Source organism: Hafnia alvei, assembly GCF_964063325.1.
Lineage (GTDB): Bacteria > Pseudomonadota > Gammaproteobacteria > Enterobacterales > Enterobacteriaceae > Hafnia > Hafnia alvei_B.
In genome coordinates this window covers 3,162,986-3,219,407 of record NZ_OZ061315.1, presented here as the reverse complement: position 1 = coordinate 3,219,407, position 56,422 = coordinate 3,162,986, and the positions used below count along the sequence as shown (strand labels likewise).

General features: G+C 49.9%; 57 protein-coding genes and 2 pseudogenes (1 of these 59 only partly in view). 46 read left to right on the top strand and 13 right to left on the bottom strand.

Annotation, left to right across the window (positions count from 1 at the left end; all coding sequences use genetic code 11):
• The 17 genes from AB3Y96_RS15315 to AB3Y96_RS15235 form a co-directional block, all read left to right on the top strand.
• Nucleotides 1-16, top strand: partial view of a DUF2190 family protein gene (locus AB3Y96_RS15315; protein WP_367299615.1) — the 3' end only. The gene continues 335 nt to the left of window position 1, outside the view; 16 of the gene's 351 nt are visible here — the last part of the coding sequence; its start codon lies off the left edge, out of view; its stop codon occupies nt 14-16.
• Entirely contained in the window at nt 16-375 is a 360-nt protein-coding gene (locus tag AB3Y96_RS15310) for a head-tail joining protein (RefSeq protein ID WP_115349457.1), read from the top strand. Before AB3Y96_RS15315 ends, AB3Y96_RS15310 begins: the two co-directional genes overlap by 1 nt.
• 1 nt (nt 376) lies before the next feature.
• Nucleotides 377-1,036 (top strand): hypothetical protein, encoded by a 660-nt coding sequence (locus AB3Y96_RS15305; RefSeq protein ID WP_367299614.1) that lies wholly within the window; start codon nt 377-379, stop codon nt 1,034-1,036.
• A gap of 8 nt (nt 1,037-1,044) precedes the next feature.
• Nucleotides 1,045-1,584, top strand: coding sequence for a hypothetical protein (locus AB3Y96_RS15300; protein ID WP_367299613.1), 540 nt, complete (start codon nt 1,045-1,047; stop codon nt 1,582-1,584).
• Entirely contained in the window at nt 1,577-2,191 is a 615-nt protein-coding gene (locus AB3Y96_RS15295) for a phage baseplate assembly protein V (protein WP_367299612.1), read from the top strand. Before AB3Y96_RS15300 ends, AB3Y96_RS15295 begins: the two co-directional genes overlap by 8 nt.
• Nucleotides 2,192-2,227: 36 nt before the next feature.
• A complete protein-coding gene (locus AB3Y96_RS15290) occupies nt 2,228-3,691 on the top strand; it encodes a phage tail sheath C-terminal domain-containing protein (protein WP_367299611.1) in 1,464 nt (487 codons plus the stop codon).
• Nucleotides 3,691-4,197, top strand: a complete 507-nt coding sequence (locus tag AB3Y96_RS15285; protein ID WP_046360401.1) for a phage major tail tube protein — start codon at nt 3,691-3,693, stop codon at nt 4,195-4,197. The genes AB3Y96_RS15290 and AB3Y96_RS15285 overlap by 1 nt, the downstream gene beginning before the upstream one ends.
• Nucleotides 4,198-4,251: 54 nt before the next feature.
• A complete protein-coding gene (locus tag AB3Y96_RS15280) occupies nt 4,252-4,548 on the top strand; it encodes a phage tail assembly protein (protein ID WP_367299610.1) in 297 nt (98 codons plus the stop codon).
• Between the two features lie 102 nt (nt 4,549-4,650).
• Nucleotides 4,651-6,618 (top strand): hypothetical protein, encoded by a 1,968-nt coding sequence (locus AB3Y96_RS15275; protein WP_367299609.1) that lies wholly within the window; start codon nt 4,651-4,653, stop codon nt 6,616-6,618.
• The gene (locus AB3Y96_RS15270; RefSeq protein ID WP_367299608.1) at nt 6,618-7,094 is read left to right on the top strand and encodes a phage tail protein; all 477 of its coding nucleotides are present in this window, start codon (nt 6,618-6,620) and stop codon (nt 7,092-7,094) included. Before AB3Y96_RS15275 ends, AB3Y96_RS15270 begins: the two co-directional genes overlap by 1 nt.
• Nucleotides 7,069-7,284: a tail protein X gene (locus AB3Y96_RS15265; RefSeq protein ID WP_367299607.1), complete on the top strand. Its 216-nt coding sequence runs from the start codon at nt 7,069-7,071 to the stop codon at nt 7,282-7,284. Before AB3Y96_RS15270 ends, AB3Y96_RS15265 begins: the two co-directional genes overlap by 26 nt.
• Before the next feature lie 3 nt (nt 7,285-7,287).
• Nucleotides 7,288-8,412 carry a contractile injection system protein, VgrG/Pvc8 family gene (locus tag AB3Y96_RS15260; RefSeq protein ID WP_367299606.1) on the top strand — a complete coding sequence of 375 codons (1,125 nt, stop codon included), beginning with the start codon at nt 7,288-7,290 and terminating at the stop codon, nt 8,410-8,412.
• Nucleotides 8,413-8,445: 33 nt separating this feature from the next.
• On the top strand, nt 8,446-8,796 hold the full coding sequence (locus tag AB3Y96_RS15255) for a GPW/gp25 family protein (RefSeq protein WP_234619808.1): 351 nt from the start codon (nt 8,446-8,448) through the stop codon (nt 8,794-8,796).
• Nucleotides 8,780-9,694, top strand: coding sequence for a baseplate J/gp47 family protein (locus tag AB3Y96_RS15250; protein ID WP_367299605.1), 915 nt, complete (start codon nt 8,780-8,782; stop codon nt 9,692-9,694). The genes AB3Y96_RS15255 and AB3Y96_RS15250 overlap by 17 nt, the downstream gene beginning before the upstream one ends.
• Entirely contained in the window at nt 9,684-10,238 is a 555-nt protein-coding gene (locus AB3Y96_RS15245) for a phage tail protein I (protein ID WP_367299604.1), read from the top strand. Before AB3Y96_RS15250 ends, AB3Y96_RS15245 begins: the two co-directional genes overlap by 11 nt.
• Complete coding sequence (locus tag AB3Y96_RS15240; protein ID WP_367299603.1) at nt 10,231-11,955, top strand: tail fiber protein; 1,725 nt, start codon at nt 10,231-10,233, stop codon at nt 11,953-11,955. The genes AB3Y96_RS15245 and AB3Y96_RS15240 overlap by 8 nt, the downstream gene beginning before the upstream one ends.
• A gap of 10 nt (nt 11,956-11,965) precedes the next feature.
• Complete coding sequence (locus AB3Y96_RS15235) at nt 11,966-12,475, top strand: tail fiber assembly protein (protein WP_367299602.1); 510 nt, start codon at nt 11,966-11,968, stop codon at nt 12,473-12,475.
• 17 nt (nt 12,476-12,492) lie between these two features.
• On the opposite strand, the gene AB3Y96_RS15230 is transcribed toward AB3Y96_RS15235, so the two are convergent.
• Together AB3Y96_RS15230 and AB3Y96_RS15225 are read right to left on the bottom strand one after the other, a co-directional pair.
• On the bottom strand, nt 12,493-12,771 hold the full coding sequence (locus tag AB3Y96_RS15230) for a DapH/DapD/GlmU-related protein (RefSeq protein ID WP_367299601.1): 279 nt from the start codon (nt 12,769-12,771) through the stop codon (nt 12,493-12,495).
• A 434-nt stretch (nt 12,772-13,205) separates the two neighbouring features.
• Nucleotides 13,206-14,383 (bottom strand): annotated as a pseudogene (locus AB3Y96_RS15225) (IS3 family transposase).
• Between the two features lie 27 nt (nt 14,384-14,410).
• On the opposite strand from AB3Y96_RS15225, the gene AB3Y96_RS15220 reads away from it, so the two are divergent.
• The 4 genes from AB3Y96_RS15220 (at nt 14,411) to AB3Y96_RS15205 (ending at nt 19,328) form a co-directional block, all read left to right on the top strand.
• Nucleotides 14,411-14,830 carry a PAAR domain-containing protein gene (locus AB3Y96_RS15220; protein WP_367299600.1) on the top strand — a complete coding sequence of 140 codons (420 nt, stop codon included), beginning with the start codon at nt 14,411-14,413 and terminating at the stop codon, nt 14,828-14,830.
• Nucleotides 14,830-16,527, top strand: coding sequence for an S-type pyocin domain-containing protein (locus tag AB3Y96_RS15215; RefSeq protein WP_367299599.1), 1,698 nt, complete (start codon nt 14,830-14,832; stop codon nt 16,525-16,527). The genes AB3Y96_RS15220 and AB3Y96_RS15215 overlap by 1 nt, the downstream gene beginning before the upstream one ends.
• Nucleotides 16,524-16,991, top strand: coding sequence for a DUF6392 family protein (locus AB3Y96_RS15210; protein WP_367299598.1), 468 nt, complete (start codon nt 16,524-16,526; stop codon nt 16,989-16,991). The genes AB3Y96_RS15215 and AB3Y96_RS15210 overlap by 4 nt, the downstream gene beginning before the upstream one ends.
• Before the next feature lie 879 nt (nt 16,992-17,870).
• Entirely contained in the window at nt 17,871-19,328 is a 1,458-nt protein-coding gene (locus AB3Y96_RS15205) for a helix-turn-helix domain-containing protein (RefSeq protein ID WP_367299597.1), read from the top strand.
• 88 nt (nt 19,329-19,416) lie between these two features.
• Here the strand turns inward: AB3Y96_RS15205 and phsC are convergent, their stop codons facing one another.
• Genes phsC through hutH form a run of 4 tightly spaced genes read right to left on the bottom strand, consistent with a single transcriptional unit; the run spans nt 19,417 to nt 24,761 of the window.
• Nucleotides 19,417-21,075, bottom strand: coding sequence for a thiosulfate reductase cytochrome B subunit (gene phsC / locus AB3Y96_RS15200; RefSeq protein WP_367299596.1), 1,659 nt, complete (start codon nt 21,073-21,075; stop codon nt 19,417-19,419).
• A gap of 9 nt (nt 21,076-21,084) precedes the next feature.
• Nucleotides 21,085-21,501 carry a cytochrome c3 family protein gene (locus tag AB3Y96_RS15195; protein WP_072310609.1) on the bottom strand — a complete coding sequence of 139 codons (417 nt, stop codon included), beginning with the start codon at nt 21,499-21,501 and terminating at the stop codon, nt 21,085-21,087.
• A gap of 1 nt (nt 21,502) precedes the next feature.
• Entirely contained in the window at nt 21,503-23,080 is a 1,578-nt protein-coding gene (locus tag AB3Y96_RS15190; RefSeq protein ID WP_367299595.1) for a flavocytochrome c, read from the bottom strand.
• Nucleotides 23,073-24,761 carry a histidine ammonia-lyase gene (gene hutH / locus AB3Y96_RS15185; protein ID WP_367299594.1) on the bottom strand — a complete coding sequence of 563 codons (1,689 nt, stop codon included), beginning with the start codon at nt 24,759-24,761 and terminating at the stop codon, nt 23,073-23,075. Before hutH ends, AB3Y96_RS15190 begins: the two co-directional genes overlap by 8 nt.
• Before the next feature lie 323 nt (nt 24,762-25,084).
• Here hutH and ccmA point away from each other — a divergent pair, with 323 nt between their 5' ends.
• The 10 genes from ccmA (at nt 25,085) to mlaA (ending at nt 33,167) form a co-directional block, all read left to right on the top strand.
• Nucleotides 25,085-25,705, top strand: coding sequence for a cytochrome c biogenesis heme-transporting ATPase CcmA (ccmA, locus tag AB3Y96_RS15180; RefSeq protein ID WP_072310612.1), 621 nt, complete (start codon nt 25,085-25,087; stop codon nt 25,703-25,705).
• Entirely contained in the window at nt 25,702-26,361 is a 660-nt protein-coding gene (gene ccmB, locus AB3Y96_RS15175) for a heme exporter protein CcmB (protein ID WP_040045539.1), read from the top strand. Before ccmA ends, ccmB begins: the two co-directional genes overlap by 4 nt.
• Before the next feature lie 208 nt (nt 26,362-26,569).
• Nucleotides 26,570-27,325 carry a heme ABC transporter permease gene (locus tag AB3Y96_RS15170; protein WP_072310613.1) on the top strand — a complete coding sequence of 252 codons (756 nt, stop codon included), beginning with the start codon at nt 26,570-26,572 and terminating at the stop codon, nt 27,323-27,325.
• Complete coding sequence (ccmD, locus tag AB3Y96_RS15165) at nt 27,325-27,564, top strand: heme exporter protein CcmD (RefSeq protein ID WP_040045541.1); 240 nt, start codon at nt 27,325-27,327, stop codon at nt 27,562-27,564. The genes AB3Y96_RS15170 and ccmD overlap by 1 nt, the downstream gene beginning before the upstream one ends.
• Nucleotides 27,561-28,067 carry a cytochrome c maturation protein CcmE gene (gene ccmE / locus AB3Y96_RS15160; RefSeq protein ID WP_040045542.1) on the top strand — a complete coding sequence of 169 codons (507 nt, stop codon included), beginning with the start codon at nt 27,561-27,563 and terminating at the stop codon, nt 28,065-28,067. Before ccmD ends, ccmE begins: the two co-directional genes overlap by 4 nt.
• A complete protein-coding gene (locus AB3Y96_RS15155) occupies nt 28,064-30,037 on the top strand; it encodes a heme lyase CcmF/NrfE family subunit (RefSeq protein WP_072310614.1) in 1,974 nt (657 codons plus the stop codon). The genes ccmE and AB3Y96_RS15155 overlap by 4 nt, the downstream gene beginning before the upstream one ends.
• Nucleotides 30,034-30,585, top strand: a complete 552-nt coding sequence (locus AB3Y96_RS15150; RefSeq protein ID WP_004092781.1) for a DsbE family thiol:disulfide interchange protein — start codon at nt 30,034-30,036, stop codon at nt 30,583-30,585. The genes AB3Y96_RS15155 and AB3Y96_RS15150 overlap by 4 nt, the downstream gene beginning before the upstream one ends.
• Entirely contained in the window at nt 30,585-31,070 is a 486-nt protein-coding gene (locus AB3Y96_RS15145; RefSeq protein WP_072310615.1) for a cytochrome c-type biogenesis protein, read from the top strand. The genes AB3Y96_RS15150 and AB3Y96_RS15145 overlap by 1 nt, the downstream gene beginning before the upstream one ends.
• 2 nt (nt 31,071-31,072) lie before the next feature.
• On the top strand, nt 31,073-32,284 hold the full coding sequence (gene ccmI, locus AB3Y96_RS15140; RefSeq protein WP_072310616.1) for a c-type cytochrome biogenesis protein CcmI: 1,212 nt from the start codon (nt 31,073-31,075) through the stop codon (nt 32,282-32,284).
• 121 nt (nt 32,285-32,405) lie between these two features.
• The gene (gene mlaA, locus AB3Y96_RS15135) at nt 32,406-33,167 is read left to right on the top strand and encodes a phospholipid-binding lipoprotein MlaA (protein WP_072310617.1); all 762 of its coding nucleotides are present in this window, start codon (nt 32,406-32,408) and stop codon (nt 33,165-33,167) included.
• Between the two features lie 253 nt (nt 33,168-33,420).
• Here the strand turns inward: mlaA and fadL are convergent, their stop codons facing one another.
• Nucleotides 33,421-34,743: a long-chain fatty acid transporter FadL gene (fadL, locus tag AB3Y96_RS15130; RefSeq protein WP_072310618.1), complete on the bottom strand. Its 1,323-nt coding sequence runs from the start codon at nt 34,741-34,743 to the stop codon at nt 33,421-33,423.
• 405 nt (nt 34,744-35,148) lie between these two features.
• Here fadL and AB3Y96_RS15125 point away from each other — a divergent pair, with 405 nt between their 5' ends.
• From AB3Y96_RS15125 to sixA, 4 genes are all read left to right on the top strand, one after another.
• A complete protein-coding gene (locus AB3Y96_RS15125) occupies nt 35,149-35,445 on the top strand; it encodes a YfcZ/YiiS family protein (protein ID WP_072310619.1) in 297 nt (98 codons plus the stop codon).
• A 357-nt stretch (nt 35,446-35,802) separates the two neighbouring features.
• Nucleotides 35,803-37,131: an acetyl-CoA C-acyltransferase FadI gene (fadI, locus tag AB3Y96_RS15120; protein WP_367299593.1), complete on the top strand. Its 1,329-nt coding sequence runs from the start codon at nt 35,803-35,805 to the stop codon at nt 37,129-37,131.
• The gene (gene fadJ, locus AB3Y96_RS15115; protein WP_367299592.1) at nt 37,131-39,278 is read left to right on the top strand and encodes a fatty acid oxidation complex subunit alpha FadJ; all 2,148 of its coding nucleotides are present in this window, start codon (nt 37,131-37,133) and stop codon (nt 39,276-39,278) included. Before fadI ends, fadJ begins: the two co-directional genes overlap by 1 nt.
• A gap of 379 nt (nt 39,279-39,657) precedes the next feature.
• On the top strand, nt 39,658-40,140 hold the full coding sequence (gene sixA / locus AB3Y96_RS15110; RefSeq protein ID WP_072310622.1) for a phosphohistidine phosphatase SixA: 483 nt from the start codon (nt 39,658-39,660) through the stop codon (nt 40,138-40,140).
• A gap of 72 nt (nt 40,141-40,212) precedes the next feature.
• Here the strand turns inward: sixA and smrB are convergent, their stop codons facing one another.
• Nucleotides 40,213-40,755 carry an endonuclease SmrB gene (gene smrB, locus AB3Y96_RS15105; RefSeq protein WP_072310623.1) on the bottom strand — a complete coding sequence of 181 codons (543 nt, stop codon included), beginning with the start codon at nt 40,753-40,755 and terminating at the stop codon, nt 40,213-40,215.
• 242 nt (nt 40,756-40,997) lie between these two features.
• Between smrB and prmB the strand changes: the two genes are divergently transcribed.
• The 7 genes from prmB (at nt 40,998) to hypT (ending at nt 47,622) form a co-directional block, all read left to right on the top strand.
• Complete coding sequence (prmB, locus tag AB3Y96_RS15100) at nt 40,998-41,930, top strand: 50S ribosomal protein L3 N(5)-glutamine methyltransferase (protein WP_046457615.1); 933 nt, start codon at nt 40,998-41,000, stop codon at nt 41,928-41,930.
• 138 nt (nt 41,931-42,068) lie between these two features.
• Nucleotides 42,069-43,154: a chorismate synthase gene (gene aroC / locus AB3Y96_RS15095; RefSeq protein WP_367299591.1), complete on the top strand. Its 1,086-nt coding sequence runs from the start codon at nt 42,069-42,071 to the stop codon at nt 43,152-43,154.
• Between the two features lie 47 nt (nt 43,155-43,201).
• Nucleotides 43,202-44,029, top strand: coding sequence for a penicillin-insensitive murein endopeptidase (gene mepA, locus AB3Y96_RS15090; RefSeq protein WP_367300331.1), 828 nt, complete (start codon nt 43,202-43,204; stop codon nt 44,027-44,029).
• A gap of 291 nt (nt 44,030-44,320) precedes the next feature.
• Complete coding sequence (locus AB3Y96_RS15085) at nt 44,321-45,001, top strand: nucleoside recognition domain-containing protein (protein WP_072310625.1); 681 nt, start codon at nt 44,321-44,323, stop codon at nt 44,999-45,001.
• Between the two features lie 4 nt (nt 45,002-45,005).
• The gene (locus AB3Y96_RS15080; RefSeq protein WP_025797773.1) at nt 45,006-45,470 is read left to right on the top strand and encodes a YjiG family protein; all 465 of its coding nucleotides are present in this window, start codon (nt 45,006-45,008) and stop codon (nt 45,468-45,470) included.
• A 13-nt stretch (nt 45,471-45,483) separates the two neighbouring features.
• Complete coding sequence (gene iadA, locus AB3Y96_RS15075) at nt 45,484-46,647, top strand: beta-aspartyl-peptidase (protein WP_072310626.1); 1,164 nt, start codon at nt 45,484-45,486, stop codon at nt 46,645-46,647.
• Nucleotides 46,648-46,725: 78 nt separating this feature from the next.
• On the top strand, nt 46,726-47,622 hold the full coding sequence (hypT, locus tag AB3Y96_RS15070; protein ID WP_367299590.1) for a hypochlorite stress DNA-binding transcriptional regulator HypT: 897 nt from the start codon (nt 46,726-46,728) through the stop codon (nt 47,620-47,622).
• On the opposite strand, the gene AB3Y96_RS15065 is transcribed toward hypT, so the two are convergent.
• Nucleotides 47,605-48,342 carry an aspartate/glutamate racemase family protein gene (locus AB3Y96_RS15065; protein WP_367299589.1) on the bottom strand — a complete coding sequence of 246 codons (738 nt, stop codon included), beginning with the start codon at nt 48,340-48,342 and terminating at the stop codon, nt 47,605-47,607. The two genes, hypT and AB3Y96_RS15065, sit on opposite strands and share 18 nt — an antisense overlap.
• A gap of 345 nt (nt 48,343-48,687) precedes the next feature.
• Here AB3Y96_RS15065 and AB3Y96_RS15060 point away from each other — a divergent pair, with 345 nt between their 5' ends.
• The 3 genes from AB3Y96_RS15060 to AB3Y96_RS15050 all read left to right on the top strand — a co-directional run bounded on the left by AB3Y96_RS15060 (nt 48,688) and on the right by AB3Y96_RS15050 (nt 50,597).
• Nucleotides 48,688-49,500 (top strand): sulfite exporter TauE/SafE family protein, encoded by an 813-nt coding sequence (locus AB3Y96_RS15060; protein ID WP_072310628.1) that lies wholly within the window; start codon nt 48,688-48,690, stop codon nt 49,498-49,500.
• A 257-nt stretch (nt 49,501-49,757) separates the two neighbouring features.
• Nucleotides 49,758-50,303, top strand: coding sequence for an elongation factor P hydroxylase (locus AB3Y96_RS15055; RefSeq protein ID WP_025797781.1), 546 nt, complete (start codon nt 49,758-49,760; stop codon nt 50,301-50,303).
• A gap of 18 nt (nt 50,304-50,321) precedes the next feature.
• Nucleotides 50,322-50,597: a YfcL family protein gene (locus AB3Y96_RS15050; protein ID WP_367299588.1), complete on the top strand. Its 276-nt coding sequence runs from the start codon at nt 50,322-50,324 to the stop codon at nt 50,595-50,597.
• A 130-nt stretch (nt 50,598-50,727) separates the two neighbouring features.
• On the opposite strand, the gene mnmC is transcribed toward AB3Y96_RS15050, so the two are convergent.
• On the bottom strand, nt 50,728-52,746 hold the full coding sequence (gene mnmC / locus AB3Y96_RS15045) for a bifunctional tRNA (5-methylaminomethyl-2-thiouridine)(34)-methyltransferase MnmD/FAD-dependent 5-carboxymethylaminomethyl-2-thiouridine(34) oxidoreductase MnmC (RefSeq protein ID WP_367299587.1): 2,019 nt from the start codon (nt 52,744-52,746) through the stop codon (nt 50,728-50,730).
• A 173-nt stretch (nt 52,747-52,919) separates the two neighbouring features.
• Between mnmC and fabB the strand changes: the two genes are divergently transcribed.
• Nucleotides 52,920-54,134: a beta-ketoacyl-ACP synthase I gene (fabB, locus tag AB3Y96_RS15040; protein ID WP_025797786.1), complete on the top strand. Its 1,215-nt coding sequence runs from the start codon at nt 52,920-52,922 to the stop codon at nt 54,132-54,134.
• Nucleotides 54,135-54,198: 64 nt separating this feature from the next.
• On the opposite strand, the gene AB3Y96_RS15035 is transcribed toward fabB, so the two are convergent.
• The 3 genes and pseudogenes from AB3Y96_RS15035 to AB3Y96_RS15025 all read right to left on the bottom strand — a co-directional run bounded on the left by AB3Y96_RS15035 (nt 54,199) and on the right by AB3Y96_RS15025 (nt 56,406).
• Nucleotides 54,199-54,420, bottom strand: coding sequence for a YgdI/YgdR family lipoprotein (locus tag AB3Y96_RS15035; RefSeq protein ID WP_025797788.1), 222 nt, complete (start codon nt 54,418-54,420; stop codon nt 54,199-54,201).
• 970 nt (nt 54,421-55,390) lie between these two features.
• Nucleotides 55,391-55,884 (bottom strand): annotated as a pseudogene (asr, locus tag AB3Y96_RS15030) (acid resistance repetitive basic protein Asr).
• A gap of 156 nt (nt 55,885-56,040) precedes the next feature.
• Nucleotides 56,041-56,406 carry a DUF4186 domain-containing protein gene (locus AB3Y96_RS15025; protein WP_367299586.1) on the bottom strand — a complete coding sequence of 122 codons (366 nt, stop codon included), beginning with the start codon at nt 56,404-56,406 and terminating at the stop codon, nt 56,041-56,043.
• Nucleotides 56,407-56,422: the final 16 nt, after the last annotated feature.

Below are 56,422 nucleotides of genomic sequence, written 5' to 3'. Positions count from 1 at the left end.
GCGGCTGGGCTTCTAATGAGCCGATTTACTGAGCGGCTACAGCGTGCCGATAAGGTGGTGGATCGTACCTTTGCGGAAGAGTTGCCGGTGGTGTTGATGGTGGGGGCGGAACGTCGCCCCATTACCGCCATCTTTGAAAAACCAGACGCTTCCGTAGAAGTTTATGGCGGCGGAGAAATCCGCGATGTTGCCCCTGCTCTGAGTGCGTACACGGCGGATATTCAGGGATTGGCCAAGCGTCATGCGGTGACGGTCGGTGCCGCACATTATTGGGTAACGCATATCGGCGCCGATGAAATGGGGCGTACACGTATCACCTTAGCGGTCGGGGAACCGGGCAAGCCGGTGGAAGATATCACACAGTGGAGTCGATGAGATGGCAAGAGACAGCCGGTTACGCCGTGACATGTTGGTGGATATTGATACCGCCGCACTCTGGAAAATTGCCGATGCCGCCGGTGCCACGCACAAGCAGTACCGCAATGCTTATTCACGTGCGTTGAAGCGTACCGCGGTGACATTGCGTAAACAGGCGTTGGCCGATTTAAAAACCGGTCTGGCGCCACGGAGTTTGGCGATGGTGCGTAAACGTCTGCTCTCTTTTCGCATTTCTCGCTGCGCGATGCTCGATGAAGCCAAGCTTTGGTTTGGGCTAAACACCATCAAGGTCAAAGATCTGAAAGGTCGCGTTCGGGGGCGTATTCGTCCCCATCATGACCGCCGCGATCCGACGACGGGCCGCTATATTGCTGCGCGACGTAAATCTACCGGCGAGGCGGGGTTTGACCCGAAAGGCTCAATGTTGGCATCCCAAACCTTTGCTAATGGTGAGGTTGCGCGTTCGCGGCGTGAAAATCGGCGCACTGTGGTTATCCGTGATCCGGTGACGCGGCGAGCAAAAGAGGCTGAAATCGATATTTATGCCCCGATGCTTGATTATGTGGAAGATAACGCCTTTGCCGATGTGATGGCGATTTTTATGCACCACTTCCAATCCGACATTAAAGGCCGCGTGAAGGCCAAAATCAGTCTATAGGAGGCGCAATGGCTGAGCCCTTATCGATGGCGGCTTATCATGACGCCGTGATCTGGACCTTAAAAGCCCTGCCGTGGGTGGCGAATGCGGATACCTATCCCGAGAACACCACACAGTTGGTGACCCCTGCGGTTTACCTCTCCGTGGATGGCTGGGACCCCAAGAGTAATACCAGTGGGCAACCAAGCGTATCGCTTTCGGTATCGCTGTATATCGTGGTCGATCGTGCCAGCGCCACCATCACCAAACCGGATATTTACATACGTACCGCCGCGGCGGATATAACTCAGTGGATTGACGGCCAGCAGTTTGGTTTGTCGTATATCGATGGCGCGGTGTTTGTCTCCGCGGAGCCCGATGCGTTCGATCCGGCTATGGATGAGTATCTTGTGTGGCGTATCACCTTTGAGCAGGGCGCCGCCTTTGGTGCAGATCCGTTTGCGCGCGGCGGTGTACCGGTGAAAGGGGTATGGCTAGGCAAGGCGCCGGAGGTTGGTGCCGCGCACGTAGCCGATTATCGCAAAATCTATGAGGTGACTGATGAGTGATATGGAAGGTGATCTGCAGCGGCGTCTTGCCAATATCGTGCGGCGTGGTGTGATTCAGGCGGTTAAACACGGGAAAATCCCCAAGTGCCGTGTCTCGATTGGTGAGCTTGTTACCGATTGGCTACCGCTGTGTCAGGGATTCTCTGGGGGCTTTCGTTCTGATGTGAATCCGTGCGCGGTGGGGGATGCGGTGACGGTCCTGTCAGAAGGGGGCGACCTAAACAACGGTAGGGTGTTTCCGGGCTGGGCCACCGGTGGTGCACCAGTACCCGAGGGCAGCGAGTCGGAGCATATTACGGTCTACGGTGACGGGACCGAAGTGCGCTATGACCGCGAAGCCCATGCGCTGACCATTACGATTGCTGCAGGGGGCACCTATAAGATTGTCGGCAAAGGGACGCTCGACGGGCCGGTGGAAATTACCAAGACGCTGACGGTGCAGGGCGTAACCACGATTAATGCGAATACCACGGTCAAAGGCAATATCGGTGCCACCGGAGAGATCTCGGATGGCAAAGGCAAAATGAGTGGTATCCGAATGACCTATAACGGTCATACGCACACGGAAACCGACAGCGTCACGAAAGAACCCAACCAGAAAATGTAACCCGCTCCGGCGGGTTTTTTTATGTCAGGAGAAACTATGTCAGAACTTCATGGCGTTGAAACCATTGAACTAACGTCGGGGACGGTGGCGGTGACCACTATCCAAACTGCCGTGATCGGCCTTGTCGGAACGGCCCCAGATGCCTCGGCGGGTACCAACGCTACCGCGACGGTCGGTACCGCGTTGCTCGATAACGTGTTGTCATTTGCAGCAAGCGAACCGGGGCGCTTAGGCAATCAATATAAGGTGGTGGCAGTTGCCGCCGTTCCCGATCCTGAAACGCCCGAAGCGGTCGCCTCATCAGCGGAATATAACGCCGGTGTACTGACGTTGACGCTCGGCTGTGATGCCGCCGGTGCCGTGACGGCAAAAGCCAGTGAACTGTCTCCGTTGGTTGCCGCGATTGCGGACAGCAAAATCACGCTGGCGGCTACCGAGGCAGAGGGCCTTATTAGCCCGTTTAGCGTCACTCTCACCGGCGGCGAAGATGAGCCTTTCCCGCTCAATACACCGGTGGCGATGGTGGGAACAAGCCAACTGAATAAACTCGGTGCTGCTGGGACACTTAAGCAAGCTATCACCGATATTAACGATCAGCGTGCGGCGCTCATTATCGTGGTGCGCGTGCCGGTGGTCACGGAGGAAGCCAAACAGCGCGCCGCCGTGCTTGCGGGGATGCAGGCGTGGGCGCAAAGCGAATCAATCACCGGCTATAAACCGCGGGTGCTGATTGCCACCGGATTTAGTGAAGATGATGCCGTGGGCAAAGGCATAGAGTTGCAGGCCAACAAGCTGCGGGGCGTGGCTTATGTGGACTGTGCATCGATGGCGACCGCGCAGGAGGTGGTACAGCGTCGCCAGCAATATGGTGCGCGCGTCGAGCTATTGCGCCCGCGTGTACTGGTGACTAATGCTGCTGGCGAAAACGTCTATATGCCGTATTCGGCACGCGCAGCGGGTCTGCGTGCACGTATCGACGTAGAGAAGGGCTGGTGGTGGAGTAAATCCAATCAGGATATTAACAACATCCTCGGCGTGGAGCAGGTTGACGAGTTTATTTTGGGTGAGCCGAACTGTCAGGCCAACCTGCTGAACATGGAAAATATCAGCACCATTGTGCGCCGTGACGGGTTTAAGCACTGGGGCAACCGTCTGTGTACGACCGATCCGCAGTGGCGTTTTGAATCGGTACGCCGCTCGGCGGATGTTATCGAAGACAGCATTCAGGAAACGGTGTTGTTGTATAACGACCGACCGCTCGATCGTGATATTGCCGACGACATTATCGGCACCATCAATGCCTATATGCGCCAGCTCGTTGGGCTAAAAGCGATTTTCGGGGGCAAAGCATGGCTTGACGAAGAGCTTAACACCGCCGAATCGCTGGCGGCAGGTCAGTTGTATATCGATTACGACTTTGGACCGAAGTCGCCAACCGAGCGCATTACCCTGCGCGTTCGCGTCAATAATGATTATGCCGTTGAGGAGATGACCGCCTAATGGGAAACAAAAGCACAATGCGTGCCTGGTCTTTTTTTGCCAAAGGCCAGCGCATTCAAGGGGCGCACGAATACACGCCGCCGGAGCTGAGTATTCAGGTCGCCAATTTACGTAGCGGTGCCCAAGATGCCCCGACGCCGGTGGATGATGGGATGGAGGCGTTGACCTGTCAGGTGAAGTTCTGGGGGATTGATACCGACGTGTTGGCGTTGCTGGGCTGTGTGGTGGGGCAAAAGCCACGCTTTACGGCCTATGAAGGTTACATGAGCAACGGTACCGCGCTCGGCACGATTGAAGAGTTTGAGGGGTTTGTATCCAAAGTGACACGCGATGCTCGCTCGGGCGAATCCTTATCCGAAGTGTCGGTGACGGTCGATCTTGCGCTCAATTACTACAAGCAGACGCTGGAAGGGCGCGAGCTTATCGAGATCGATACCGAACGCTTTACCCGACGCATCAACGGTGTCGATCAGTTGGGTGGACTGGCCGCAAAAATCCGTCTTTAAACCTTAATGTAAACAAATAAGCGGCCTGCGGGCCGTTTTTTATTGGAGCCTATTATGTACCCAGCCAATTCAAAAACCATCACCTTGTATACCCCGTTAACCCTTGCCAATGGTTCTCAACTGACCGAGGTGGCAATGCGCGAGCCCACGGTGCGCGACCGTATCACGCGTGAGAAAGACCGTGGAAGCGAAGGGGAAAAAGATGCGCGCATGTTAGCGCTGCTGTGCGGCATGAACGAGCAGGATGTGTACGCGTTAACCGCAGCGGATTACCTGCAACTTGAGGAAGCATTCAATGTTTTTATGCTGCCGCCCGACAAGCGCCCGAAAGCGAAATCCGCCAAGGTATAAGGTTTTTGGGGCGTCGCTTGCACTTTGCGATGAGTGACTACCTCGATATGCCGTTTAGCACGTTTAAGGATTTTCTCTTTGATGAAGTGGAGGCGGTAAAACGTGGCCTTAAACCAAAACCTTAAAGCCGTCATCACCTTTGGCGGCAATCTTGATGCCAGTTGGAACCGCTCCACGCAGGGGATCAACAAAGGCATTAAGGATGTTGAAAAACAAACCCAGAAGCTGACCAAGCAACAACAGACGCTGGCGAGTGAAATCAAGAAGAGCAAGCTTGCTGGGAAGGATATCAGCGCGCTTAAACGTGACTATAGCGGTGTCACGAAAGAGATTAAGAAAGCCAGCGCGGCGCAAGAGGCCCTGAATCGTGACCTGAAACGCGCCGAACAATTTAAACGCGTCCAAGGTTTAGGCAAAGGCGCGTTTGCTAAAGCGGGTAATATCGCCGCGTCCATGTTTCCCGGCGGTTTGGCGCTGGGCGGCGGCGGGCTGATTGCCGGGGCGTTGGGATCACTGATAGCACCTGCTGCCCGTAATGCGCAAACCGCCGAAAAAGCGGGGATCGCCAAGAGTTATGGCGTGGGGGTTGAAACCTTTAACGCATGGGACTCGGTGGGCAAACAATACGGCATGAACGGCGAGAACTTTGGCGATCTGTTTGAAGAGTATCTGCATAAAGCCGGGGAGTACAAACAGAACGGCAAGCAGGGTGGATTGCAGGATGCGTTTGAAACGCTGGGATTTAAAGCCGGTGATCTGGCTGGTCTGAGTGATATAGACCAGTTCAGCAAAATTGTAGAGCGGGCGCTGACCTTAAAAGATCAGTCCAAGGCGTCGTTTGCCCTCGATAGTCTGTTTGGGGGCGAGGCGAGCAAAATGCTGATGCTGCTCAAGCAATCCGGCAAAAGCTATCGCGATTTGATGGACGAACAGAAACGCTATCAGCTGGTCACGGAAGAAGGTGCGAGAGGGGCGGTGGAAGGCAATCGCGCGGTGAGTAACCTGCAGACGGTACTCTCTTCTGCGATGGATGAAATCTCGGGGCAACTCGGTGGACAGCTTTCCCCGCAGATAAAATCGCTGACGGACAATCTGGCGGAGTGGTTTAAAAACGGCGGGATTAGCAAGATAGTCAACTTTATGAAGAACGAGCTTTATCCCGGCGTGCTGACGTTTGGGAACGGCGTGGTCTTCGTGGGCAAGATTATTTATGCCGCGGCGAAAAAACTGTCATGGATGTTGCCGGACGAAAACGAGTCCAAAACCGATGTGCTCACGGCGATCGGTTCGGGTATGCCGATGGAGGTGGCAAAAATCAAAGCCGAGGGGGACGGCTTAGGGGAGTGGTTTGCGCAAAATGTGAATAAACCCGGCATGGAAAAATCATTGCGTGATCAGTGGTCGGGCTCACAGTCCAAACTCGGCGCTATCCCGTTGTTCTGGGATAAAGATCAGGAGGGAAAAGAGCGCCAGCAGCTGCTTGAAAGTGTGGACGGTAAAAGCAGTGATGGCCCGTTCTCGTTTGATTGGGCCGCAGAGATGAGCAAAAACACGCCGAAGAGTGACCCAAGTACGGGCACAATACCGGTGGAAAAAGGATTGGGTTTAACCTTTCCTTCGCCTGATGTCGGGCGCGGAACGCCTCTGCCTGAACAGACTCAGGGCCTGCAGTTCTCATTGCCTCAAGAAGCACTCTCCGATCTGGCTAATAGCTTGCAGTTGCCATTGCCTCAAACAACATTGCTCGATGTGGCGCCACGCACGCCTGATGCACCGTTGTTGCCTCGAGAGCCACAGATCCACAGCAATGATAAAGCCGAACCTTCTGGCACACTTGATCCTGAGTCAGCATCATCGTGGCCAACACTCATTCAGCAGATTGAGCGTGTGGACACCGAACAGAAACCCACCGCGATAACGGACAGCCGTCGGCAGGAGCTCAAGATTGAAATCAATGTGAGCAACGAGCAGGAAGGTTCAGCCATTGCTGATGAGGTGATCAACAAAGCGCAAGCGACCGATATTTTTAACGGTAATAACGCGATGTACGACAAAGGGGGGCTGTGGTGATGAGCGGTTTTTCAGTGTTAGCGGCGGTTGAACAAAATGCCTCATCGGTTCAACGTGCGTCCGCTGCCAGCGATCCGCCACGGGTGATGCTGATACTGGGCGGCTTCGAGTTCTCTATCGATGCGTTGACCTACAACGAACTTTCGCGTGAAGCCAGCTGGCGCTGGAGTGCGCAAGAGCGTATCGGGCAGGCGGATTTATTGCAGTTTACCGGCAAAGAGCGACGAACGGTCACGCTTCACGGTGAGGCCCATGCTTTTTACCGCAAGGGGGTGGGTGCCATTGATGATTTATACGACTTAGCGGATAAGGCTACCCCGCAGCAGCTGGTGAGCGGGGCGGGTGATGTGCTGGGCTATTGGGTGATTGAGAAATTTAACGACAGCACCTCCAAGTTTCTCCCCGCTGGCACGCCGCGCCACAAAACCTTCTCAATAGGGATACGACATTATGCCGACGACCTATCAAACCCGTGAGGGGGACATGCTGGACGCGATTTGCGCCGCGCATTATGGCTGGCCCAATTTAGGGGATGCGGTAGTGCTGGTACTGGACGCGAATCCGGGTCTTGCTGACCTTGGCGCTGTTTATGGCGCCGGTGTGATGATAACGCTGCCGGATCTGGATATGCCGGTAGCGGAGTCCAACCTTCAACTGTGGGATTAATCGATGAACGGTGCGGAAGAGTACCGGCCTGAGTTTAGCGTGACCGCCGAGGGTAAAGACATCTCTAAAGCGTTACACCAATGCCTGCAAGAACTGACGCTCACCGACAACGGCGGAGCGACAGGCAAAGCCGATGAGTTACAAATCACGCTGATATCGGAAACCTTACCGTTGCCCAGCAATGGCGCGCGGTTACAGCTGGGGATGGGATTTAACGGCAATCTGGTGGACAAGGGCTGGTTTGTGGTCAGCGGCGTCTCGAGCAGCGGTCCACCGCGTAAAGTGGTGATCTATGCCACGGCAGCACCGATGAATGCCCAGAAGCAAAGCGGGAACGTGCAAAGCCACAAAACGCGCAGCTGGGATAATTTGACGCTGGGCGACATTGTGAAAACGGTGGCCACCGACAATGGTCTGATCCCGAAAGTCGCCGATAAGCTAGCGGCGATTGCTGTACCGCATCTGGATCAGGTGTCGGAGTCGGATGCCAATCTCTTGACGCGACTGGCTCGGAGCTATAATGCCGTCAGTAAACCGAGCGGGGGATATTGGTTGTTCTTGGAGCAAGGCGCGGCGTTAACCGCCAGCGGCAAAACGCTTTCCGATGTGACCATCGTCCCGCGTGAGGTATCGAACTGGACTTACAGTGAAGGGCAGCGCGGTTCGACAACGGGTAAAGCGGCGAAGGGTGGTAAAGAGAAGAAGGGCAAGATTGGGGTCAACTACTACGATGAGGATACCGGGCAGACCAAAGTAGCGCAGACCGAGCATGATGGCCCCGATCTCGAAAACCCCTATACCCAACCGCATAAAGCGCAGGCAGACCAGCAGGCCAAGGCGAAAAAGACGCAGGCTAAACGCAACGAGCAGCGGATGAATATCACCGCGCCCTGCCGTCCTCAACACTTACCGTTGACCGCCGAGGCGCGCGTGACTACGCAAGGGTTTGGTCAGCGTGAGGATCGCTCATGGTTGATTGAGTCGATGGTCTACAGCCTAACCAGTGGGGGACTCTCGGTGGCATTTAATTTAGCGACGGATATCAAACCCAAGGCGACAAGCGGTAAGAAAAATAAAGAGAAGAAGGATAAAACCGGCCCCGAATATTTCGGCAAACAGAAAAATTAAACCCGCTTCGGCGGGTTTTTTTATGGAGGTGATATGCAGGGTGTTAACGCCAAGACGGGCAAACGGCTGGCGGGGAATGACCATCTGCGCCAGTCCGTTATCGACATTCTCAGTACGCCAAAAAACAGTCGGGTGCTTCTGCGTGATTATGGCAGTGATTTACCCGACCTGATTGATAACCCGCAGGATGAAAGCACGCGGGTGCGCATTGTCGGGGCGACGGCCTCCGCGTTGGCTCGTTGGGAACCGCGATTAACCGTCAAGCGCGTACAGGTGGTGCGTGACGGCGATGGCGTCTTTGACCTGACCATCGAGGGCATTAACAAAGAGACCGGTCAGCCGGTCACGCTTGAAGGGATAACCATTTATGGCAACAAGTCCTAACCTTATCGATCTCTCCGCAATCCCGGTACCGGATGCCATTCTTGTCCCTGATGCGACGACTATTTTTAACAGTTGGCTCGAGAAGCTCCGCGATCTGGATACGGTCTATGACGCGCTGGTGGAGTCTGATCCGGTCTACAAGCAGGGCGAAGCCAATGCGTATCAAACCGTCTTGTTATTGCAGCGTATCAATGATGCGGTGCGTGGCGTGCTGTTGGCCAGTGCGCTGGGCGCGGATTTGGATCAGATTGGCGCCGGATTTAACGTGGCGAGACAGGTGATAACTCCCGCCCAGCCCGAGGCCATTCCGCCGGTTGAAGCCAAGATGGAGGAGGATGAGGCGTATCGGGGACGCATCCAGCTGTCATGGTCACAGCTCAGCACCGCCGGTGCGCGTAACGCTTACCGGTTTTACGCCAAATCCGCCGATCCCGATGTGTTAGATGCGGAAGCCTATGGACCCCAGACCCACAACCGTCCCGGCGAGGTGGATGTGTATGTATTGTCTCGAACGGAAAGCGGTACCGCGCCCCAAACGCTACTCGATGCGGTCAGTCACGCATTAAATGAAGATGAAGTGCGACCGTTAACGGATTATGTGACGGTGCAAAGCGCGGTCCTGAGTGAATACACCGTGGTGGCTACGCTGGATATTCCCGACGGCCCCGACGCGCAGACGGTGTTGGAGAGCGCGAAAACGGCACTCGAAACCTACGTGGCGCAGGTGCATCGCATTGGCGGCGTAGCACCACTTTCCGGTATTTACCGCGCCCTGCATCAACCGGGCGTGACCCGTGTTCATTTGGCACAGCCCACCGCGGATATTGAAGCCAAAACAGGCGCCGCGCCGTATTGCAGCACGGTCACGTTGACCTTATTGGAGGCGGATGATGTTTAAGTCGTTACTCCCGCCTAATGCTAAGTCCGAAGAGCGCGCGCTCGAACAGGCCAACGGCGAACAAATTCTTGCGCTGCCGGTTCCCATTCGTCATGTCAAAGATCCCGCGACCTGTCCGGCACATTTGCTGCCGTGGTTGGCATGGGAATATGCGGTGGATTACTGGAACCCGGATTGGGACGAGGCACAAAAGCGGCAGGTTATTGCGGACGCGGCCTATGTTCACCAGCACCGAGGAACGGCAGGTGCAGTGCGGCGATCGCTAAGCGCGGTGGGCCTACCCACTACCGTGGTGGAATGGTGGCAAGACCAACCCCGGCAAGACCCGTACACCTTTCGTATTGAGGTCTACAGCACTCAGGGGGTGACCGAAGCCTTGTACACGCAGATCCGTAACCTGACCGATCGCGCAAAGAACCTCCGCAGCCACCTGAGCAAAATAGATGTGATCACCGACGTGGGAACAGAAGGACTTTTTTATATTTCAGGTGCTGCGACCGCGCACATTGATATCGATATATTTGCAGGGGAGCCCAATGGCTAACTTTTACAGCATTATCACGAACCGCGGCAAAGAGCTCGAGGCCGAAGCGCTGGCGAGTGGGACGAAAATCACGCTGGTGAAATTTGTCGTCGGTGACGGCAACGGGCAGGCCACGCCGCCAAAGCCAACGCAAACCAAGCTAGTGAACGAGAAATACCGCGGCGATATTGGGGATCTCAGCGTTTCTCCCGATCAGTCGACCCAGATGATGGCAAAAATAGTCCTCCCGACCGACGTGGGTGGCTTTGCCGTGCGTGAAATCGGGATACTGACTGATGCCGGTGAGCTGTATGCCGTGGCGAACTGTGCTGCAATTGAAAAACCGGTAGGCGGTGTCAGCGTCAATATGCAGTTTCGTCTGGCGGTGTCAGATACGGCCAATATCACGTTAAATGTCGCGACGGGTGATGGGCTGTTTTTGCGAATCGACCAGAATTTGTCGGAAATCCGCGGGCGCGGAGCACAGGCACAAAAAATAGCGCGCGAATCACTGGCTGTTGTGGATGCGTCAACAAAGCAAAAAGGGTTAGTTCAACTAAACAGTGCCACTAACAGTACCAGTGAAATACAGGCGGCAACACCGGCAGCGGTGAAGGCAACCTATGATTTAGCGAATGCTAAGTACACTGCGCAGGACGCCACAACGACCAGAAAAGGGATTGTTCAGCTTAATAGCGCCACCAATAGCGACAGCGAAACGCAAGCAGCAACACCCAAAGCTGTTAAAGCTGCTAATGATAATGCTAGTGGGCGGGTCCCTAATGGTCGCAAGGTTAACGGCCATGTATTAAGTGCTGACATCAACGTGACTTCAACAGATATTTTTGACAGTCAGGCCGTTGGTATTGGCGCTAATCAAAACCTGAATAACTTCAAAACACCGGGTATCTATTACCAAGCGGCAAACGCTAATAGTTCGCTAGCGCTGAACTATCCTGAAGCGCTGGCTGGTACGTTGCTTGTCTACAAGAATGCGGGTATCACACAAGAATATCTCGTGTATAACAGCAGCCGCATTTATACCCGCAGCCAGTATATGGATGGTACGTGGACGCCGTGGGCTAAACAATACAACTCCTTAAATAAGCCGAAAGCCAGCGATGTTGATGCATTACCTATAAGCGGCGGCACGCTTAATGGCAACTTAATCGTAACAAACCAAATTCAAGTGGGAGGTGTAGGAAATGGCGTATTAAATATTGGTGACAATGATTCAGGGTTGCGAAGTTCTGTCGATGGGCAAGTAGATCTTTGGGCCAATAGTAAAAAGATGGGGTATTGGAACATCAATATTCTGTCGTTCACTGGGCAAATTATTCCAACAAACTACGCTAACTTTGACGCTAAATATCAGCCCAAAGGTAACTACACCCCTGCTGGAGAAGCTTACACCAAGGCGGTAAGCGATGGGCGATTCCAGCCTAAGGGTAACTATACCCCTGCAGGACAAGCTTACACAAAGGCTGAAAGTGACGGTCGATTCCAACCAAAAGGAAGCTATACCCCAGCGGGGCAGGCATATACAAAAGGGGAGTCAGATGGTCGTTATATTCAAAATGTTCGGTTGGGAGCCAGAACTTCGACACCGATAGCAAACAATAACTGGTCAGCTGCTAATGGTGGTGTTATCACTGAATACAATACTCAAGGAGCAGGTATTTATCGATTAGTTCAAAGATATATCAATGGTACTTGGGCGACAATCTCCGTGTTATAAGGGATATAAAATGGAACTGGAAAAAGTAACTCGTTATTACCCAGATGAAATGCCACTAGGTGATGATGTTCAATATTTTGTAGATAAAAATGGGCGTGACTGGTACGAATCTCTTAAATATTTCACTAAGCCTTATGTAATTTCATATGATCCAAGCACAGGTATTATTCATTCAAGTAGTACTGATGCATCAGCAATATATCCAGTCGGCTTAAATGTTATAGATATTGAAAGCCTTCCTGAAGGGTTTGATATTATTGATGGCTGGGTTTATGTAAATGGTGTTGTGTCTGAAAATTATTCGCTCAAAGCTGAGTCATATCGTCAGGGGTTAGTTTTAGAGGCAAATGAGCTCATTACTGACTGGCTTATTGATTTACAATTAGGCGTGATATCGGATGAAGATAAAGAGAGTCTTATCATTTGGAGGCTGTACATGAAAAAACTAACATCACTGGATTTAACAGGTGTTACTAGCAAGGATGATTTCAATCAAATTGAGTGGCCACCCAAGCTATAGATTTACATATGGGAGGCTTACGCCTCCTTAATCACTACAACACTTTCTTTTTTAGTATAGAAAATACAATTGCTAGGAATATCTTTGTTTGCAAACGACATAGCCCCAATTGTTACGTTGCTGCCAATGTGAATATTATCCCCGATTATGCAGCTATTTGCGCCGATATTGACGTTATCACCAATAGTTACACGCTTAAAATCTTTGCCTTTAACGCCTATACTTGTGTTTTGTCTGATAACACAATTTTTACCAATTTCTACCTGATCAGCTATGACTATTCCTAGGTGATGCATAAGGTACAATCCTGACCCAATTTTTGTAGCTAAACCTATATCTGTTGCGTAATTTTTTAGATTTTTTCTCTGAAGATGCTTTGCTATGAAATGGTTTAATCTACCCCCCCCTTTGTATAAAGAAAGTGGGCGAGCCTAAGATTGAAGTAAAATCGTGTTTTAGGTCTAGCTACTAGGTTCCTGATGACTCTACGCCATGAGAATGACCTTCTACTGCCTAGTATCTCCGCATAGAGGCATTCTTTCAGTTCCATGTATGCTGCTTTATTTTTATCGACCATTTTGGAAAACCTAAGTATTCTATCTATGTATATATCTAAATATTACATTGAAAAAATGAATATTTAAACTGTTAGATATAATGATATGCACTGGGTATGAGATCTAATATTGAGAAATATTGTTCTGCCTAAGCAAAGGAAAGGGTGAAGTGGTCAACAAAAACTGGCCACAGTTTTAGAGTTTTTCCAGAACAATCGCTCTGATTCATTGGGTGTTAAGCCACCGTTATATTGGTGGGGTCTGAGCTGGCTGTAATAACCAATGATGTAATTCGTTATTGATCTATTTGCTTCGCTAAAATTAACGTATCCACAGTTCGGGACCCATTCTGATTTCAGGCTGCGGAAAAATCGTTCCATTGGGCTGTTGTCCCAGCAGTTCCCTCGTCGACTCATGCTTTGCTTTATACGATAACGCCACAATAACCGTCTGAATTCCCTGCTGGTATAGTGACTTCCCTGGTCAGAATGATACATAACGTCAGCCGGTTTTCCCTGGTTTCCCAGGCCATCGTTAATGCTTTTCCTGTCAGAACTGAGTCCGGAGAAAACGACATCGCCCAGCCTATTGGCTTGCGAGAAAATAAATCCAGAACAACCGCCAGATAAGCCCAGCGTTTGCCCGTCCAGATGTAGGTCACGTCGCCGCACCAAGGTCTGATTAGGTTCCGTTACTGCAAACTGGCGATCCAGATGATTAGGGATATCCACATGCTCTTTTGTGGCTTTTTTGTAGCGATGCTCCGGTTGCTGGCAACTAATAATATTCAGCTCTTTCATTATCTTACTGGCCCGCCAGCGACTCAACGGAACACCTTTTGCGCTGACCATATCGGCAATGCTCCGGGCCCCCGCAGAGCCATTACTGGCATGATGAACTTCACGAACAAGGCTAAGTATAACGATGTGTTTTGCATCAGGTTTCTGCGGTCGGCTTAGCCAGTACCGATAGCTACTGCGATGGATCCCGAACACATTGCAAATAAAGGCAACAGGAAACCGCGTCCTGAGTTTCTCAACTAACGAGAATTGTTCAGGGAGTCTGACATCAAGAGCGCGGTAGCCTTTTTTAATATATCGTTTTCCATTTCAACACGTTGTAGTCGTTTTTCTAATTCACGAATGCGAAGTTGCTCAGGCGTCATCGGAGAGGCCTTTGGGGATTTCCCTGCGCGTTCTTCTTTAAGCTGGCGAACCCATTTATCCATCGTGGATTTACCGACATTCATTGCTGTTGCAGCGGCGGCAACGCTGTAGTGCTGATCGAGTACAAGCTGGGCAGCTTCGAGGCGAAACTCGGGGCTAAAATTGCGTCTGTTACGTCCGGTCATAATGTCACCTGTTTTGACTATGAGGCGATGATATCACCTCTATTCAGGTGGCCAGATTTAGTATTCCACTTCATTATCCGTGAGCAAGAAGCTTATATTCACGCTCATCCTCCCGCTGGTATTTTTCGCTTTGCAGCAGAAGGTAGCCAAACTAGAGGCGGTGGAACCGTCAAAATAGCCTCTAGTGGGGTGATGATTAATCTGAAAAATGGTTTATCGGTACAACTAGCAAAAGTAGGCGATAGCGTAGTTTATCCTGATGGTACCACGACACTGATTTTGACAGGAGCGGGTAAAGAGTATCGCTTTGGACAGGCTCAAGCAGCACTGGTGGGTAGCCGTTTAGATAATGGTGATGAAATTATCAACACGCCTCAAGATAGCCTGTTGCTGATTAAACGTTCAGGAGAGGCAATGCCCGATGGTTTTCTGGTGGAGTGTAGGTAATGGGCTACCGACCGGACATTATGGGTAAAGGCAAGGCATTATCATGCGACAAAACGACAACCGGAGCAAAGTTGATTGCCTCACTGCCTACCAGCCAATATATGGTCTACGACCATGCGGTTATCAGGGTTGGTGATAGTACGACGGAATGCCCAAAATGCGGCAAACGTGGGCGCGTCATTGAGGGCGAGCCCAGCTTTATTATCATGGGTAAGGTGTTGGCGGTAGACGGTGCGGTTGTTCTGTGCGGCTGTCCCTCTGGCAGTAACCGGATCATTGCCCCGTTGGGGCAGTGGCTTGGCGCAGGGGTATCGCCAGCACAGCAAGCTGCAGAAAAACAGGTCGCACAGATAGCAGCAGTTGCGGCTGAACGGGCTGAGAATAAGGCGATAGAGCAGGCTAAACGTTCTATGCCGGTGTTTGCTAAATCGCGAGAGCGTGGTGACGGAAATACCGAGGCGGGAACGGGGCCGGAGACGCATGAAAACTTTGCGACTATGGGGTATTTTCGTGCAGTGTCTTTGCCTGAACCTGAGCAACATGCGCAGAGTGCGAAACGGCCCGCATCAACGACTCCTGAGCCGGAACAACCGTGGTACAAAAAGTTATTTGGCGGAGCATCAGCCGCAGCACCAGCAGTGGCCGCGCCTGTCGCGGCCAGCACAGTATTTCCATCAGGTTCGGCAGCGCTTGAGTGGGTTGGTGGGCGTTTCATTACGGCGGGCTCATGGGCTGTTCGCGCCGTGGTTCCGTTTGGTGAAATTGCCGCTGCCGGTGCGGGAGCGCCGATTGCGGTGGCTCTTATCGGTATGATGCCTCGAACGCTTAATAGCGGAGAGCAGGATTTCATTAACCAGATGAGACTAGCTCAGCTGGCAGAGTCTGGAGGTAAAGCGCCAACGCGGGTGCGTTTTCGTTGGGAGGATGATGGTCACGGGCGCTTATCTCCGAAAGGCTATCACACGCCAACGGAAAGCGGTTTATCCGAAGTACCTGTGCGTGAGATGGTGCTTAACACACTGACTGGGCTGTATGAGTTTACGACAGAGGGTGAAAAGCCGGTCACGATTTACTGGAACCCTGACAAGTTAGAGCTAGATATTCCCTCGAATACAGGGCATCAGGATAGTCCAAGCTTACCATCGTCTATAACGGTACTGCCGATACCGGAGAAGGTCGGAAGCGATATCGAGAGTTATCCCGCGCCGTCTGAGGGGGATTTTGAGGACTACATCCTTGTTTTCCTCGGGACGGATATGCCTCCGATTTATATCTACCTGAGTAAGCCACCGGTAGAGTTTTTGGAGGTGGAGCTATACAGTGACTTTAAACGTCGATCGCGACAGGGGAAATATGAGGCTGACCATATGCCATCGAGAGCGGCGGTTGAGCTTTATTATGAAATTAATTATCCAGAATTAAGTGAAGTTGAAATTAAAGCTCTCTCTGAGAAGGTTGCTTCAATAGTAATACCGAAAGAAGTTCATCAAAAAATTAGTGAGACTTATGGTGGCCGCAATACACGTAACGATGCAGCTCAGGTCAAACAGGATGCTTTGGATCTGCGGGCTGCAGTGGATCGTAATCTGGATGCTATCAAGCCGGCATTGAAAGAGAATGGTGCGACCGATGCCCAGATAGAGACGGCAAGGACTAAAATGCATAAATTGAACGACAGCATGGGGTTGTACAAATGACTGTGAATGTTGAAGCTTTGATAAATAGCTTAGGGAAGGGATACCAAGAAATTTTAGATGCAGGCTTAATTACTTATAAAACGGTACCAAAAGGGGCTCCCGGATCCCCAAAATTAAGTTTAGATATGGCTAAGGAAGGGCTATTTTTATCGTTTAAACGTGATGGGAAAATCCTTAAAGAAATTACATTAAATATCCAAAATGAACAGGTAAAGGGGTGGGTTTTTCCTAATGAATTACCTTCTCCGCTTCAAACCAAAATGTCTCGCCAGTGGATTCATGAGACATTTGGGGTGCCGGATAAAGCTGTACCTCCCAAGGTAGTTGCTACTTTGGTTTTTGGTTGGGTTGAGAGATTTACCATCGAAGGATTCCATATTCCTCTTACTATGCGGGTAGGCTATAGCATTAACGAAATGGTGAAAGACGTAACTTTCTTACCAACGTCAGAATTACGCTGGTAGGTTTGCTATGGTGCTCCAGTCGGCTTGTAGGGCTGGAGCACTTACTAAGGTGCTTATAGTATGGATTTGTCGGTGTAAATTTGAGATGGCAAAGCCGTTATTCCGCCACGCTTGATAAGTTCGCTTGTTCAATCACTCCGGCTCTAACTTTGAAATTACCTTGGATTTTCACGGTCGAGGATTTTTTAAAAGCATCAAATAAAATGGCAACCTCTTGAGGTTCAACAAAGCTCAGATCCACGTATACAATAAAACTTGCTTCGTTCCCCACCTGATGATAGGTAACCAGTATTTTAAAATGGGGCAAAAATGGGGCAAAAATTTGTCTCGAGTGGGCAGGCTCCTACAAAACTGACTCAATACTGTATAGACGTATTGAGCTATGCGTGAGGATACACAGATGGTTGAGGCGATAATTTAAGAACTGACCGTGATAGGTAGGTTAACTTTTGTATAAAAATAAATGGATATGATGAAGATAAATGAGTACATAAATGTGTACTTTATTTGTTTTTAATTTAATTTTTTATTCATATAAAACAATTGATTGTTGGCCTTGTTCGCTATATCCATTTAACTAAGAGGACATCGGGCGCCATTATACGCACTTTTATCAATAGGATAAGGGCTAGATTCATCGTTAGCTCATTTTATCTGCATTTTGCCGCTCTCTGCGGAATAATTAGACAATTTGTATGGCGATGAGGGGAAGGAGAGCTGGGGCTTATCTCCCACCGTTATACGATGTGTATGACATAAATTGTTTTATTTTTGATCTGAAGTAATAAAAAATATACCAATGGTATCATCATGATACCTCCAAAAACGGCGGTACATTATTATTTGCATAACTACATGTAAGAACTAATTGGGTGGTCTATGGATAGTGCTATCTCATTTTTACGTACAGCCTTATGCAGTAGCTCGCAAATTGAAAAAGCGATGCAGGCATTCATTCATGCCATCCCTCATGGTTTTTGCTGTGATGGGATTTTCCTTAACTACTATCGCCACGATATTCGAAGCATACAGTTTATTGCATTAGCGACTCATAAAGCCGCTCGGCTTAAGCGAGATCTTATCTCTATCCCCGATTACATTGCTGAGCAGTTTGAGCAGCGACAGGATGTTGAGGTTCAACTTATCAACGATCTTAAACAGGATGTGTTAACCGAATATGTCGTTGAGCGCGGATTTAGAAATATAAAATCTGTTATTCTAATGCGTATGTCACTCGATGGGATGCGTTTAGGCGCGATTGGTTTTTTCAGTTATCAGCCACAAGCCTATTCTGCTGAACATGTGGCATTGATTGAGGCCGTGCGCGGTGAATTCTCGTTACTTTCGTTTATCACACTTTCTCAGCATAATCTTTTAGAACCCAGCGATAAGCGTACGAGCGTCCCTTCTTTAGAAACTGTCCCTCCCTTACTGACTGATGACCCCTTTGTTGTCAGCTCAAATAATACCGCTCTCTCGGCGCTTTATGCGTCTTTAAAAACATTGGCAAACAGTCAGTCACCTATTTTGATCTTTGGTGAACGCGGTGTGGGTAAAAAAAGTGTCGCTTCGTATATACGTGAAATAGCTAATCAGAAGGGCATATATGGGATCCTTGATGTAAAGAACCATCAGTTGATCTATGTGTCCCCTGAGTTAGGAATACAAGAGAGTATTGTTCTTAACTGGGATGAAAGCCTAGATATAAAATATTTTCTTCCTTTACATGGCGGTTTTTTATTGGTTTACGAACTGTTTTCTTTGCCCGAAAATTGGCAGGTTTTTATTCTGGAACTTATGAGTCGATACCCTGATTTCTGCCGTATTAAGATTATAGCTATTCAAAGCCAAACTTATGAGGATGACGAAGAGCAGACTCAACAGTATTTATTCAGTCAGTTTCACCATCAGATTCTTTGCTTAATGGTTGTCATCCCCCCGCTACGATGTCGTTATCAAGACATTCCATTACTGTTAACTCACTATTTGTCATTGCGATTTACTTCTGACGGTATTAATAAAATACCACGTTTAAGTCCAGAGGCAACGCAGGTGTTATGGGAATATCATTGGCCGGGGAATATAAGTGAGCTTATTCATCTTGTTGAATCATCAGAATTCTTTCAGCAAGGAAGCGAATTAATGTTCACTATGCCGAGAGTAAAAAAACAGAATAATATATTACCTCTTGATGAAGCCATGCGTGAGCATATTGTTAAAGCACTACGTCAGAGTAATGGCAGAATATCTGGAAAAAATGGAGCTGCGGAAATATTAGGCGTTAATAGCAATACATTATATAGCAAGATGAAAAAATTAGGGGTCTTTACTCGATAATCCAATAGGTAGTTATTTTAGAAATAAAGAAGCCAAAATGTATCATTTTGGCTTCTCATTGTTTACCTAAGACTACGTGGTTTATAACCTATTTTTCTTTCCGACTGCGATGAAAACCATCAATCATACCTTTAACCAGTGAGGTTAAGGTATGGCCTGTGGTGCAGAGATAAAGATGTATCGGGATAAACATGACCATAACCAGCGCCAGCGCATAGTGCAAATATGCAATAACCTGTTTCCCAGGCCAAGCTAATATTTTATTCGGTGAATAGCTTGGGAAGAGCATGAATAAGCCAGTTACAATAAATAAAGGGAAAATAATAAACATAATCCCAATGTAGCCTAGTTGCTGCAAAATATTAAACTTACTCTGTTGACTCGCATGCTCTGGGTGTGGCTCTGAAAGAAAAATACCCAACAAGTAATAGCGTGTTTGTCGATAAATTCGGGTAAGTATCCCTTGCCAATGAATGCGGTAATGCTGGCCATTTCCTGAAAGTATCGTAGCAATAAATAGGCACCAAATGATGCAGAGCGTGAGCCCAGCAATATTATGAATATTGACCCAAATAGGGAATCCTTTTGCTACAAAGTGCATTGCGATGCCGCTTATCAGCAAAATAATACAGCACAAAGCATTGAGCCAATGCCAGCAACGAACCAACAGAGTATAAAGATAGACCTTGTCTTCTTCGGCCATTTCATCGCTATGGGGTGATAATTTTTTTGCAATGATGCGCCCTAGTCCGTGGCATATCAGCAGGCTTAATAAACCGACTAACGCGTAAACATAAGGTTTATCCCAATGACTACTGCCGTTGTTGCCAATCATGTAGGTGTTATTGAATAGTGTCCCTTGAACAATTTTTACCGGTTCTGCTTTTGTGCCGGCTTTATTTAGGGCAGCCAGTTTTTTTCGTATCTCAGCGTCATTAAACCAGCCTTTGCCAAGTAAGCTTCCCGCCGTGGAGGCAAACAGAGGTAAGGCGGTTTTTTGCCGAGCGGCGAGTAGGGAAGAGTCACTATGGCATTGTTTGCAGGTAACCATTTCAGATGCAGGCAAGATTTTGTGTAAAGTACTATCGTCGGCCGCAACGTGGCAGTCTATACAGCGCAAGCTGGCTAAATGCTGTTCAGGGTAAGGGAGCATGCTGTGTGCCAAATCCTGATCGGTAGAGGATTTCCCTTTGGCTAGCTGGGTATAAACGTTCGCTCTCGAATGGCAGTTGATACATGATTGATTACTTTTAGCGATCTGCGTGCTATTGGGGTAAGAGATCTCCCCGCTGTGCATGGTATGTGCGTTGTGGCATGCCGAACAGGAAAACTGCCCTTGTTCAATTTTTTGTTGGTGCACGCTCGCATTTTCGGCGGCGATGGTGTCATGTAAAACGAGCGCATGGCAGTTTTCGCAGCCCGTATCTTGTTGCGGTGCTAATTGATGCGGTGTGACATCAAAGCCCTGAGTGTTTGGTGCGCTTCGATGACAAGCAATGCAGGGGAGCCCACCATGAACGCTTTCTTGGTAGTCAGTGCTGGAAAGTAATAATTTGCCGTGTGGTTTAGACGTGACAATGCTGTGAATATCCGTATCAGCATGGCAGTTCAGACACGATTGGTTTAATTGAGTCACCGTGGTCGAAAGTGAAGGTGTTGTTTCAGCCCAGACATACATTTGTGAAAATATGAGTATCGCGAAAAGCAGACATCGCTTTATCTGATTTTTCAAAGATAAATGGGTCATGGCGATCCCTTAAGGTTTCATGTTGGGGTATTTAAAAAGATGGCAGCTGTTGCAATAAATCTCTGAGGGCTTGTGCTCGTTATGGCACATGGTGCAAGAAGCATCTTTACCATAGTGCATGGAGTCATGCGGGTTAGGCTCCGCATTTTTATCTTTGGGATCGGGCGTGGTTAGCGCCGCTATTTGATCGCGTGAGCCGTGACAATTAAGGCAATTATTGTCATCTGGAGCAGAAACGGGTGTTTTCGTGCCGTGGCACAGTTGGCATGAATTGTCTTTTCCCATTGCTTCTAGCGTTTGATGATAGGGTTTGGCATGCATGCTGTTGAGCTTGTTGTGAAAGAGCGTTTCCGCATCAGACGCGTTGCAGTTTTGGCTTAGGCAACCCATTACCATAGTGATGAAGATTAAAAGTATTTTCGTCATTTTAGACATCCTTGTCGTTGGCTAGGAAATCATTGCTTGGGTTTGCTGAACCGGCGCTTGCACCTGCAATACGACCAAAAACCAAACAGTCAGCAACGGCACAGCTGCCTAATCGGCTGCCTCCGTGCGAGCCGGCGGTTGCTTCTCCTGCCGCATAGAGTCCCTGAATAGGGGCGCTGTCGGCTGCGTTCAATACCTCCGCCTTTACGTTTATTTTGACGCCGCCCATGACATAGTGAACTTTTGGCCAAACTCTAACAGCGACAAAAGGCCCGGGAGCTAATAGGACTGCACGGCTGACGTCCTTATTCATGCGGTCGCCGCCTTTGCGTTCCACCGCTGCGTTATATTCGTCAACTTCTGCCTGCAGCGTGGCGTAGGGCATGGCAAAGTGGTCTGCTAATTGTTGCAACGTATCAAATTGCCAAGCGACATTGTAATGCAGCGCATGTACTAGGCTTTGGGCCTGTTTGGCACCTTCTAAGGTGGTAAAACAGATCGGATAGAGAGGATTTCCCTCTTTATCTACTTGAGCCAAAATGCCATCTTCGCGCTCTTTACGATCCGCCAATTCGTTAGTAAAGCGTTTGGCGGTTCGTGGGTTAACCATAATCCCGTTGGGGAATCCTGAAATGGTGTTGAACTGAGATACGTAGCCAAACCCCTTTTCGTCAGGTGATGACCACGGGCCGAGTTGGATCAGATCAAGCTGAACAGGAGTTGCGCCAATACGTAACATTTGCACCAGACATTCAGCGGTCGCACCTGGGTGGTTAGTGGAATCGACGCGCTCATCCAGCCGCGGATTTTGCATTTTTCTAAAGCGTAAATCGTTTGAGAAACCGCCAGAGCACATCACCACGCCGTAACGAGCGCCATAGTGGCGAACGTCCCCACTGCTTTCATCTGGGAATCGATAGCCGTCACGTACCGTGATACCGATGACCCTGCCTTGCGCATTTTGATTAAATCCCAGTAACTTGCAGCGTGTAAGAAATACCACTCCTAAGGTCATGGCTGAGTGCTTTAATGGCATCACAATTCCTGCACCGGAACTTTCTACCGTTTGCAGTGTTCTTGGGACAGAGTGCCCGCCAAAGTGTTGTACAAAGGGCTTATAGACCACGCCATGTTGCAACGTAAACTCGTAGGCTGCGGTGGTGTTATTAACCAGAATCATGAGTTGTTCTTTGTCGTTGAGCCCACGACCTGCTTTCAGCATGTCTTTGTACATAAGTTCTGGTGAATCGCTGATGCCTTCTTTTTGCTGCAGCGGGGAGTTAGCCACGGCGACTGCGCCGCCGTTAATGGCAGAGTTGCCTCCACATACAGGCATTTTATCAATGACTAAAACGGTTCGACCAAGTTTGACAGCCTCAAGCGCTGCTGCCAGTCCGGCAAAGCCACTGCCAACGACGATAACGTCATAAACGCGGTGATAACGGATGCTTTCTTCATTGCTACACGTGTTTGGCGCTGCATTGGCAGAATGGGAAAAAGCCGCAAAAGCGGCTCCGGTCGTCAACAGCGTCCCTTTAGCAATGAAGGCCCGGCGAGAGTTGTTGATTTTATTATTCATTGTGCCCCCAGCGATTCAGCGGTAGCGCAGGATATGCTGCCAATAGGCGAGATGAGTTTTCGATGTCATCGCTGTAAATTCGATCTTTATCTACGAACTTTACTTTTCCACGGTAGGCTGAATAGAGCTTATTGGTTTGTTCACCGAGTTTGAGGTCAGGGTTTTTATGCTTGCGTAAGTCGATGGCTTGGCTAGCATGCAACAGCTCAAGGCCGTAGATATAGCGTGTATCTTCTGCAATTTGCGTGAGTCTGGTTGAAGCCAGCTGGTTGTTGGTATAGGTGTCTTCTATGCTGCCCGCCATTGGCTGACCGTCTAAGGATACTGGGTTGATCAGTGAGTGAATGTCGGTAAGCATAGCTATCTGTGGTTTCTGAATAGCGCCAAAAGCGTGACCGTTATTCTCTTCTGCAGCCAGAAAACGGCTCAGACCAGTAAAATGATCGTCAGAGAGGTGCAGCGTTCTTTGCACGCTATTATGAGCTAAGTGCCCCACGGCGACGGATAGGTTTTGGATAGCCAGCGTTAGTGGGAGGGGCTCAAAGTTAGACGTTGGGAAGATTGCGCCACTGACTTTGCCTTCCTGAACGTAGTATTGTGCAACCTGACTATTATCTATCAACGACTTATCAGCATTGACGATGACCGCAGGGTTATCATCTGAGCTGTTCATCTGGATGGATAGCATCTGATAGGCTTCGGCCCACTCTTTGCGCGCTTCATTGAGAACAAATACCGTGGTTCGATAGGAGAGAGGGTCTTGTAACGCGCGACCATCTTGGTGCTGCCAAAGGTACGAGCCTTTTAATGCAGAACGTATCGATTTCGCTGTGTCCTGCACGCCAGGGAATGGGCGCACGCTCAGGCTTTGTTCCAGAAAGGGAGCAACGTTGCCGTTGAGACCTTCCAGAGAGAGTCCAAAGAGTTCGGGGGTGACATTAATTATCTGTTGGGTCGCGAGTAGGGCCTGTGCAGAGTAGGCCGCAGAAATGGCGTTGGTTGATAAAATTGATAGTGCATCTTTGCCGATAGGTTCTAATTTTGTTATTCCAGCTTGTTGTAAGGCGCTAGCGGCATCCTGCTCGTGGCCGTTTACATGAACACGCCACTCTCCCATCATGACGTCGCCGATATGAGAGGCAAGGGTAATGTCAGCTTCTCCTACGGTTCCCCGTGAAGGGACGACGGGAGTAATATGTTTATTGAGCAACTGTTGGTACAGTGTGGCTACCTGTGGCTGTGCCCCGGTTTTTCCTACCAGTAAGGTATTCAAGCGGATCACCATCGCCATGCGCACCAGTGCGTCCGGCATAGCAGGGCCAATACCTGCGCCGTGGGCGCGTAATGCGTTAATATTGAATGCTTTTGATGCTGCGATGGCTTCAGGGGTGAGTTTGCCGTGGGTATCAAACAGCGATTTGTCTTTATTTAATCCAACGCCTACGGTTAAGCCATAAACGGGAATGCCTTTACCGGCTGCCGCCATTAATAAATGGTTTGCGTCCTCAACTTTCTTCATTGCCGCAGGGGCAATTTTTACCTCTGCATTTGCATAGGCGATGTTCCATACATCGTCTAGCGTAAGTGTTTGCCCATCTAACGTAATCCCTGAGTTGGCTGACCATGCCGCTGGTGAAGCAAGTAGTGCCGCAGACGTAAGTGCTAATATCGATTTTTTCATTATGATTTTCCTATCATGATTCTCCTGTTGGAATCGCAAAATCATAAAGGGCAATGGCGGGCAAAAAATTTGAATTACGCTCAGCATTTTTTGTGTCATTTTTTGATATATCAAAAATTAACGCAAAAATTGACCTATGGCAGATTAAGGCTTACGTGGGGAGATAAATATGGCGATGCAACTTATGTTTTGACGGCGTGTGGTTATTGATTTGAACCACAATTTTACCTCTATGTAGGTACGTTTCGCACAGGCTGCGGGGTACGAGCTGTTATAGGCTTATGATATGATGTGCTATCTCGATTTTAGGAATACATTCTTCGATGCTGAATATCTCCCTACTAACCTGTAGCCGTGACGAGCGAGTGCTGTTTAGCCAGCTTAGTTTTCAGGTTAATCCGGGTGAAATGGTGCAAATTGAAGGCCCTAATGGGGCAGGAAAGACCACGTTGCTGCGGATGATTGCCGGGCTGTCTCAACCGGAAAGTGGCGATATTCAGTGGCAACAAAAATCTATTCGTAAACAGCGCGAAGAGTATCAACAGCAGATGATTTATCTTGGTCATCAGGCCGGGGTGAAATCGGTGTTAACACCGTTTGAAAACCTCGCGTTCTACCAAGAAATGCAGGGCGATAATAATCAAGATGCGATTTGGGACGCACTGGCTCAGGTTGATCTTATTGGCTATGAAGACGTTCCCGTTGCTCAGCTTTCTGCCGGGCAACAGCGCCGAGTTGCGCTGGCGCGGCTTTGGCTGAGCAACGCAAAACTCTGGATCCTAGACGAACCGCTTACCGCCATTGATAAATCTGGCGTTGCCAAGTTGATCGCATTGTTTGAGCAACACACGCGGTCGGGAGGCATTATTTTGCTGACCACGCATCAGGATTTGGATTATCGCATGCGTAAATTGCGCCTAAGCGGAGAGGAAACGGCACGATGATCATGACCGTTTTGCGCCGCGAGCTGAAAATTGCTTTTCGCAACGGCGCTGAAATTATCAACCCGCTGTGGTTCTTTTTGATCGTCATTACGCTCTTCCCATTAAGTATCGGCCCTGAACCCCAGCTGTTGGCGCGTATCGCACCCGGCGTGGTTTGGGTCGCGGCTCTGCTGGCGGCGTTACTATCGCTCGAGAGATTATTCAAAGACGATTATCTGGATGGCACGCTAGAGCAACTGATGCTCACCCCGTCGCCGCTGGCGTTAACGGTGTTGGCAAAAGTCTTTGCGCACTGGTTGGTGACCGGATTGCCGCTGCTTATCCTTTCTCCGTTAGTGGCGCTATTACTCTCTTTTGACATGGCAACGTGGTGGGCGGTGGCATTAACGCTGTTACTGGGTACGCCTACCTTGAGCTTTATTGGCTCGATTGGCGTTGCATTAACGGTTGGGTTACGCAAAGGCGGCGTTTTGCTGAGTTTGTTGGTGCTGCCGCTTTATATACCTATCCTTATTTTTGCGACGTCTGCGATTGATGCGGCTTCGATGGGGATGCCTATCGGTGGGTATTTAGCCATCTTGGGGGCGATGCTGGCGGGAAGTATCACGCTGTCGCCTTTTGCCGCGGCAGCCGCGCTTCGCGTTAGCGTGCAATAGCCCATTCGGTAAAGCCGAATTCAGCTATTTACAAAACCTTTTTGTTTGTCGCTAGCAACATGCGTCAAACTAACAATTAAAGATGTATGGCGGTATCAAAGTAGATTGTCTGAAAAGAGCCTGCAAGCAGTAGAAGACAGCGCCTTTTTGTGGGGTTTCGGCAGTGACGCCGAGACAATAATTTTTCGTTTTGTGAGCATAAATCTCAATGTGGAAATGGCTTCATCAGCTTGCCAAGCCTGAGCGGCTTTATCATCTTTGCGGTAAGTTCGTCCCGTGGCTTGGATTAGCCGGGGCGGTATGCCTGTTAGTCGGTTGGATCTGGGGTTTTGGCTATGCGCCGTCAGATTATCAGCAGGGCAACAGCTATCGCATCATGTACATCCATGTGCCAGCGGCTATCTGGTCGATGGGGATCTATGCCTCGATGGCGATTGCGGCGTTCATCGGTTTGGTCTGGCAGATGAAAATGTCCGATCTGGTGAGTGCAGCCATGGCACCGGTTGGCGCGGTGTTTACCTTTATTGCGCTGGCGACAGGATCGGCTTGGGGTAAGCCGATGTGGGGAACGTGGTGGGTTTGGGATGCTCGTTTAACCTCCGAACTGGTGCTGCTGTTCCTCTATTTAGGCGCCATTGCGTTGTATAACGCCTTTGACGATCGCCGCACTGCCGGTCGTGCCGCCGGCATTCTGGTGCTGGTTGGCGTGGTCAATCTGCCGATTATTCATTTCTCCGTTGAGTGGTGGAATACCCTGCATCAGGGTTCGACCAATATGCAAAATACCATTGATCCCAGCATGCGCTATCCGCTGCGTTGGGCAATCTTTGGTTACCTGTTTTTCTTTATCACCTTAACGTTGATGCGTTTACGTAATTTAATTTTACTGCAAGAGCGTCGGCGTCCTTGGGTGAATGCGTTAGTGAACCCTCGCCTAAAAAATCAGCCTAAGGAGCGTTCCTGATGAGTCCTGCATTTTCCTCTTGGCAAGATTTCTTCGCGATGGGCGGTTATGCCTTTTACGTTTGGCTTTCTGTTGCCGCAACGCTTATCCCATTACTTTTATTGGTTTGCCATACCCAGTGGCAACGCCGCCAAATTTTGACTGAAGTTCGCCGCCATCAGGCGCGCGAACAGCGAATTAAACAAGCGCAGGGTCAGCAGCGCGCTTCGTCAGCTTCACAAGGAGAGCAATCATCATGAACCCACGTCGTAAGAGTCGCCTCTATCTGGCCATTGTCGTTTTACTCGGCTTAGCAGTGACGATCACTCTGGTGCTTTATGCATTGCGCTCGAATATTGACCTGTTTTATACCCCGACGGAAATCCTGCAGGGTAAAGGTGAAAATCATGAGAAGCCTGAAGTGGGCCAGCGTTTGCGTATTGGCGGCATGGTGATGCCTGGTTCGGTGAAGCGCGATCAGCAAAGCCTGAAAGTCTCATTTAAAATCTACGATGCGCATGGCGCTATTGGTGTGACCTACGAAGGCATCTTGCCGGACTTGTTCCGTGAAGGGCAGGGCGTGGTTGCACAAGGCGTGATGGGCGAAGACAACGTGGTGCACGCCAAAGAAGTATTGGCAAAACACGATGAAAAATATACGCCACCTGAGGTAAAAGAAGCGATGGAGCAAAACCATAATCGCCCAGCTGATTCTTATCAGCAGAATAGTGGCAATGCGAATGCGGGGAGCCCGCAGTCATGATCCCTGAAATTGGCAATTTCCTGCTATCGCTCTCATTAGCGCTTTCCGTATTGCTGAGCATTTATCCGCTATGGGGTGCTGCGCGGCAAGACGTGCGTATGATGTCGGTGGCGCGGCCATTGACCTATGGCCTGTTCTTTAGCATCGCGATTTCATTTGGTTGTTTGGTGTATGCCTTTATTACCAACGACTTTACGGTTTCCTATGTGGCGGCAAACTCAAATACCCAGCTTCCGGTCTATTACCGCATCGCGGCAACCTGGGGCGCACATGAGGGATCGCTTCTTCTCTGGGTGCTGTTGTTAAGCTGTTGGACGCTGGCCGTGGCGCTATTTAGCCGCAGCATGCCGCAGGACTCAGTGGCACGCGTGCTGTCAGTGATGGGGATGATTAACGTCGGCTTCCTGCTGTTCATTATTCTCACCTCCAATCCCTTCACGCGTACGCTACCGAACTTTCCTATTGACGGCAGCGATCTGAATCCGCTGTTGCAGGATATTGGCCTGATTTTCCATCCTCCGTTGCTGTATATGGGCTACGTTGGATTCTCGGTCGCCTTTGCATTCTCCATTGCTTCACTGATGGCAGGGCGTTTAGATACCGCATGGGCGCGCTGGTCACGTCCGTGGACGATGGCAGCCTGGATTTTCCTCACCATGGGCATTGTTTTAGGTTCTGCGTGGGCCTATTACGAACTGGGATGGGGCGGCTGGTGGTTCTGGGACCCGGTAGAAAATGCCTCTTTTATGCCATGGCTGGCGGGTACGGCGCTGCTGCACTCGTTGGCAGTAACCGAAAAACGCGGGACCTTCAAAGCGTGGACGGTACTGTTGGCCATCACCGCGTTTTCGCTGTGTCTGTTGGGGACGTTCCTTGTGCGTTCCGGCGTATTAGTTTCCGTGCACTCTTTCGCTTCCGATCCGGCGCGTGGGATGTTCATTCTGGCCTATCTGGTGATCGTTATCGGTGGCTCACTGCTGCTGTATGCGGTGAAAGGTGCTCAGGTGCGCAGCCGTACGCAGCATGAGGTGTTTTCACGCGAAACCTTCTTGCTAGGAAACAACGTGCTGTTAGTTGCCGCCATGCTGGTGGTGCTGTTAGGGACGCTGTTGCCGCTGGTACATAAACAGCTTGGCTTGGGCAGTATTTCCATCGGTGAGCCTTTCTTTAACTCGATGTTTACTTGGCTGATGGCGCCGTTCGCGCTGCTGTTGGGCGTTGGACCGTTGGTGCGCTGGCGTCGTGATGAACCGGCTAAGTTCTGGAAACGTTTGTTGGTTGCGATGGTTGTGACCGTGATCCTTTCCGTGCTGCTGCCTTGGCTGATGCAGGACCGCGTTGAAGGTATGACGGTAGTGGGTCTGCTGATGGCATTCTGGGTCGTGATCCTTACGCTGATGGAATTGCACGAGCGCGCTACGCATCGCTACGGTTTCTGGAAGGGGTTGACCAAGCTGCCTCGCAGCCACTGGGGCATGGTGTTAGGTCATTTAGGCGTTGCCGTGACGGTGATCGGTATCGCTTTCAGTCAAAGCTACAGCATCGAGCGCGATGTGCGCATGAAATCCGGCGATAGCGTAGATATTCATAATTATCACTTCGTGTTCCGCGATGTGCATGACATCAAAGGCCCGAACTATACCGGCGGCGTGGGCATCATTGATGTTACGCGCGACGGCAAGCCAGAAGCCACGCTGCGTGCAGAAAAGCGCTATTACGCAACTGCGCGTAGCATGATGACCGAAGCGGCCATTGACGGCGGTTTAACGCGCGATCTGTATGCGGCCTTGGGTGAAGAACTCGATGACGGCGCGTGGGCTGTACGTCTTTATTACAAGCCTTTTGTGCGCTGGATTTGGTACGGCGGCGTGCTGATGGCGATCGGCGGCGTGTTATGCATGCTCGATCCGCGCTATCGCTCAAGCCGTAAAGAAAAGGCAGAACCAGAGAAAGCGGAGAAAACAGCATGAATCGCAAGCTGCTCTTTATCCCGTTAGTGTTATTTATGCTGCTGGTGCTGGCGTTTGTTATCCAGCTACAGCGCAACGCGGGTGGGGAAGATCCCACCATGCTGGAATCTGCGCTGATTGGTAAACCCGTTCCTGAATTCAAGTTAGAATCGCTGGATCAGCCGGGTAAAACCTTTGACCAAAGCGTGCTGCACGATGGTAAACCCATGTTGCTGAACGTGTGGGCGACATGGTGCCCAACCTGCTATGCCGAGCATCAGTATCTGAATAAGCTGGCGGCGAAAGGGATCCGCGTCGTTGGGCTTAACTATAAAGACGATCGCCAGAAAGCGGTCAAATGGCTGAATGATTTGGGAAATCCCTATGCGCTAAGCCTGTATGACGGCGACGGCATGCTGGGGTTGGATCTCGGCGTTTATGGCGCTCCTGAGACTTTCCTGATCGATGGCAACGGTATCATTCGCTACCGCCATGCGGGCGATCTCAACGATCGCGTATGGCAACAAGAGATCGAGCCTTTATATCGCCAATATGAAGGAGCTAAATAATGCGAATGCTACGATTTGCTAGCGCACTGGCGGGCATTATGCTTTCGGTAAGCGCGTGGGCGGCCATTGATACCTATAGCTTCAAAAGCGTGGAACAAGAGCAGCAGTATCGCGAGTTAACCGAACAGCTGCGCTGTCCAAAATGCCAGAACAACAGCATCGCTGATTCTAACGCTATCATCGCCTCCGATATGCGTCAGAAAGTATATGAATTGATGGAAAAGGGCTATACCAACAAGCAGATCACCGAGTATATGGTGGCGCGCTATGGCAATTTCGTTACCTATGAGCCGCCGCTAACTGCAGCGACCATTATTCTTTGGGCAGGCCCTGCGCTGTTTGTGTTACTGGGCGCTATCGTGGTGATTACCCGAGCACGCCGCCGCCGTCCTAACGAGCCTGAGGTTTCTAGCCGTGAAACGCTCAGCGAAGCCGAGAAACAACGTTTAAACCAGCTACTTAACGACAGCGACAGGGAACATTGATAATGGCATTTTGGTTGATAGTTTTAGTATTGTTGATTATCGCTGCTGCATTATTGCTGGTTCCAGTGCTACGTCAGCCTCAGCGAGATCTACCGGAAGATCGCGATCGCCTTAATACGCGTTTTTACCATCAGCGTTTGAAGGAGCTTGAGCAAGACGAAGAACAGGGCGTGGTGGCTGAACGTCAGGTGATGATTGAAGAACTGCAGCAAAATCTGCTGTCTGATGTTCCTGATGCGCAGGCGGAGAGAGCTGAACCGTTAAACCGTTGGGTTTTACTGCCGGGCGTGGTTATTTTGGTGCTAATTTCCGTTGGTTTTTATCTTAAAACCGGCGGTCTGGCGCAGGTTCAGGGCTGGAATTTGGTGATGAGCGAAATGCCTTCCCTGCGTGAGCGCGTGATGAATGAAGATAAGCAGCCGCTAACTATGGAAGAGATTGCACGTTTGGGATTAGGTCTTCGCACCGAGCTGCAAACCGATCCGCGTAACGTGGCTGACTGGGTGATGTTAGGCCGTATCGGTATGGCGCTGAATAACGCGACGACCGCGACACAGGCGTTTTCCCATGCTTATCAATTAGCGCCGAATGAGCCGGAAGTCGCATTGGGCTATGCAGAAGTGCTCACTCGCTCCAACGATCCTGAAGACAATAAGCAAGCTGCTGATATGCTGGGCAACATGATGGCGCGCAACCATCAAGATGTGCGAGTGCTTAGCCTGCTCGCCTTCAATGCTTTCGAGCAGGGTGACTATAAGAAAGCAATCGGTGCGTGGGAGATGATGCTGCGCGTGTTGCCGGAAAATGATAGCCGTCGCGAAGTATTAAAGCGCAGTATTGAGCAAGCCAAAGCGCAGTCTGGAGAGGATAATACGCAGCTGAGTGTTACGATTAATCTGTCACCGGATGTCGAACGCCAATTACCGCCAACGGCGGTGCTGGTTGTTTCGGTAACCGATGGCGTCGCGCCAATTCCTGTTGCGGTTAAACAGCTGCCTTTGGGGCATTTCCCGGTGAAGGTATCGCTATCCGATGCTAACGCTATGATGCCAGAGCGTTTGCTTTCGGCACAAAAGCAGGTGAAGGTGCGTGCGCGGATCTCTCGAGACGGTTTAGCCAATCCACAGCCGGGCGACTGGTTCGGTGAAAGTGCGGTTATGCCCTATAATAAAGAGAGTCAGATTAGCTTACAGATTGATCATCAAGTACCATAAATCGTCTGTTGCAAAGACCTAAGCATCAGGGCATAAGAACGATCAGAATAAAATATGAGGATCGCTGAGGGCAGCGTTAATTTTCAGCCTGTTATCAGCGGTCCCTTTTCATGGAGAAGATATGAAACTTCGGCTGACAGGAGTGGCTCTGGCAAGCGTATTGCTGGCTGGGTGTGCGTCTAACTCATCAAAACCAGAAGCTCAGGGGCGATCTGACCCGTTAGAGGGTTTTAACCGCGCGATGTTTAGCGTGAACTACGACTATCTGGATCCGTACGTACTGCGTCCTGTCGCCGTCGCTTGGCGAGACTATGTGCCCGTACCTGCACGAACCGGTATCTCGAACTTCACGAGCAACCTCGAAGAACCTGCCAGCATGGTGAACAGCTTCCTTGAGGGCAAGGTTTACGATGGCTTCGTGCACTTTAACCGTTTCTTCCTGAATACCATCTTAGGTATGGGTGGCTTCATTGACGTTGCCACGATGGCGAATCCTAAGTTAGCGAAGCAGGAACCACACCGTTTTGGTAGCACGCTAGGCTATTACGACGTGCCTTATGGCCCGTATGTTGTGCTTCCGGGTTACGGCAGCGTGACGCCGCGCCAGGATGGCGGCGACTACGTTGACTATCTGTATCCAACGCTAAGCTGGCTGACATTCTGGATGTCTGCGGGTAAATGGATGATTGAAGGTATCGAAACACGTGCACAGCTGCTGGATTCTGATGGCCTGCTGAAAAACTCTTCGGATCCTTATCTGTTTATGCGTGAAGCCTATTTCCAGCGCTACGATTTCTTGGCAACCGGCGGTCAGTTAACTGCGCCAGTCAATCCGAATGCGGCTGTGATTCAGGATGAATTGAAAGATATCGATTCAAACTGATGCTGAGCTTGATGTGAAAAAAGCGCCTAAGGGCGCTTTTTTTGTGTCTGAAGTTTGTGTTACGCCTAATAAAAACGCGGCCAGAAGGGTAATGCTGGTTACTTAAGCATGATTTTAGGGGAAGTACACCGATGGGGTCGTAGCAGCTTTCGCTGCCGGAGTGCCCCGCGGTGTACTAGCCCCGTGTATCTCGATCTCTTAAACGCTCGGCATTATCCAGAAGGGCGCTTTTAGATAGCGATGCGTTTTAAAATTAGAACGCGTAGTTGAAGTTAGCACCGTACAGCCATGCTTTACCTTCAGACTTGAACTCGTATGGACCTTCATTGATGGTCACTTTCGAGCCGTGCATATAGGAAATACCTACGTCAACAGAAGCGTCTTTGTTGAACGCATAGCTGGTACCCGCACTGATCCATGCACGATCCTGATCGGGAATCGAGATAGAACGAGTGCCGGCTGGTACTGGGCTATCATCGAATGCGATACCGGTACGGAAGGTCCAGTTGTCGTCGTAGAAGTAAGTGGTACCAATCGCGATGCGGTAAGCATCTTTGAAGCCTTCATCTTTATAGAACAGCGTCTGACCGTTAGAGCCTTTCGCTTTCAGCTCTTGGAACTGGCTCCAGCTGGTATATGCCAAGCTGTAGTGAACGGCCCATTGTGGTGCCACTTTGTGGTAACCAGAGACTTCCCACATTTCAGGCAGGTTTAAAGTCAGAGAACCCGGTACGGTTCTGCCATCGGTACCCGCTGGTAGACCAATCATTGAGCCAATACCGTTCAGAGCGGATGGCAGGTCGCTTTTGTAATCGCCATCGAAGTCGATTTTAACTTCTGAACGATAGGTAAAGCCGAAGCGGTTGTTTTCATCTACTTCATAAAGGATACCGGCGTTCCAACCAAAGCCCCACTCATCACCTTTCAGGTGGCTTATCTGAGTATTGGCAGGGATTTGCGCGATTTGACCCGCAACAGGCGGTGGCAGCTGGCCTGAACCGGCAATCAGCAGCGGTAGGTCACCTGCGTAGCGGTCAATCTTAGCTTTGGCATAGACAGCATCAAAGCCTAAACCGAAGCTGAAATGTTCGTTGGCACGGTATGCTGCACTCAGATTCAGGTTAGCAGTGGTCAGGTCGGTAGTACCGCCCATGGAGCCTGCTGCGTAGTTGTCGTTAAACTCGGTTGCCAGACCATAGTTAGAGGTGACAGACGCGCCGACGGCCCATTGGTCGTTGATCGGCTGCACGTAATGGAAGTTAGGTACCCACGCGGTTGGTGCAATGTTTTTCGCGTTCAGGCTTTGACCGCTTGGAGAACGACCAGAGATATCAACATCTGGGTCGATAAATACGCCGCCGATGGACATCGCTGGGCGATCGTACATGCTCAATAGTGCCGGGTTGCGGCTGGCAGATGCCGGAGTATCTGCGATGGCGCCTTCACCGGAATAGGCTCGGCCCAAGCCAGCGGCTGAGAACTCATTCAGCTGGAAACCAGCGGCATTGACGTTTGATGAAAGCAGTGCCACTGCTGCAGCTAATGCTGACTTAGTAAACAGGTTTTTCTGGCGCATGACCGAAACCTCATTATTGTGTGTTTTATTTAAACTATGTTACGTACTGTAACAAGGAGCGCGGATTGTAGGGTCCGAGTTCGATCTGACAAATCAGACCAGTGAGCAGAGTATAGGTCTGACCTCTCGGTATGTTGCAAGAATGTTTATTGAATATTTCATAAATGATTCAAGAAAAGAGATCTTCGTAACAAAAAACAACGGAACTAATAAAGAATTGATTACAAGTGCGAAGAAATAACCGCCAAATAATGTGATTTTGCTCACTTAATGTCATTCATCTGGCATATCGCTAGTCTCTGTAGTGGGAGAGGAGTAAAATACCCACAGTTTTTATATTTTTTGAGCCAGATCATAATTGGCGATATAAAGAGGGGTTCATTCCCCATCGAGGAGATGATTGAAATGACTGATGCTATTAAAAAATGCAGTGCACAAGAAACAGCCGCTTGCTGTTGCGTTGATGTCGGCACCATCATGGATAACACCGACTGCACCGCATCCTATAGCAATGTATTTGCTACGGAAGCTGATGCGAAAGCCATGCTGGAACAGCTGACACAAAAAGCACGTGGTATTGAATCCGATCCATGTGAAATCAAGAGCAACATCGCTAAAACAGCAGAAGGCTATGCGCTGACCGTTGATTTTGCTTTTGCCTGCGAAGCTGAAACTCTGATTTTCCAACTGGGCCTGCGTTAATCGCATCGCGTTAGTTGGTCGTATTATAAGCGTGGCTTAGGCCGCGCTTTTTTTATATTCAAATAAAGATTCTAGTGCTGCTGTATTTCTATTTTTATCCTTGCATATATTCACGGAATTTATTATTTCCTCGAAATCCATTTTCCTCCTCCCGCATTCTCCTCGAATAAGAAACCTGCTTCTGTTCTCAGTTCTTACGTTTTGTTGTTTGCTAAATGTAAAAATTGAGTTAAGAATTTACGCTATCAGGTCAGACCTGTTAACTGAAAGCAAGAAGCGAATGACGCTCGGCTAACTTTCACTTTTCAGGGTTTGTAACAATTTTGATATTTTTAGCGTATTGCGCAGGAGCACAAAATGAGTCAGGCACTTCCTTTGTCATCCCCATTGGCTCTGACGACTCGCACAGGCGATCGCGTTGCGATTGTGCAGGGATTAAGAACGCCCTTTGCTCGCCAGGCGACGGCGTTCCATGGCATTCCTGCCGTTGACTTAGGCAATATGGTGGTCAGTGAGTTACTGGCTCGAAGCAATATTTCTCCTGAGGTCATCGATCAACTGGTGTTTGGGCAGGTGGTGCAAATGCCAGAGGCACCAAACATTGCGCGAGAAATTGTTTTGGGCACTGGAATGAGTATTCATACCGACGCTTACAGCGTGTCGCGAGCCTGTGCAACTAGCTTCCAAGCGATAGCCAACGTTGCTGAGAGCATTATGGCGGGCACTATTTCCGTGGGTATTGCTGGCGGGGCGGATTCGTCTTCGGTTCTCCCAATCGGCGTGAGCAAGGCGCTAGCGCGTACTTTGGTCGATGCCAATAAAGCACGCACCTTGTCTCAACGTTTGAAACTATTTAGCAAGCTGAAGCTGCGCGACCTCCTACCGGTGCCTCCTGCGGTCGCGGAGTATTCAACGGGTCTGCGTATGGGCGACACCGCGGAACAGATGGCAAAAAGCCATCACATTAGCCGAGAAGAGCAGGATGCCTTGGCGCATCGCTCACACACCTTAGCCGCCAAAGCGTGGGAGTCCGGCGTTTTGCGCGACGAAGTTATCACTGCCTATATCCCGCCTTATAAACAATCGCTCGATAAAGATAATAACGTGCGCGGCGATTCTTCTATGGCCTCTTACAGCAAGCTAAAGCCCGCCTTTGATCGTCGCCACGGTAGCGTAACGGCGGCGAATAGTACGCCATTAACCGATGGCGCAGCCGCGGTGCTGATGATGAGCGAATCACGAGCGCGTGAGCTGGGGTTAGTCCCCTTGGGCTATCTGCGCAGCTTCGCGTTCTCCGCTATTGATGTTTGGGAGGATATGCTGCTGGGGCCGTCGTATGCGACCCCGCTGGCGTTAGACCGCGCAGGTATCACGTTGCAGGATCTTACCCTGATCGATATGCACGAAGCTTTTGCATCACAAACGTTGGCGAATTTGAAAATGTTTGCCAGCGATGAGTTTGCACGTGAAAAATTAGGCCGCCCGCAGGCGATTGGTGAAGTCGATATGAATAAGTTCAACGTGTTGGGCGGCTCTATTGCGTATGGTCATCCTTTTGCCGCCACCGGAGCGCGCATGATCACACAGACGTTGAATGAATTACGCCGTCGCGGCGGAGGGCTCGGGTTGACGACCGCCTGCGCAGCAGGTGGGCTCGGTGCCGCCATGATCGTGGAGGTGGAATAATGTCAGCTCAGGAAAACCTCGCCATGCAAGAAACTCAGCCGAGCGCTTTTCGTTTTAGCGTGGTAGATAATGATATCGGTGTGATTACCATCGATGTTCCCGGCGAGCGCGTGAATACGCTTAAAGCAGAATTTGTGCAGCAGATTGAAGAGGTATTACAACAGGCGCAAACGCACAAGTTACAGGGCATTGTGATTATTTCTGGAAAGCCGGATTCATTCATTGCTGGTGCGGATATCACCATGCTGGATGCCTGCCAAAGTGAGCAGCAAGCGCGTTCACTGGCGCAAAAAGGGCAGGTTACGCTGGCGAAGATAGCCGCGCTTTCTATTCCTGTGGTCGCAGCGATCCATGGCGCTTGCTTAGGCGGCGGCTTGGAGTTGGTATTAGCCTGCCATCGCCGTATTTGTTCACTGGATGATAAAACCGCTTTAGGGCTGCCCGAAGTGCAGCTTGGTTTGCTGCCGGGCTCCGGTGGTACTCAGCGATTACCGCGTTTGATTGGCGCTTCGTTAGCCTTGGATTTGATGCTGACCGGTAGGCATGTGCGAGCGAAACAAGCACTGAAAATGGGGCTGGTCGATGACGCGGTTCCTGCCTCGATTTTGTTAGAAAGCGCGATCCAGCTAGCACGTCAGGGATGGCGTACCCGCCCTGAACTGCCAGTGATCGAACGTTTGCTTAACGGGCCATTAGGGCGTTCGCTGCTGTTTAGCATCGTACGCAAGAAAACCTTAGCCAAAACGCAGGGCAACTATCCGGCGGCGGAAAAAATCATTCAGGTGGTTCGCCAAGGGGTAGAGCATGGCAGCGCCAGTGGTTATGAAGCCGAGGCGAAAGCGTTTGGTGAACTGGTTATGACGCCAGAGTCTGCGGCGTTACGCAGCCTGTTCTTTGCTTCTACGTCGCTGAAAAAAGAGGCTGGAGGTGCCGCAAAGCCGCATGAATTACATCATATCGGCGTATTAGGCGGTGGGCTGATGGGCGGCGGTATTGCCTGTGTTACGGCCACACGTGGCGGATTGCCGGTGCGTATCAAAGATATCAGCGAGCAGGGGATTAGCCATGCACTCAGCTATAGCTGGGACACGCTAACCAAGCGCGTTCGTGCCCGTCGTATGCGCCCAGCAGAGAGACAAAAGCAGATGCAATTGTTGTCTGGCTGCACGGATTACAGCGGATTTAATCAGATGGACGTAGTGATAGAGGCCGTGTTTGAGGATCTGAAGCTCAAACAGCAAATGGTAGCTGATATTGAACATTATGGCGCACCGCATACTGTTTTTGCCTCGAATACATCGTCGTTGCCGATTAGCCAGATTGCGGCGCAGGCGCAGCGACCAGAACAGGTGATCGGCCTGCACTATTTCAGCCCGGTCGACAAAATGCCGCTGGTGGAAGTGATCCCACATGCCGGAACCAGCGAGCAAACTATTGCGACCACGGTGGCATTGGCGCAGAAGCAGGGAAAAACGGCGATTGTGGTAGGCGATCGCGCTGGTTTTTACGTAAACCGAATTTTGGCTCCTTATATCAGCGAAGCGGCACGTTGTTTATTGGAAGGGGAGTCCATCAATGGAATAGACCAAGCGATGCTGAAAGGAGGGTTCCCGGTTGGGCCATTTGCGTTGTTGGATGAAGTGGGTATCGACGTAGGCACCAAAATTATTCCCATTCTGGTCGCTGAACTGGGTGAGCGGTTTGCGGCACCCCCAGCGTTTGATGCGTTGATTAAAGATAACCGTAAAGGGCGTAAGAACGGCCGAGGTTTTTATCTCTATAAAGCTAAAGGGAAAAAGGGCAAGAAAGAGGTTGATACCTCAGTGTACTCATTGCTCGGTGTGACGCCGAAACCACAGATGAGTGAGACGGATATTTTTCAGCGTTGTGTGATGCTGATGCTCAACGAGGCTGCCCGTTGTCTGGATGAAGGGATTATTCGCAGCGCCAGAGACGGCGATATTGGTGCCGTTTTTGGCATCGGTTTCCCGCCATTCCTAGGGGGGCCTTTCCGTTATATGGACCGTTTAGGCATTGATAAGATGGTTGATGTATTGCAAACGCTCAGCCTGCGCCATGGCGCGCATTTCACGCCATGTGAGAGATTATTGCGAATGAAAGCGCAAAATCAGCGCTTTTATTCGTAGCCCGCAGAGCGTCATCTAGCAGTACAGGTTACTTGGTTGCAAGCATTAATCTGGGAATGAGAGACCGATCACTGCTTGCAACTCTTTCAGCGTTCGCCTCTGTACAGGCAATTCTGTGCAGGGTAATTTACGACCTTAGACTTAACGATATCGGTGCTGATGCGCCGAACGGCGTTTCGTAGTATATTTAGATATTGGATAAAAGATAAACAGCAGTTATGTATGTTGTTATCAATACCCACGCAGCTGTTTTCAGTCTGCGTGACTAACGCGCGGTAAAATTAGCGTGTTAATTCTGTGTCGAATCAGGCAGAATGCCCGACCGTCAAATGCCCATTGGCCTGACGGTGCAGGATTCAGCCAACAATAGCGGTGCAATATGCAAGTTTTTATTATGCGTCATGGTGAGGCCGCTCTTGAAGCAGCTAGCGATTCAATTAGGCCTCTGACGACCCGTGGTCACGATGAATCAGTCTGTATGGCCTCTTGGCTACAGACGCAATCATGCAAAATTGAAAAGGTGTTAGTGAGCCCTTATCTGCGAGCCCAGCAAACGCTGACGGCAGTACGAGAAGGCTTAGCATTACCTGAAGATGTTGAGGTGATGCCAGAGCTAACACCAGGCGGCGATGCCGCTATGGTAGGGTGCTATCTGGAAGCGTTAGCGAAAACCGGTATCGGCAGCGTGTTAGTGATTTCGCATCTGCCCTTGGTTGGCTATCTGGTATCTGAGCTCTGCCCTGAAGAAGCACCTCCGATGTTTGCAACGTCTGCGGTTGCCGGTGTCTCTTTTGACATCAACGCCGAACGCGGTGTATTTGACTGGCAGGTTGGTCCTGCACAGGTCATGGCAAAAGTTTAACGCTTCTCGTTTTGCCGATGTGGCGGCAATCGCCGCCACATCTATCGAATATCTATATCGAATATCTATCGATTACCGACGTTCTTCCCGCTCATCAATTTCAATCAATATTAACAACGCCGCATCGCCGCCCCATTCACGAGACGCTTGGTGAAATGCGACGACGTCTGGATGCTGAGCGAGCCAAAGCGGCGTTTGTTGTTTAAGAATATGTTTGCCGTGACCGTGCATCACGCAGGCGCAATGCACATGTTCCCGCCGACACGCCGCGATCAGCGCGCCTAACTCCTGCTTTGCCTGTTGCTGGGTTAAACCGTGTAAATCTAAAAATAGCTCGGGGGAATAATCGCCACGGCGTAGTTTCTTGAGCTCAAAATGACTGGCATCGGGGCGGATATAACGCGTCGGCCCTTCACTATCCAACTGTGGTTGAAATTCATCTGAAAAATAGAAGCTGGCATCAATTTGCTCTTGCAGCATTTTTTCTGGCGCTATTTTGCGTGTACTGCGCTTGGGCTTATGTACCACGGTATCTTGCGCAATCCTACGTGCTCCGCTGATGGACTCACGAAAAAGGGCGGCATCTTCGCCGCTGATTGTTTTATTTTTCTTCATTATTAATCTGCCTTAGTCACTCTTATGCATAGTGTATCTAAACTTCACGCTGCATCTAAGAAAAACTCGTCACCTATCTTTCCTCAACGCTAGGCGCTCATATCCGCGACGGCTATATTCCTGCTGATTTGTGGGGCTCTTCATGGCAAACTACGGGATTGCTTACTTTTCTCATTATTGAGGTTTCATGACCGCTTTTATGGCGCGCATGAAGCCAAAGAACAGGTCTGTTGGAGGCTAATTTGGACAAGATTTTCGTCGATGAAGCGGTGAATGAGCTGCACACCATTCAAGATATGCTGCGCTGGACCGTCAGTCGTTTTAATGCAGCGAATATCTACTATGGTCACGGCACAGATAATCCGTGGGACGAAGCGGTGCAACTGGTGCTGCCGACCTTATACCTGCCAATGGATATTCCAGAAGATATGCGTTCTGCGCGTCTAACGCTAAGCGAACGTCATCGTATCGTTGAGCGCGTGATCCGCCGCGTGAACGATCGTATCCCAGTTGCTTATCTGACCAACAAAGCGTGGTTCTGCGGACATGAATTCTATGTGGATGAGCGTGTGCTGGTTCCGCGTTCTCCGATTGGTGAGCTTATAGACAATCGTTTCAGCGGCATTATCGACCACAATCCAAGCCACATTTTAGATATGTGTACCGGCAGCGGCTGCATTGCCATTGCTTGCGCCTATGCATTCCCTGAAGCCGAAGTTGACGCCGTCGATATTTCAACGGACGTGCTGTCTGTCACCGAGCAAAATATTCAGGAGCATGGTCTGGATCAAAGCGTTACGCCGATCCGCTCGGATCTGTTCCGCGAGTTGCCTCCGCTGCAGTACGATCTGATCGTGACTAATCCGCCGTATGTGGACGAAGAGGATATGTCTGATCTACCGGAAGAGTTCCGCTTCGAACCCGAATTGGGCTTGGCCGCAGGCAGCGATGGTCTGAAACTGACACGTCGTATTCTGGCCTGTGCGCCTGATTATCTTACCGATGACGGCGTATTGATTTGCGAAGTGGGTAACAGCATGGTGCATCTGATGGATCAGTACCCGGATATTCCATTCGTATGGTTAGAGTTTGAAAACGGCGGAGACGGCGTCTTCATGCTGACCAAACAGCAACTGATCGACTGTGCACCACACTTCGCGCTCTACCGTTCGTAGAAACAGGTTACGCGTGCAAATCGCGCAGGTATGCGCCTCTTCTTAATGAACGGAAGGGGCGTAGAGACTCTGCGCGGTTCATGACACTAAAACACAACATTCATCTGCAAGTCAGAAAACAACGCTAAGGAGCCGCGCATGGCAGGCAATAGCATTGGGCAATTTTTCCGAGTCACCACGTTCGGTGAATCACATGGTATCGCATTAGGCTGTATCGTTGACGGCGTACCGCCGGGCATTCCTCTGACCGAAGCCGATCTTCAGCACGATTTAGATCGCCGTCGCCCAGGGACGTCGCGCTACACCACTCAACGCCGTGAACCCGATCAGGTACGTATTCTTTCGGGGGTGTTTGAAGGTATTACCACCGGCACCAGCATTGGGTTGATGATTGAAAACACCGATCAGCGTTCGCAAGATTACGGCGCTATCAAAGACTTATTCCGTCCAGGCCATGCGGATTACACCTATGAACAAAAATACGGTACGCGCGATTACCGCGGTGGCGGTCGTTCTTCTGCGCGCGAAACCGCGATGCGCGTTGCCGCTGGCGCTATTGCCAAAAAATTCTTAAAAGAAAAATACGGCGTACAGATCCGTGGCTGTCTGACTCAGATGGGTGATATCACCTGCGAAATCAAAGATTGGGATCAGGTAGAGCAAAACCCGTTCTTCTGTCCCGATCCTTCTCAGCTAGAAAACTTAGACGAACTGATGCGTGCGCTGAAAAAAGAGGGCGACTCCATCGGGGCTAAAGTGACCGTGGTTGCTGAAAAAGTGCCGGTTGGCTTAGGCGAGCCGGTATTCGATCGCTTAGATGCGGATTTGGCCCATGCGCTGATGAGCATCAATGCGGTGAAAGGCGTTGAAATTGGTGATGGTTTCGCGGTTGTGAACAAGCGCGGCAGTGAAAATCGCGATGAAATTACGCCGGAAGGTTTCCAAAGCAACCATGCTGGCGGCATTTTGGGCGGCATCAGCAGCGGTCAGGATATTGTTGCGCACTTAGCCTTAAAGCCGACGTCTAGCATTATGGTACCGGGCAAAACCATCAATCGCCAAGGCGAAGCCGTTGAAATGGTGACGCGTGGACGTCACGATCCCTGCGTTGGCATCCGTGCGGTGCCGATTGCGGAAGCGATGATGGCGATCGTGTTGATGGATCATTTGCTGCGCCAGCGTGCGCAGTGTGGGGACGTGATTTCTAACGTTCCGCGTTTCTAAATGGCCTTGGGCTCATTTTTGATGATGGTTTGTCTTTTATGCAAAAAATGAAGTGTTACATGGCGGGTTTGTTTGCGTTGGCGGTCAGCGCACAAGCGATGGCGCTCACGCCGTGGCAGCAGATTACTCAGCCTGTACCGGGTGCCGCACAGGCGATTGGTGGTTTTGCCAATGGCTGCATCGTGGGAGCTAACCCGCTACCGTTACAGGCTAATGACTATCAGGTGATGCGTCCCGATCAGCACCGCTATTATGGTCATCCGGATTTGTTAGCGTTTATTAACCGTTTGGCGGGAGAAGTGAATCAACGCCAAATGGGAACGCTGCTGATTGGTGATATGGCAATGCCTGCCGGTGGGCGTTTCAACGGCGGACATGCGAGCCACCAGTCCGGCTTAGACGTTGATATCTGGCTGCAACTGCCTAAACAGCGCTGGAGCCAGCAGCAGCTTTTGAAGCCAACGCCGATTGATTTAGTGGCGGTGAATGGTCGCAACGTGATCCCTTCACAATGGCGCCCTGAAACCGGTGAGCTGATTAAGCTGGCGGCAAAAGATAACGAAGTGACGCGCATTTTTGTTAACCCAGCGATTAAACAAAAGCTGTGTGACACCGCAGGCAGCGACCGTGATTGGTTGCGCAAGGTTCGACCTTGGTTTGCGCATCGTGCTCATATGCATGTGCGTTTGCGCTGTCCGGCAAACAGTCTTGAGTGTGAAGACCAAACGCCACCGCCGGCCGGTGATGGCTGTGGTGCCGAATTGGCGAGCTGGTTCCAGCCACCGCCTCCGGGCAGTAAACCGTCAAGGCCATCAACGCCGCCGCCATTGCCACCATCGTGTCAGGCATTGTTGGATAACCACTTTGCGGGTTAATTCGGTGAAATAAAAACGCTCCTATCATGGAGCGTTTTTTTATCGCTATTTCCCTCGTTATGCGTTTTTTGCATAGCAAAAACCATTCTTGCATTTTCCTGTTTTATTCATCACATGTTATGTTCGAAATCGGTCTTCTGGCCATGCTATTTAAATTATTAAGCGCGCGAAGAAGTGCAGAATAGATTTCCATAAACATTATTAATCTATATCCCCAATAATTGGCATTGCATCGAAACGGTAATTTCAAATATGGCAGGGATATATTTGTAAACACAGGACAGGGAATATATGGCAAATCAAGAATCAGAACTGGCAATACCCAGCCAGAAAATAAAAGTCACGTGGGTAGGTTACCTTTCATTTTTTCTCACCATTATTTTCTTTTCAGGTATGTTTTCCGGCAGTGATGGCTGGTGGCGAGTTTTTGATTTCACCGTTCTTAACGGTTCCTTTGGTCACGTAAATGGTGATAGTGCAAAGACGGCATTAACATTCCGAGGCGTGAATGGGACAGGCGCTAAAGATGGTTTTCTGTTTGCGCTTGAGCTGGCACCGTCGGTGATTTTATCGCTGGGAATTATTGCCGTTACCGATGGACTCGGAGGGCTGCGCGCCGCCCAGCAGCTGATGACGCCTATATTACGCCCATTGCTCGGCATCCCAGGGATTTGCTCGCTGGCGCTGATTGCCAACCTACAAAATACCGATGCAGCAGCAGGGATGACTAAAGAATTGGCGCAGGACGGTGAAATCACCGAGCAGGAAAAAGTTATTTTTGCCGCCTATCAAACCAGCGGAAGCGCCATTATTACTAACTATTTTTCATCAGGCGTCGCCGTATTTGCTTTTTTAGGAACGTCGGTAATTGTTCCACTTGGCGTTATTTTATTATTTAAATTCGTCGGGGCGAACATTCTGCGGATATATATCAATGTTGCTGAGCAGCGCGTTGCCAAAAATAAGGACTAAAACCATGACGGCTCAAGTACGCAAAAATGTGATGGATATGTTTATTGATGGCGCTCGACGAGGCTTTACCATCGCAACAACGAATTTACTGCCTAACGTGGTGATGGCGTTCGTTATTATTCAAGCATTGAAAATTACCGGATTACTCACTTTAGTGGGTGACGTTTGTCAGCCGATCATGGCTCTATGGGGATTGCCCGGTGAAGCGGCGACGGTTTTGCTGGCGTCATTGCTCAGTATGGGCGGCGCAGTTGGGGTTGCCGCGAGTTTAGTGACGGCGGGAACGCTCAGTGGGCATGACGTTACGGTGTTATTACCTGCCATTTACTTGATGGGAAACCCGGTTCAAAACGTTGGGCGTTGCCTCGGTACGGCGGAAGTTAACGCCAAATATTATCCCCATATTATCGGCATTTGCGTGATTAACTCGCTGCTGTCGATCTGGGTTATGCAACTGATTGTGAGATAACGAGGAGCCTGAAATGGACTTAACTTCCGCAGGATTTATGTTGTTACGTGGGGCTCAGGTTTATGCACCTCAGTCATTGGGGGTTCAGGATGTTTTACTGGCCTACGGCAAAATATTGGCCGTTGCCCCGCAGATCCCAAGCGATGTTTTACCCGACTGCAAGGTTATCGATCTAAATGGATTAATACTGTGTCCCGGGTTTATCGATCAGCATATTCATTTCATCGGTGGCGGTGGTGAAGCGGGGCCTGCCACGCGCACGCCGGAAGTGCGTTTATCGAAGTTGGTTGAGGCGGGCGTGACAACGGCTATCGGCCTGCTCGGCACGGATTCGGTGACTCGACATCCTGAGTCATTATTAGCAAAAACACGGGCGCTTAACGAAGAAGGAATTACTGCCTATATGCTGACGGGGGCCTACAGCATTCCGTCGCCGACGATCACCGGCAGCATTGAGCGCGACGTAGCGTTGATCGACCGCGTTATCGGCGTGAAGTGTGCGGTGTCCGATCACCGCTCTTCAGCACCGCATGACGCCGCATTAGCGAACATGGCGGCTCAGTCACGGGTGGGCGGATTACTGGGTAACAAAGCCGGAATCAGCGTGTTTCATATGGGGAGCAGCAAAAAAGGATTAGCGCCGCTCTACGCCATTCTGGAAAACAGCGATGTGCCTATGAGTAAGCTGTTGCCAACGCATGTTAATCGCAGCGAAACGCTGTTTGATGCGGCCATCGAGTTTGCGTTAAAGGGCGGGCATATCGATATCACCAGCGGGATTCCGGGCCCTGTCACGCCGTCACAGGCGGTGAGACGCGCCGTAGACTCTGGTGTCGCGCTTGATTTGCTCTCTGTGAGCTCTGACGGTAACGGAAGCCAGCCTGTCTTTGATGCTCAGGGTAACCTCACGGGGATTGGCGTCGCAGGCTTTGAGAGCCTGCTCGAAACACTGGTGGCGCTGGTGCAAGAACAGAATATGCCGCTTGCTGATGCGTTAATTCCATTTACCCGCAGCGTGGCGAAATTCCTTGGGCTGGAAAGCAAAGGTGAAATCGCGGTGGGTAACGATGCTGATTTTGTGGTGTTAACACCGGCGCTGGCAATTCATCAGGTTTATGCCCATGGGCGTCTGATGGTGCAAGAGGGCAAAGCCTGCGTGAAAGGAACCTTCGAATAACGGTTTGTCTGTTGTCGCGCCGATCCTCATGCTAATAGTATGTTTTGGATGAGACTCGGTGCGACAACAGGAATTGAGATGAGCATTGTGCACAATATTGAAACGAAATGGCTATATGATTTTTTGACCTTGGAAGAGTGTCGAAATTTTTCTCAGGCCGCAGTGAAGCGCAATCTATCGCAGCCCGCTTTCAGCCGTCGGATTCGTTCTTTAGAACAGGCCGCTGGCGTCGAGTTATTCAACCGAGAAGTCTCTCCTCTACAGTTGACTGAACCCGGTAAGGTATTTCACTCGCAGGTACGCAATTTATTACAGCAGCTTGAAAGCAACCTCACCGAGCTGCGCGGCGGCAGCGATTTTATTGAACACAAAATCAAAATAGCGGCTGCGCATTCATTATCCTTAGGGCTACTGCCTTCCATCGTGAAACAAATGCCGAGTCGTTTTGCCTACGCTGTTGAAGCCATCGACGTGGACAGCGCGGTTAACACGCTGCGTGAAGGGAAAAGCGATTTTATACTTTCCTATCACGACGAGTATTTATTGCAGGCGCCTTTTGCACATATTCGGTTATTCGAAGCCCAGCTGTTTCCAGTGTGCGCCTGTGATGAACAGGGACAGCCACTTTACTCGTTGGAACAGCAAGATTTTCCACTGCTAAATTACAGTCAAACGTCGTACATGGGACGTTTGGTCAATCGAATGCTGGCCAAAAATACGCATCTGAGTTTTCGTACCGTGTTTGTTTCATCGATGAGCGAGTTATTAAAGCAGGTTGTGCTTGATGGTTCAGGAGTGGCATGGCTGCCAGATTGTTTGATTTCACCTGAGTTAGAGCAGGGGACATTGATACGTCTGGACGAAGAGGCTCTGACGATTCCTATTTATGCTTACGCGTATCGAATGGATACGCGTATGAGCATGACTGCTGAAAGCTTTTGGCGCGATCTAAAAAAATTATTCCACACCGAGTAGCTCAGGATGTTCAACTGAAACCGTTTCACCGTTTTTCTCTGCATACCAGCGGATTGCGGCCCTCACCAATGCGGCAGTTGAGTCGATGAATGTGCAGTTAAAACGATCTACCTCCGTGTTAATAATCAGCGGAATCTCTGTACAGCCCATAATCAGTGTGTCTACGCCGCGTTTAATTAGCGCTTCAATCTGTGGGAATAACAGCGTCTGAGACAGCAAAAGGTCTCCTGCTTTGTAGGCATAAATCGCCTGCATTACCGCGTGCTGATGACTCTCTTCAGGAACGTATAACGTTTTCCCCTGTTGAACCAATTTGCGCTGGTAAAGCCCGGTGGCCAGCGTGGCGTCGGTTGCCAGCAATCCTACGGTTTGGCTGTGTTGGGGCAGTTCGGACAACGTGGCATCAAGAATATTAATCATCTCAACATGGGCGCTGTGCTGAAGGCGTTCAAACCAGTAGTGCGCGGTGTTACAAGGGATGACGATGCATTCGGCGCCTGCGCTCTCGAGCATATGCAGATAGCGCTCAAGATAATCATAGGGCGAAGGGCCACCAGAAAGCAGACACGCGCTGCGGTCGGGAATATCCGGAATCGAGCAAGCGATAATCGGAATATGCTGCTGATCTTGCCCCACATGTCGAAAATGTACGAATTTACTCAGCATATCTGCCGTGGCGGCGGGGCCCATCCCGCCAAGAATACCTATCGTGTGCTGCATACATTCAACCTCATTGACCATTTGCTTGTTCCACACACTATCAATCTGAACTTAAAAGGATAAATGCCGATTGCTTAGTCGTAATGCGCAAAACGCATAGGTAAATGAGCGCTGATAAAATGGTTATGAAAAATGATAATGAAGATTGGCGAGGGAAAGTTGAACATTGCTGGGTGTGATGTTTATTTTTTGTTACGTACAGCGTAAGGTGTGCGGCGAATCACAAGACAGCACCCATCTTGCGCTGCTCACTCAGCGTTACCGGTGCGCTAAATAATAAGAATTCATGCTGTTTGGTTCGGCGTGAGCAATGAACAAATGTTTGGCAGGAAATATGGGTGAAATATGATGGATTTAATCAGTGGGCTGCCGGTAAGTCTTGAGCTATTGGGCATACTCTTTTTCGTCGCAATGCTGGCGGGTTTTATTGATTCTATTGCTGGAGGCGGTGGGTTATTAACCGTTCCCGCGCTGTTAGCCGTGGGCGTACCGCCTGCGCAGGCGCTAGCAACCAATAAGCTGCAATCGGTAGGCGGCTCGTTTTCTGCCAGCCTGTATTTTATTCGTCGCAAAGCCATCGATCTAAACGACCAGAAACTGGTGATTGCGTTGACCTTTATCGGGTCAATGATCGGCTCGATTTTGGTACAGAATATTCGGGCAGATATTCTGCGCCAACTGCTGCCGCTGCTGGTGGCGGGAATTGGCGTCTATTTTCTGCTCACGCCTCGATTAGGTGAATCAGACCGTCTGCGGCGGTTATCGTATATCCCGTTTGCCGTCGTGGCAGGCGGCTGTGTGGGCTTTTATGACGGCTTTTTTGGCCCTGGTGCGGGTTCGTTCTATGCGCTGGCCTATGTCACGCTATGCGGATTTAATCTCGCCAAATCTACGGCGCACGCCAAAGTCTTGAATTTTACTTCCAACGTGGCCGCGCTGATGTTTTTTATCATCGGTGGCAAAGTCATTTGGTCGATTGGCTTGGTAATGCTGGTAGGGCAGGTGATTGGTGCCAGAGCGGGTGCAAAAATGGTGCTCAGTAAAGGACAAAAGCTGATAAGGCCGATGATCGTTTTTGTGTCGTTAGCAATGACCTGTAAGCTGATGTATGACAACCATGGGCCAGAAATTATGCAATGGCTAGGCCATTGGTTCTGAATAACCACACTTTATTTGCGTATTAACGCTATTGATAGTGCGCCTTTGCGGTGAGCGTGAGATAATTTCCTCATACCCGTCATATTTGAAGCTGCATCAGCGTTGGCTGCACTCACTCACCCGAATCACTTACTTGAGTAAGCTCATCGGGATTCGCTCCTTTGCCGCCTTGATGCAACTCCAATTATCTTGGGTATGGGTTAGCGGTATCGTTTCAACGATGCCGCTTTTTAATGATTTTTTTGTCGACGGCCATCATGTCTCAAACTCACCATTTTCAGCAATTAATCGATCTGTTCAATCAGACCTTCAGTGACGACTATCAAACACAGCTTGTAGCCGGTGATGATGAGCCGATCTATCTACCTGCGGATGAAACATCACCTTTCCACCGTATCGTTTTTGCCCATGGCTTTTACGCCAGCGCCCTGCATGAAATTTCTCACTGGTGTATTGCCGGTGAAGCGCGTCGTCAGCAGGTTGATTATGGTTATTGGTATTGCCCAGACGGTCGCGATGCTAAAACCCAGTGTGAATTTGAAGTGGTAGAGATTAAACCGCAGGCGTTTGACTGGCTATTCTGCGAAGCGGCGGGTTATCCATTTAACGTCAGTTGCGACAATCTTGAGGGGGATTTCGATCCCGATCGCATCGCGTTTCAGCGAAAAGTGCGTGAGCAGGTGCTCTGGTATTTAGAAAACGGCATTCCAGAACGTCCAGCGCGCTTTATTCAAGCGTTACAATCGTTTTACAATACGCCAACGCTAACCGCTGATAGGTTCCCCTATCCGGAAGATTTATAATAATCCCGAGGACCCACGATGATCGCAGATTTTGAAACCCGCATTCTGGCGCTGATTGATGACATGGTTGAACACGCCAGTGATGACGAATTATTTGCCGGAGGCTATCTGCGTGGGCATTTAACGTTGGCAGTGGCTGAATTGGAAGCTGAGGGCGAACATACGCCGGCGGCGCTCAATGAGGCGGTTCAGCACAGCTTGGACAAAGCCATTAAAGCCGGTGAGCTTTCCCCACCTGACCAGATTCTGGTGAACAATATGTGGGAATCGTTGTTTGCTAAGGTTTCTGGCTAAACCTCGGCATACCCCCCTCTTACCCCTCCTTTTGCAAGGAGGGGGCGTTCGGTGCAAGTTGAAACCTGATCGGCTTCTCTCCCTGACAAGGAGGAGGTTGGGAGAGGGTAATTACCGACGCATATCTTAATTAAACCGCTTTTCCCTTCAATAATTTCCGCACCCACATTCTGTTCGGATTCAACGCATCCAATACGTCTTGCTCCAGCGGTATCGCTTCGCCATAAATTTGCGCAGCAAGTACTTCAGCACATAACGGAGCGCTGCATAAGCCGCGCGAGCCGAGTCCACCAATCATAAATAAATCGGGATAAACCGGCGCTGAGATAACGGATTCAGGCGTGGATTTTTGCGCCATCAGATCCTGATAGTGCGCGAGCGTTGCGGCGTGGTTTGGAACAGCGCCCACCATCGGCATGTGATCGCGAATGGCACAGCGCACGCCAACGCGTGCTTCGTTGCCGCTAATATCGACTTGGTTCGGCCATGCAACCTGAGTAAGGCATTTCAATAGGCGGTCACGATTTTCTTGCTGATCGGATGCAGAGAAATTCAGGTCGGTTTCATTGCGTTGATAGCTGGCACCAATGCAGTGATGTTGATTAGCGGGGTTCACCGGTGTTAGATATCCGTCGTAACACAGAACCTGCTTAAGCGGGCCTAAAACCGGATTGGTAGGAATGTGGCTCACCTGACCTCGTACCGCCGAAAGCGGCAGCGCCTCGGTTTGCATGAAATGATTTAAACGATGTCCGTTAGCCAAAACCACACAGCCGTGCTGTTTGATCTCGCTATTGCTGAATGCCAGCCGCCAACCATTTTCATCGTGTGCTAGCTCCGTGAGTTCGGCGTTAAAGCGGGTGACCAATCCTTGAGACTGAGCTAAATCAATCACGGCCTGTGTGAGCTGTGAAGGACAAAGCCAGCCACCGGCACCGTAGGTCACGCCATCATGAGGAATATCCAATCCTGCAAGCCGTGTTAGCGTAGCTGCGTCGCCTTGTTCGGCCAGCCACTGTGGCCAGTCAGTGGTGAGTATTTGCGTAATTTTATCGCTGCTTTTTTCATCCCAACCCAGCTGGCTAACGCCGCACCATTGATGATCGAACGTAAGGCCAATGCTTAACAATTCATCATATTGGCGACGCGCGAAGGCGAAGGCGCTGATGAAAAAGCGTTCTAACGGATTATTGCGGCCGTTAAGCAGCGGATAGAGAGCACCTTGGCGGTTACCCGATGCGCCGAGCGCAGGCTTCGGATCGGCGCAGTATAGCGTGACGTGGCTACCACGTTTGAGTAACGCCAAGGCCGCTAGCGCGGAGGCGATACCTCCGCCGATGAGGGCAATATCGTGGGTATTTTGCGCCTTGGGGCGATCAAACCACGGCGTTGGCGAAGAGGGTGATTCTCTCTCTGCACGGATCCCCGTCAGCATTTCACGTTTTTGACCAAAGCCTTTGACGCGCTGCACGTTGAAACCGGCCTCCTGTAAACCACGGCGCACAAAGCCTGCGGCGGTGAAGGTGGCAAACGTGCCGTCTTTTTTTGCTAGCTTGACCATGGTGTCAAACAGCTCAGGCGTCCACATATCTGGGTTTTTGGATGGAGCAAAACCGTCTAAAAACCAGGCATCGATCTGTTGGTTGAGGCTGTGCGGCAAAGCGTGAATAAGCTCATTGACGTCGCCAAACCATAAATCAAGCGTGATCCGCCCATTGGCTAAAAATACGCGGTGACAACCTGGAAGTGCGGCTGGCCAAACAGCGCACAGCTGTTCACTGAAATGTTTTAATTCGGGCCAGCGTGCGTGAGCAGCGGCAAGATCGTCAGCCAGTAATGGATATTTTTCGAAGCTGACATAATGAAGATGCTTAAATGGGCTGTCAGGATGCTGTTGTTCAAAGGCATCAAAGGCTTGCCACAGGGTTAAAAAGTTAAGGCCGGTTCCAAACCCCGTCTCTGCCACGGTGAAAGTGCGCTCTTGTGCTTGTAGCCAGCGTTCTGCTAGATGATTACCCTGCAAGAATACGTAACGAGTTTCTGAAAGCCCGTCCTGATTGGAAAAATAAACATCATCAAACTGTTGCGAAACCGGTGTTCCCTGTTCATTCCAGCTTAATTTTGCATTCTGAATAATTGAATTGCTCACGGGTTTTTACTCTAAATACAGATATAAAGGGATTTTAACGGTCTCGGACAGGGACGGCAAATATGCCTCTATCTGGTTCAACCACATCTGATCGGACTTGCTCGGCGTACAAGTGTACGCTAAAGTGCGTCTCAAAATCCCGAATGAACAATATCTGTGTAAGAGGTTAAGACATGAAACGTGCAGTAATTACTGGCTTGGGCGTTGTTTCCAGCATCGGTAACAACCAGCAGGAGGTTCTGGCGTCTCTGAAAGAAGGGCGTTCGGGTATCACCTTCGCGCCTGAACTTAAAGAGGCCGGTATGCGTAGCCACGTATGGGGCAACATCAAGCTGGATACCACCGGCATGATTGACCGTAAAGTGATGCGCTTCATGAGTGATGCATCCATCTACGCTTACCTCTCCATGCAGGAAGCGATCAAAGATTCTGGTTTAGCCGATGATATGGTTTCTAACGACCGTACTGGCCTGATCGTCGGTTCCGGCGGTGGTTCTCCACGCAATCAGGTTGCAGGCGCTGACGGCATGCGTTCACGCGGTCTGCGTGGCGTGGGTCCATACATGGTGACCAAAGCAATGGGTTCTGGCGTGTCTGCTTGCTTGGCAACACCGTTCAAAATCCGTGGCGTTAACTATTCCATCAGCTCTGCGTGTGCGACTTCCGCTCACTGTATCGGTAACGCGGTAGAGATGATTCAATTAGGTAAACAAGACGTTGTGTTTGCTGGCGGCGGCGAAGAGCTGTGCTGGGAACTGGCTTGTGAATTTGATGCGATGGGCGCGTTGTCGACTCAGTACAACGAAACCCCTGATAAAGCATCACGTACTTATGACACCAAGCGTGACGGTTTCGTTATCTCTGGCGGCGGCGGTATCGTTGTGGTTGAAGAACTGGAACACGCTCTGGCACGTGGCGCACATATCTATGCTGAAATCGTTGGCTACGGCGCAACTTCAGACGGCTACGATATGGTTGCTCCATCAGGTGAAGGCGCAGCGCGCTGCATGCGTATGGCGATGAAAGATCTGGATGCGCCAGTGGATTACCTGAACGTACACGGTACATCTACACCGGTGGGTGACGTGAAAGAGCTGGGTGCGATCCGTGAAGTCTTCGGCGACAACACCCCTGCGATTTCTTCAACTAAAGCCATGACCGGTCATGCTCTGGGTGCCGCTGGCGTTCACGAAGCTATCTACACCTTGCTGATGTTGGAACACGGCTTTGTAGCGCCAAGCATCAACATTGAAGAGCTGGACGAGCAGGCTCAGGGTATGAACATCGTGACTGAGCCAACTCAGCGCGATCTGAATACCGTGATGTCTAACAGCTTTGGCTTCGGTGGTACTAACGCCACGCTGGTTATGAAAAAATTCCAGAAGTAATTCATTTACTGATGGCATAAAAAAACCCGCGAAATGCGGGTTTTTTGTTTTTAGCGGGTTTGATTTATTCTTTTTCAATCATCTGCGCAACGTCATTGGTATTGATCTGACGATTGACGCCGTCCTGATCCACGTAGCTTGTCATTCCTGTGTCTTTATCAATTTTCGGTTTCCCCTGTGTGACGATCATCTCCCCTGATTTCGTCGACATCACATAATCACTTGAACAACCGGCTACCATCAAAACTGCTGCGCCGATACAGAGCATCGAAAGAATTTTTTTCATTTTATGTCATCCTTTTAGTAAGTCTTTTACAAGCATAGATCATAACAGGAGGTTGCAATGCGATTCGCCCGCAAAAATGAAATAATCCTTACAAATCATGTCAAACGTGTCGCCAAGCCGACGTTTCATTAAGGCGAAAAACTATGGGCTTGCATTCAACCCACGCAGGATAGGATTAACCTCTATGCGGATGGTATGAGGTAGGGGGCTAAACAATGACACATATCGATAATCGGCTACGTATAGTCAGCCATATTTTGTGTTCCATCTACGATATGACCTTCGGTAGCAACAGTAAAAAGATGAATTATATGACAGAGGTTTATTAGCCAAAGTTGATGATCTATAGCGCGGTAATAAAATAAATATTAGGTTTAATGTGAGTGTTTATATGACTCATGTCCGTGGTGTTTAGATTATGATGGAAATATTTTAATAAAGCATGAGTTGCGTGAAAGGATATATAGATTCTATATATCAATAAAGATTAAATTTTCAAAGACAAACACTAACATCACGACATGAGCAGCAATGAAGGCGGCACTGCGCAAGGTTAGCTGCTTAAAAAACAACTTAAGTAATAAGCTGGTTAAAATGATCATCATGGCATCCCTGTGATTAATAGTTCTAATATTTAAAATTAAAATAACAAGAGTTATTACTTTTACGTAGTTACCTATTAATTATTTTTAAGCATTCTATCTATTACCCATACCCATGTTCAAGGTGTGGAATATAAATAAATAAGTATATTCTTAGCTAAATAAAATAGAGCAAAATATTAGCGTGTAGAACCCTAAAGAATTTTACTCTGGGTATAGCGCTAGACGTTGGTTGAAGTGTTTGTGTTGGCGGTATTAAGTAGAGATATGTGGTGCTATGGTGCGTCAATTTTAGATTTTAAACTTAGAGCATAAAGAATAAGACCGCAGAATAATCTGCGGCCTTATTGATATCTAAACTTTTAAACTTATGCTTTTGGTGCTGCAGCAGTAGCTGGCGCTGCTTTTTTGTGATGCTGAGCTTTTTTAGCGGCCTGAGCTTTCTGAGCTACCGGTGCTGCTTTTTTGTGATGCTGAGTTTTTTAGCGGCCTGAGCTTTCTGAGCTACCGGCGCTGCTTTTTTGTGATGCTGTGCTTTTTTAGCGGCCTGAGCTTTCTGAGCTACCGGCGCTGCTTTTTTGTGATGCTGAGCTTTTTTAGCGGCCTGTGCTTTCTGGGCTACCGGCGCTGCTTTTTTAGTGTGTTTGGCTTTTTTAGCAGCCTGAGCTTTTTGCTCGGTGGTTGCTTTTTTATGGTGCTTCGCTTTTTTGTGGTGAGTGGTGCTGGTTGCTTTGGCAGCAGGTGCAGCAGCGGCCGTTGAAGACGCAGCCGGTGCAGCTGGCGCAGCGGTTGTTTCAGCAGCGAAAGCAACAGAAGACAGACCCATAGTAGCAGCAACAACCAGAGCTAAAACTTTTTTCATTTTCCATTCCTCAAGAATTTGTTTTTCATAAGCCCCTCGGTGGAGCCGGTGAATGAATAATAGGAGGATGGATGTCAACTTTCCGTAAGTGTTTGGTGTCGGTACGTAACGGCATGTACAACCTGTACATTGAAAGGTAAATAGAAAGGCAAATCGCTAAGGGTGGCCGCTGGTTTCACTCTCAATCCAGTGCGCAATAAAATTTACAACGTACTGTTTTTCTTCTTCGTTTAACGCTTTGCCCCGTGGAATGCGATGCCATTTTTCTAAACATCCCCGGCAGCATGTTGCCGTTGCGTGCTGTGCCACGAACACGGGATGACCACGCATCGGGGTTTGTTTGCCATCATTTTCAGGAAACGCAGGCGCTAAACGGGCATCTATAAAATCATAAGCATGGGATAAAATCACCGCGGTGCCTTTTTGCTGCAGGTAGGCACTGTCTTTGGCGTTGAGGTGAAACTTCATGCGAAAAGGGGAGCGTTGTAGGCGCGCCCAGATATTTTCAGCAGACTGATACACAACAAAATCCTAAATC

Bases quoted from the DNA above. Each gene is read 5' to 3' on its own strand.
- AB3Y96_RS15260 (WP_367299606.1), top strand. From the start codon at position 7,288: ATGAACGGTGCGGAAGAGTACCGGCCTGAGTTTAGCGTGACCGCCGAG.
- AB3Y96_RS15220 (WP_367299600.1), top strand. From the start codon at position 14,411: ATGATATCACCTCTATTCAGGTGGCCAGATTTAGTATTCCACTTCATT.
- AB3Y96_RS15295 (WP_367299612.1), top strand. From the start codon at position 1,577: ATGAGTGATATGGAAGGTGATCTGCAGCGGCGTCTTGCCAATATCGTG.
- AB3Y96_RS15230 (WP_367299601.1), bottom strand. From the start codon at position 12,771: ATGCATCACCTAGGAATAGTCATAGCTGATCAGGTAGAAATTGGTAAA.
- ccmB (WP_040045539.1), top strand. From the start codon at position 25,702: ATGATCATGACCGTTTTGCGCCGCGAGCTGAAAATTGCTTTTCGCAAC.
- AB3Y96_RS15235 (WP_367299602.1), top strand. From the start codon at position 11,966: ATGGAACTGGAAAAAGTAACTCGTTATTACCCAGATGAAATGCCACTA.
- fadI (WP_367299593.1), top strand. From the start codon at position 35,803: ATGAGTCAGGCACTTCCTTTGTCATCCCCATTGGCTCTGACGACTCGC.
- hutH (WP_367299594.1), bottom strand. From the start codon at position 24,761: ATGAAAAAATCGATATTAGCACTTACGTCTGCGGCACTACTTGCTTCA.
- AB3Y96_RS15215 (WP_367299599.1), top strand. From the start codon at position 14,830: ATGGGCTACCGACCGGACATTATGGGTAAAGGCAAGGCATTATCATGC.
- AB3Y96_RS15065 (WP_367299589.1), bottom strand. From the start codon at position 48,342: ATGCAGCACACGATAGGTATTCTTGGCGGGATGGGCCCCGCCGCCACG.
- AB3Y96_RS15285 (WP_046360401.1), top strand. From the start codon at position 3,691: ATGGGAAACAAAAGCACAATGCGTGCCTGGTCTTTTTTTGCCAAAGGC.
- mepA (WP_367300331.1), top strand. From the start codon at position 43,202: ATGAAGTGTTACATGGCGGGTTTGTTTGCGTTGGCGGTCAGCGCACAA.
- AB3Y96_RS15190 (WP_367299595.1), bottom strand. From the start codon at position 23,080: ATGAATAATAAAATCAACAACTCTCGCCGGGCCTTCATTGCTAAAGGG.
- AB3Y96_RS15125 (WP_072310619.1), top strand. From the start codon at position 35,149: ATGACTGATGCTATTAAAAAATGCAGTGCACAAGAAACAGCCGCTTGC.
- iadA (WP_072310626.1), top strand. From the start codon at position 45,484: ATGGACTTAACTTCCGCAGGATTTATGTTGTTACGTGGGGCTCAGGTT.
- AB3Y96_RS15085 (WP_072310625.1), top strand. From the start codon at position 44,321: ATGGCAAATCAAGAATCAGAACTGGCAATACCCAGCCAGAAAATAAAA.
- mlaA (WP_072310617.1), top strand. From the start codon at position 32,406: ATGAAACTTCGGCTGACAGGAGTGGCTCTGGCAAGCGTATTGCTGGCT.
- ccmA (WP_072310612.1), top strand. From the start codon at position 25,085: ATGCTGAATATCTCCCTACTAACCTGTAGCCGTGACGAGCGAGTGCTG.
- AB3Y96_RS15055 (WP_025797781.1), top strand. From the start codon at position 49,758: ATGTCTCAAACTCACCATTTTCAGCAATTAATCGATCTGTTCAATCAG.
- AB3Y96_RS15145 (WP_072310615.1), top strand. From the start codon at position 30,585: ATGCGAATGCTACGATTTGCTAGCGCACTGGCGGGCATTATGCTTTCG.
- AB3Y96_RS15205 (WP_367299597.1), top strand. From the start codon at position 17,871: ATGGATAGTGCTATCTCATTTTTACGTACAGCCTTATGCAGTAGCTCG.
- AB3Y96_RS15265 (WP_367299607.1), top strand. From the start codon at position 7,069: ATGCCGACGACCTATCAAACCCGTGAGGGGGACATGCTGGACGCGATT.
- aroC (WP_367299591.1), top strand. From the start codon at position 42,069: ATGGCAGGCAATAGCATTGGGCAATTTTTCCGAGTCACCACGTTCGGT.
- AB3Y96_RS15050 (WP_367299588.1), top strand. From the start codon at position 50,322: ATGATCGCAGATTTTGAAACCCGCATTCTGGCGCTGATTGATGACATG.
- fadL (WP_072310618.1), bottom strand. From the start codon at position 34,743: ATGCGCCAGAAAAACCTGTTTACTAAGTCAGCATTAGCTGCAGCAGTG.
- ccmE (WP_040045542.1), top strand. From the start codon at position 27,561: ATGAACCCACGTCGTAAGAGTCGCCTCTATCTGGCCATTGTCGTTTTA.
- AB3Y96_RS15280 (WP_367299610.1), top strand. From the start codon at position 4,252: ATGTACCCAGCCAATTCAAAAACCATCACCTTGTATACCCCGTTAACC.
- fabB (WP_025797786.1), top strand. From the start codon at position 52,920: ATGAAACGTGCAGTAATTACTGGCTTGGGCGTTGTTTCCAGCATCGGT.
- AB3Y96_RS15250 (WP_367299605.1), top strand. From the start codon at position 8,780: ATGGCAACAAGTCCTAACCTTATCGATCTCTCCGCAATCCCGGTACCG.
- AB3Y96_RS15195 (WP_072310609.1), bottom strand. From the start codon at position 21,501: ATGACGAAAATACTTTTAATCTTCATCACTATGGTAATGGGTTGCCTA.
- AB3Y96_RS15060 (WP_072310628.1), top strand. From the start codon at position 48,688: ATGATGGATTTAATCAGTGGGCTGCCGGTAAGTCTTGAGCTATTGGGC.
- AB3Y96_RS15305 (WP_367299614.1), top strand. From the start codon at position 377: ATGGCAAGAGACAGCCGGTTACGCCGTGACATGTTGGTGGATATTGAT.
- AB3Y96_RS15210 (WP_367299598.1), top strand. From the start codon at position 16,524: ATGACTGTGAATGTTGAAGCTTTGATAAATAGCTTAGGGAAGGGATAC.
- ccmD (WP_040045541.1), top strand. From the start codon at position 27,325: ATGAGTCCTGCATTTTCCTCTTGGCAAGATTTCTTCGCGATGGGCGGT.
- AB3Y96_RS15310 (WP_115349457.1), top strand. From the start codon at position 16: ATGAGCCGATTTACTGAGCGGCTACAGCGTGCCGATAAGGTGGTGGAT.
- smrB (WP_072310623.1), bottom strand. From the start codon at position 40,755: ATGAAGAAAAATAAAACAATCAGCGGCGAAGATGCCGCCCTTTTTCGT.
- hypT (WP_367299590.1), top strand. From the start codon at position 46,726: ATGAGCATTGTGCACAATATTGAAACGAAATGGCTATATGATTTTTTG.
- AB3Y96_RS15155 (WP_072310614.1), top strand. From the start codon at position 28,064: ATGATCCCTGAAATTGGCAATTTCCTGCTATCGCTCTCATTAGCGCTT.
- AB3Y96_RS15270 (WP_367299608.1), top strand. From the start codon at position 6,618: ATGAGCGGTTTTTCAGTGTTAGCGGCGGTTGAACAAAATGCCTCATCG.
- fadJ (WP_367299592.1), top strand. From the start codon at position 37,131: ATGTCAGCTCAGGAAAACCTCGCCATGCAAGAAACTCAGCCGAGCGCT.
- AB3Y96_RS15245 (WP_367299604.1), top strand. From the start codon at position 9,684: ATGATGTTTAAGTCGTTACTCCCGCCTAATGCTAAGTCCGAAGAGCGC.
- AB3Y96_RS15150 (WP_004092781.1), top strand. From the start codon at position 30,034: ATGAATCGCAAGCTGCTCTTTATCCCGTTAGTGTTATTTATGCTGCTG.
- AB3Y96_RS15300 (WP_367299613.1), top strand. From the start codon at position 1,045: ATGGCTGAGCCCTTATCGATGGCGGCTTATCATGACGCCGTGATCTGG.
- AB3Y96_RS15290 (WP_367299611.1), top strand. From the start codon at position 2,228: ATGTCAGAACTTCATGGCGTTGAAACCATTGAACTAACGTCGGGGACG.
- sixA (WP_072310622.1), top strand. From the start codon at position 39,658: ATGCAAGTTTTTATTATGCGTCATGGTGAGGCCGCTCTTGAAGCAGCT.
- AB3Y96_RS15240 (WP_367299603.1), top strand. From the start codon at position 10,231: ATGGCTAACTTTTACAGCATTATCACGAACCGCGGCAAAGAGCTCGAG.
- phsC (WP_367299596.1), bottom strand. From the start codon at position 21,075: ATGACCCATTTATCTTTGAAAAATCAGATAAAGCGATGTCTGCTTTTC.
- AB3Y96_RS15170 (WP_072310613.1), top strand. From the start codon at position 26,570: ATGTGGAAATGGCTTCATCAGCTTGCCAAGCCTGAGCGGCTTTATCAT.
- AB3Y96_RS15035 (WP_025797788.1), bottom strand. From the start codon at position 54,420: ATGAAAAAAATTCTTTCGATGCTCTGTATCGGCGCAGCAGTTTTGATG.
- AB3Y96_RS15080 (WP_025797773.1), top strand. From the start codon at position 45,006: ATGACGGCTCAAGTACGCAAAAATGTGATGGATATGTTTATTGATGGC.
- AB3Y96_RS15255 (WP_234619808.1), top strand. From the start codon at position 8,446: ATGCAGGGTGTTAACGCCAAGACGGGCAAACGGCTGGCGGGGAATGAC.
- ccmI (WP_072310616.1), top strand. From the start codon at position 31,073: ATGGCATTTTGGTTGATAGTTTTAGTATTGTTGATTATCGCTGCTGCA.